At 66.6% G+C, this 44,035-nt stretch carries 48 protein-coding genes, 1 tRNA gene and 1 pseudogene; 27 read left to right on the plus strand and 23 right to left on the minus strand.

What is annotated here, in order from left to right; all coding sequences use genetic code 11:
• The coding region (locus DBR36_RS00810; RefSeq protein ID WP_108317142.1) for a CoA ester lyase at positions 1–792 on the plus strand (792 nt) is incomplete at its 5' end.
• Between the two features lie 37 nt (positions 793–829).
• Here DBR36_RS00810 and DBR36_RS00815 read toward each other — a convergent pair.
• Genes DBR36_RS00815 through DBR36_RS00830 form a run of 4 tightly spaced genes read right to left on the minus strand, consistent with a single transcriptional unit; the run spans position 830 to position 3,311 of the window.
• Positions 830–1,387, minus strand: a complete 558-nt coding sequence (locus DBR36_RS00815; RefSeq protein WP_108317143.1) for a DUF1992 domain-containing protein — start codon at positions 1,385–1,387, stop codon at positions 830–832.
• On the minus strand, positions 1,384–2,316 hold the full coding sequence (locus DBR36_RS00820; protein WP_108317144.1) for an oxygenase MpaB family protein: 933 nt from the start codon (positions 2,314–2,316) through the stop codon (positions 1,384–1,386). The genes DBR36_RS00815 and DBR36_RS00820 overlap by 4 nt, the downstream gene beginning before the upstream one ends.
• 51 nt (positions 2,317–2,367) lie before the next feature.
• Entirely contained in the window at positions 2,368–2,898 is a 531-nt protein-coding gene (locus tag DBR36_RS00825) for a hypothetical protein (protein ID WP_108317145.1), read from the minus strand.
• A gap of 2 nt (positions 2,899–2,900) precedes the next feature.
• A complete protein-coding gene (locus DBR36_RS00830) occupies positions 2,901–3,311 on the minus strand; it encodes a DUF4383 domain-containing protein (protein WP_108317146.1) in 411 nt (136 codons plus the stop codon).
• A gap of 251 nt (positions 3,312–3,562) precedes the next feature.
• Between DBR36_RS00830 and DBR36_RS00835 the strand changes: the two genes are divergently transcribed.
• The 4 genes from DBR36_RS00835 (at position 3,563) to DBR36_RS17135 (ending at position 5,521) form a co-directional block, all read left to right on the plus strand.
• On the plus strand, positions 3,563–3,991 hold the full coding sequence (locus DBR36_RS00835; RefSeq protein ID WP_108317147.1) for a YdeI/OmpD-associated family protein: 429 nt from the start codon (positions 3,563–3,565) through the stop codon (positions 3,989–3,991).
• Between the two features lie 57 nt (positions 3,992–4,048).
• Positions 4,049–4,690 carry an asparagine synthase gene (locus DBR36_RS00840; protein WP_258222493.1) on the plus strand — a complete coding sequence of 214 codons (642 nt, stop codon included), beginning with the start codon at positions 4,049–4,051 and terminating at the stop codon, positions 4,688–4,690.
• A 100-nt stretch (positions 4,691–4,790) separates the two neighbouring features.
• Positions 4,791–4,997, plus strand: a complete 207-nt coding sequence (locus DBR36_RS00845) for a hypothetical protein (RefSeq protein WP_108317148.1) — start codon at positions 4,791–4,793, stop codon at positions 4,995–4,997.
• Between the two features lie 206 nt (positions 4,998–5,203).
• Entirely contained in the window at positions 5,204–5,521 is a 318-nt protein-coding gene (locus DBR36_RS17135; RefSeq protein ID WP_146185145.1) for a helix-turn-helix domain-containing protein, read from the plus strand.
• A 55-nt stretch (positions 5,522–5,576) separates the two neighbouring features.
• On the opposite strand, the gene DBR36_RS00850 is transcribed toward DBR36_RS17135, so the two are convergent.
• The 6 genes from DBR36_RS00850 to DBR36_RS00870 all read right to left on the minus strand — a co-directional run bounded on the left by DBR36_RS00850 (position 5,577) and on the right by DBR36_RS00870 (position 12,945).
• Positions 5,577–6,047, minus strand: a complete 471-nt coding sequence (locus DBR36_RS00850) for a hypothetical protein (RefSeq protein WP_146185146.1) — start codon at positions 6,045–6,047, stop codon at positions 5,577–5,579.
• 507 nt (positions 6,048–6,554) lie between these two features.
• Positions 6,555–8,162, minus strand: a complete 1,608-nt coding sequence (locus tag DBR36_RS00855; RefSeq protein ID WP_108317150.1) for a hypothetical protein — start codon at positions 8,160–8,162, stop codon at positions 6,555–6,557.
• 102 nt (positions 8,163–8,264) lie between these two features.
• Positions 8,265–8,579 carry a hypothetical protein gene (locus DBR36_RS17140; RefSeq protein WP_146185148.1) on the minus strand — a complete coding sequence of 105 codons (315 nt, stop codon included), beginning with the start codon at positions 8,577–8,579 and terminating at the stop codon, positions 8,265–8,267.
• Positions 8,580–8,642: 63 nt separating this feature from the next.
• On the minus strand, positions 8,643–9,722 hold the full coding sequence (locus DBR36_RS00860; protein WP_258222494.1) for a DUF3644 domain-containing protein: 1,080 nt from the start codon (positions 9,720–9,722) through the stop codon (positions 8,643–8,645).
• Positions 9,723–9,733: 11 nt separating this feature from the next.
• A complete protein-coding gene (locus DBR36_RS00865) occupies positions 9,734–11,101 on the minus strand; it encodes a hypothetical protein (RefSeq protein ID WP_108317152.1) in 1,368 nt (455 codons plus the stop codon).
• 41 nt (positions 11,102–11,142) lie between these two features.
• Positions 11,143–12,945 carry an ATP-binding protein gene (locus DBR36_RS00870; protein ID WP_108317153.1) on the minus strand — a complete coding sequence of 601 codons (1,803 nt, stop codon included), beginning with the start codon at positions 12,943–12,945 and terminating at the stop codon, positions 11,143–11,145.
• Positions 12,946–13,164: 219 nt separating this feature from the next.
• Here DBR36_RS00870 and DBR36_RS00875 point away from each other — a divergent pair, with 219 nt between their 5' ends.
• Positions 13,165–14,427: a site-specific DNA-methyltransferase gene (locus DBR36_RS00875; protein ID WP_258222495.1), complete on the plus strand. Its 1,263-nt coding sequence runs from the start codon at positions 13,165–13,167 to the stop codon at positions 14,425–14,427.
• Here the strand turns inward: DBR36_RS00875 and DBR36_RS00880 are convergent.
• Complete coding sequence (locus tag DBR36_RS00880) at positions 14,424–14,618, minus strand: hypothetical protein (RefSeq protein WP_108317155.1); 195 nt, start codon at positions 14,616–14,618, stop codon at positions 14,424–14,426. The genes DBR36_RS00875 and DBR36_RS00880 overlap by 4 nt on opposite strands.
• 113 nt (positions 14,619–14,731) lie before the next feature.
• Here DBR36_RS00880 and DBR36_RS00885 point away from each other — a divergent pair, with 113 nt between their 5' ends.
• Positions 14,732–15,298: a helix-turn-helix transcriptional regulator gene (locus DBR36_RS00885; protein WP_108317156.1), complete on the plus strand. Its 567-nt coding sequence runs from the start codon at positions 14,732–14,734 to the stop codon at positions 15,296–15,298.
• Between the two features lie 111 nt (positions 15,299–15,409).
• On the plus strand, positions 15,410–16,018 hold the full coding sequence (locus DBR36_RS00890; protein WP_146185150.1) for a uracil-DNA glycosylase family protein: 609 nt from the start codon (positions 15,410–15,412) through the stop codon (positions 16,016–16,018).
• 103 nt (positions 16,019–16,121) lie between these two features.
• Here DBR36_RS00890 and DBR36_RS00895 read toward each other — a convergent pair whose 3' ends face one another.
• From DBR36_RS00895 to DBR36_RS00915, 5 genes are all read right to left on the minus strand, one after another.
• On the minus strand, positions 16,122–16,670 hold the full coding sequence (locus tag DBR36_RS00895; protein ID WP_181373429.1) for a DUF3846 domain-containing protein: 549 nt from the start codon (positions 16,668–16,670) through the stop codon (positions 16,122–16,124).
• The gene (locus DBR36_RS00900) at positions 16,667–17,197 is read right to left on the minus strand and encodes a DUF3846 domain-containing protein (protein WP_108317159.1); all 531 of its coding nucleotides are present in this window, start codon (positions 17,195–17,197) and stop codon (positions 16,667–16,669) included. Before DBR36_RS00900 ends, DBR36_RS00895 begins: the two co-directional genes overlap by 4 nt.
• 207 nt (positions 17,198–17,404) lie before the next feature.
• Positions 17,405–17,734, minus strand: a complete 330-nt coding sequence (locus DBR36_RS00905; RefSeq protein ID WP_146185152.1) for a hypothetical protein — start codon at positions 17,732–17,734, stop codon at positions 17,405–17,407.
• A 143-nt stretch (positions 17,735–17,877) separates the two neighbouring features.
• Positions 17,878–18,765 carry a hypothetical protein gene (locus DBR36_RS00910; RefSeq protein WP_108317161.1) on the minus strand — a complete coding sequence of 296 codons (888 nt, stop codon included), beginning with the start codon at positions 18,763–18,765 and terminating at the stop codon, positions 17,878–17,880.
• 9 nt (positions 18,766–18,774) lie between these two features.
• Complete coding sequence (locus DBR36_RS00915) at positions 18,775–19,473, minus strand: TIGR02391 family protein (protein ID WP_181373430.1); 699 nt, start codon at positions 19,471–19,473, stop codon at positions 18,775–18,777.
• A gap of 149 nt (positions 19,474–19,622) precedes the next feature.
• Between DBR36_RS00915 and DBR36_RS00920 the strand changes: the two genes are divergently transcribed.
• Positions 19,623–20,435, plus strand: a complete 813-nt coding sequence (locus DBR36_RS00920; protein ID WP_108317162.1) for a GIY-YIG nuclease family protein — start codon at positions 19,623–19,625, stop codon at positions 20,433–20,435.
• Between the two features lie 318 nt (positions 20,436–20,753).
• Here DBR36_RS00920 and DBR36_RS00925 read toward each other — a convergent pair whose 3' ends face one another.
• Positions 20,754–21,176, minus strand: a complete 423-nt coding sequence (locus tag DBR36_RS00925; protein ID WP_108317163.1) for a hypothetical protein — start codon at positions 21,174–21,176, stop codon at positions 20,754–20,756.
• Positions 21,177–21,491: 315 nt separating this feature from the next.
• Between DBR36_RS00925 and DBR36_RS00930 the strand changes: the two genes are divergently transcribed.
• Positions 21,492–21,752, plus strand: a complete 261-nt coding sequence (locus DBR36_RS00930; protein ID WP_146185153.1) for a hypothetical protein — start codon at positions 21,492–21,494, stop codon at positions 21,750–21,752.
• 592 nt (positions 21,753–22,344) lie between these two features.
• Here DBR36_RS00930 and DBR36_RS00940 read toward each other — a convergent pair.
• Complete coding sequence (locus DBR36_RS00940) at positions 22,345–23,625, minus strand: hypothetical protein (RefSeq protein WP_108317166.1); 1,281 nt, start codon at positions 23,623–23,625, stop codon at positions 22,345–22,347.
• Between the two features lie 176 nt (positions 23,626–23,801).
• Entirely contained in the window at positions 23,802–25,259 is a 1,458-nt protein-coding gene (locus DBR36_RS00945) for a hypothetical protein (protein WP_108317167.1), read from the minus strand.
• A gap of 153 nt (positions 25,260–25,412) precedes the next feature.
• Here DBR36_RS00945 and DBR36_RS00950 point away from each other — a divergent pair, with 153 nt between their 5' ends.
• The 14 genes and pseudogenes from DBR36_RS00950 to DBR36_RS18785 all read left to right on the plus strand — a co-directional run.
• Positions 25,413–25,649 (plus strand): hypothetical protein, encoded by a 237-nt coding sequence (locus DBR36_RS00950; protein WP_108317168.1) that lies wholly within the window; start codon positions 25,413–25,415, stop codon positions 25,647–25,649.
• Positions 25,650–25,747: 98 nt separating this feature from the next.
• Positions 25,748–25,978, plus strand: coding sequence for a hypothetical protein (locus tag DBR36_RS00955; RefSeq protein WP_108317169.1), 231 nt, complete (start codon positions 25,748–25,750; stop codon positions 25,976–25,978).
• 97 nt (positions 25,979–26,075) lie between these two features.
• On the plus strand, positions 26,076–26,846 hold the full coding sequence (locus tag DBR36_RS00960; protein ID WP_108317170.1) for a hypothetical protein: 771 nt from the start codon (positions 26,076–26,078) through the stop codon (positions 26,844–26,846).
• Positions 26,847–26,848: 2 nt separating this feature from the next.
• Complete coding sequence (locus tag DBR36_RS00965) at positions 26,849–27,919, plus strand: hypothetical protein (RefSeq protein WP_108317171.1); 1,071 nt, start codon at positions 26,849–26,851, stop codon at positions 27,917–27,919.
• A 47-nt stretch (positions 27,920–27,966) separates the two neighbouring features.
• The gene (locus DBR36_RS00970; protein ID WP_146185155.1) at positions 27,967–28,638 is read left to right on the plus strand and encodes a VWA domain-containing protein; all 672 of its coding nucleotides are present in this window, start codon (positions 27,967–27,969) and stop codon (positions 28,636–28,638) included.
• A complete protein-coding gene (locus DBR36_RS00975) occupies positions 28,635–29,258 on the plus strand; it encodes a hypothetical protein (RefSeq protein ID WP_108317173.1) in 624 nt (207 codons plus the stop codon). Before DBR36_RS00970 ends, DBR36_RS00975 begins: the two co-directional genes overlap by 4 nt.
• Before the next feature lie 225 nt (positions 29,259–29,483).
• On the plus strand, positions 29,484–30,146 hold the full coding sequence (locus DBR36_RS00980) for an MT-A70 family methyltransferase (protein ID WP_108317174.1): 663 nt from the start codon (positions 29,484–29,486) through the stop codon (positions 30,144–30,146).
• Positions 30,147–30,149: 3 nt separating this feature from the next.
• A complete protein-coding gene (locus tag DBR36_RS00985; protein ID WP_108317175.1) occupies positions 30,150–30,368 on the plus strand; it encodes a hypothetical protein in 219 nt (72 codons plus the stop codon).
• Between the two features lie 163 nt (positions 30,369–30,531).
• Positions 30,532–30,768, plus strand: coding sequence for a hypothetical protein (locus DBR36_RS00990; protein WP_108317176.1), 237 nt, complete (start codon positions 30,532–30,534; stop codon positions 30,766–30,768).
• Positions 30,761–32,920, plus strand: coding sequence for a type IV secretory system conjugative DNA transfer family protein (locus DBR36_RS00995; RefSeq protein ID WP_108317177.1), 2,160 nt, complete (start codon positions 30,761–30,763; stop codon positions 32,918–32,920). Before DBR36_RS00990 ends, DBR36_RS00995 begins: the two co-directional genes overlap by 8 nt.
• A 187-nt stretch (positions 32,921–33,107) precedes the next feature.
• The gene (locus DBR36_RS01000; protein ID WP_181373431.1) at positions 33,108–33,977 is read left to right on the plus strand and encodes a replication-relaxation family protein; all 870 of its coding nucleotides are present in this window, start codon (positions 33,108–33,110) and stop codon (positions 33,975–33,977) included.
• The gene (locus tag DBR36_RS01005; RefSeq protein ID WP_108317179.1) at positions 33,974–34,291 is read left to right on the plus strand and encodes a hypothetical protein; all 318 of its coding nucleotides are present in this window, start codon (positions 33,974–33,976) and stop codon (positions 34,289–34,291) included. Before DBR36_RS01000 ends, DBR36_RS01005 begins: the two co-directional genes overlap by 4 nt.
• Before the next feature lie 83 nt (positions 34,292–34,374).
• The gene (locus DBR36_RS01010; protein ID WP_108317180.1) at positions 34,375–35,112 is read left to right on the plus strand and encodes a hypothetical protein; all 738 of its coding nucleotides are present in this window, start codon (positions 34,375–34,377) and stop codon (positions 35,110–35,112) included.
• Positions 35,113–35,445: 333 nt separating this feature from the next.
• Positions 35,446–36,288: pseudogene (locus tag DBR36_RS18785) on the plus strand (recombinase family protein); the annotation flags it as partial.
• 66 nt (positions 36,289–36,354) lie between these two features.
• On the opposite strand, the gene DBR36_RS18200 reads toward DBR36_RS18785, so the two are convergent.
• Both DBR36_RS18200 and DBR36_RS01025 read right to left on the minus strand, forming a co-directional pair.
• Positions 36,355–36,960 (minus strand): hypothetical protein, encoded by a 606-nt coding sequence (locus DBR36_RS18200; RefSeq protein ID WP_258222497.1) that lies wholly within the window; start codon positions 36,958–36,960, stop codon positions 36,355–36,357.
• A 265-nt stretch (positions 36,961–37,225) separates the two neighbouring features.
• Positions 37,226–37,301: transfer RNA gene (locus DBR36_RS01025), tRNA-Arg, on the minus strand.
• Positions 37,302–37,447: 146 nt separating this feature from the next.
• On the opposite strand from DBR36_RS01025, the gene DBR36_RS01030 reads away from it, so the two are divergent.
• The gene (locus tag DBR36_RS01030; RefSeq protein WP_108317181.1) at positions 37,448–38,944 is read left to right on the plus strand and encodes an L-serine ammonia-lyase, iron-sulfur-dependent, subunit alpha; all 1,497 of its coding nucleotides are present in this window, start codon (positions 37,448–37,450) and stop codon (positions 38,942–38,944) included.
• Positions 38,945–38,980: 36 nt separating this feature from the next.
• Here the strand turns inward: DBR36_RS01030 and DBR36_RS01035 are convergent, their stop codons facing one another.
• Positions 38,981–39,412, minus strand: coding sequence for a MarR family winged helix-turn-helix transcriptional regulator (locus DBR36_RS01035; protein ID WP_108317182.1), 432 nt, complete (start codon positions 39,410–39,412; stop codon positions 38,981–38,983).
• Between the two features lie 279 nt (positions 39,413–39,691).
• Between DBR36_RS01035 and DBR36_RS01040 the strand changes: the two genes are divergently transcribed.
• Positions 39,692–41,785, plus strand: coding sequence for a metallophosphoesterase (locus tag DBR36_RS01040; RefSeq protein WP_108317183.1), 2,094 nt, complete (start codon positions 39,692–39,694; stop codon positions 41,783–41,785).
• A gap of 317 nt (positions 41,786–42,102) precedes the next feature.
• On the opposite strand, the gene DBR36_RS01045 is transcribed toward DBR36_RS01040, so the two are convergent.
• Complete coding sequence (locus DBR36_RS01045; RefSeq protein ID WP_108317184.1) at positions 42,103–42,723, minus strand: histidine phosphatase family protein; 621 nt, start codon at positions 42,721–42,723, stop codon at positions 42,103–42,105.
• Between the two features lie 413 nt (positions 42,724–43,136).
• On the opposite strand from DBR36_RS01045, the gene DBR36_RS01050 reads away from it, so the two are divergent.
• On the plus strand, positions 43,137–44,035 hold an 899-nt coding region (locus tag DBR36_RS01050; protein WP_258222498.1), incomplete at its 3' end, for a 13E12 repeat family protein.

Below are 44,035 nucleotides of genomic sequence, written 5' to 3' on the forward strand. Positions count from 1 at the left end.
GCCCCCGCCCCTGCGCGTGTCGCGCTCGCGCGCACGTGGATGCTCCGCTCGCCGCTCGCGGGCGGCCTCGAGACCGCGGCCGACGTGCTCGTGCTCGACCTCGAGGACGGGCTGCCCGCCGGTCGCAAGGCCGAGGGACGGGATCGCGCGCGTCGGGCGGCCGCCGAGTCGCCCGTGTGGCTGCGCATCAGCGCCGCGGGCACGCGCGACGGCGAGGACGATCTCGCCCTCGGACGCGAGCTCGAGGATCGACTCGCCGGGGTGGTGCTGGCGATGTGCGCCGGACCCGACGACGTCGCCCACGTCGCGGCATCCCTTCCCGAGGGCGTCCCCGTGGTCGCGATGATCGAGTCGGCGGCGGCCCTGCTGGTCGCCCCCGCGATCGCCGCCCACCCCGCGACGCGCCGCCTGGCGTTCGGAACGGGTGACTTCCGTCGCGACACGGGCATGGGCGCCGACCGCCTGGCGCTGTCGTGGCCGCGGGCGCAGCTCGTGGTCGCCTCGGCCGCCGCGGGGATCGCGGGCCCGATCGACGGCCCGTGCGGCCCGGTCGATCAGGCGCGGGATGCCGCGACGCACGCCGTGGCGATGGGCTTCACCGGGACGCTCGCCCTGCACGATGCCGCCGTCGCGGGCGCTCACGCGGGGTTCACCCCCGCGCCGGACGAGGTCGAGCGGGCCCGTGCGCTGCTGGGCGCGACGCCCGACGGTCCCGTCGACGGCTCGTACGCCCCGACGCTGGCGCGGGCCCGGGCCCTGGTCGAGCGCGCCGAGGCCCTCGCCGCGCTCTGACCTCGCGGGTCCCCGGACTCCTCGACGTCTCAGGACCTCAGCGCCTGCGCCGGCCCCATCGCCGCCGCGGCGCGGGAGCCTCGATCGCGGCGGCCGCCTCGCGGGCCCGGCGTCGCTCGGCCCAGGCCGCGACCTCGGCATCCACGTCCACCGTCGGCGTCACGACGGGCGGGCCGCCCAGCAGCTGCCGACGGGCCTCGATCACCCGACGGTTGAAGTCCTCGAGGGCGTCGCGCACCTCGGCCTCGCGCGCGATGGCATCCATGCGCTCCGCCCTCTCGGCGTACTCCACCCGCAGGGTGAGGGCCGGAGGCCCCAGGCCGGTGAGCTGCTCGGTCTCGATCTTGCGCCGGATCCACCAGTCGGGGTCGTGCGACTCCCCGAGACCGGTGAGGGGTTTTCCGGCGCCGGGCAGGTCGTCGAACTCACCGCGGCGGATCGCCTGCTGGATCGCCGTCTCGACGAACGCCGCACGTTCGGCCGCGGTGGATCCGCGTTCCGGTGCCGAGCGTGTGGGCTCGGGTTCCAGCCCCGCCCCGCGCAGCGCGCGGTCGAGGCGGTAGCGTTCGGCCGCCTGGCGGGGATCGTCGCTCATGCCGCCTCCGGCGTCTCCCGCTCCAGGCGGCGCAGACGCACCCGGGCCATGTCCTGAGCGCGGGGTCCGGAGCCGAGGGCACGTTCCGTGATGCGCAGCACGAGGCGTGTCAGTCCGAGCACGGGCAGGGGCCACCGCTTGACCCCGAGCATCTTGCGGTAGCGGCGCGGGATGGTCGCCACGGCCGCGGCGAACAGCACGCGGTACGACAGGCCCATCACCCCGGGGAACGGCGGCTTGCGCAGGAAGCGGACGACGTCGGCGACTCGCTCGTCGCCGCGCAGCTCGCCCCGGTCGTAGAAGCCGTCGATCTCGGCGCGCAGAGCGTCGCGGGTGAGCGGCGGATCGACGACGCGCATCAGCCGTCCCGCTGTCGCCCAGTCGGCGACGTAGCCGTCGGCGCCGCCGGGGATCGGCTGGCGCGACACCTCGTGCCCGGCCAGGAAGGCGTCGGTGAACGCCAGGTGCACCCAGCGCACCAGGTCGGCCGCCTCGGCGGTGTAGGCGCGCTCCGAGCCGTCGCCGGCACGGTACTCGCCCTTCACGCGCTGATGGAAGCGTCCGACGCGGCGGGTCTCGGCATCCGCCTGCGTCCGGGAACCATAGGTGAGGGTGATGACCCAGCGCACCGTGCCCGTGAGGCGTCCGATGGGGTCCTCACGGTAGCGGGACCAGTCGTGCACGCCCGCGAGGGCGCCGGGGTGCAGAGCCTGCAGGAGAAGGGCGCGGATGCCGGCGACCAGCGTCCCCATCCCCGCGTGCACGGTCCACGCGGGGCCGTTCTCGGCGAAGTAGCCCGTGTCGTCCCCGTCGGCGATGGCGCGCACGTACGGGGCCATGCCGGTCGGGTCGCCCGCGAGAGCGACGAGGATCTTGCCCCGCAACGACTGGATCCAGCCGGGAGCGGAGGGGTAGGTCGCGTCGGTCACCCTTCCAGCGTGCCACCGTCTGAGCGGGTGGGCGCGGGAAGGGCGGCCGGGTCAGTGACCTTCGTGCGAGATCACAGGAACGGTGCCGTCGTCGCGCAACAGCACGGCGTCCTGCGTGGCGCCGAGAGCGGGGGTGACCAGCACCGCGACGACGGCGGCGGCCACGAGAAGGCCGATCACGCTCATCGGCTGCGCGGTGCGGGGTGCGCCGGAGTCGCGGCGCAGACGACGCAGATGCGTCGCGGCGGTCGCTCCGACGACGACCAGCAGAACGGATGCCGCGGCCACACCGATGATGCTGGTGTGCGCCGGGGCGAGGAACATCAAGCCGGTGGTCGCCACGAGGGCGAGCAGCACGCCGGCCAGCGTCGCCCGGGGGAGGACGAAGCGTCCGGTCGACAGGGCGGCGGCGCCCCACGCCAGGCCCGCCAGGCCCAGGACGACCATCCCGATTCCGAGGCCGCGCGCGGCGGCCCCGGAATCGGCACGGACGACCGCACCCGCGCCGAGGGCGGCGACGATGAGGCCGGCCCCCCACGCGGATACGGAGGGCCACGACCTCACGAAGGTCGCGGCAGTCATCGTCAGACCGCCGCGGTACGCGGGATGCTGCGCTCGGTGCCGAGACCGACACCCAGCAGCACGACCGCGCTGGCGAGGTGGAGGAAGTGGTCGGCGGTGTTCAGCGCGAGGATGTTCGCGGCGGTGCCGACCAGGAAGAAGCCGACGATACCGAGCAGCAGGTAGACGGCGCCGACCGTGGTGTTGACGCCCTTGGCGGCACGGGCGTTGGCCAAGCCGGCGACGAGCAGCGCGGCACCGATCAGCAGGTGCGCGATGTTGTGCAGCGGGTTGACCGCGAAGATGCCGAGGAGCAGTCCGCCCTCGGTGGCGATGAAGCCGACGCCGCCGGTGACGGCGAATCCGAGCAGACCGACGAGCAGGTAGACGGCGCCGAAGATGGTGGCGACGAGACGGTTGGGTGAAGAGCTCATGGTGAACCTCCCAGTGTGTTGACAGCGACCGTTCGGGCGCCTTTACACATCTTCGGAGACAATGCGCTGTTCGGATTGCCCTTTGCGGGCAGGGGCCGTCTTCGGGTAGAACCCGGATACGACAGAAGGCCCCCGAGTACGCTCCGAGGCCCTCCGCGACGATTCCGACGGTACGAGCGGCCCCGGTGCGATCGGAGGGGATTGCGCTTTTCGGGGTGGTGACGTAATCGCGGCTCTGAGACACTCGCCGCATGCGTTTCGAGACGACCCTGTCGCAGACGGGCAACAACACCGGCATCGAGGTTCCCGCCGACGTCGTGGAGCAGCTGGGCGGCGGCAAGCGCCCCGCGGTGCTGGTCGACGTGAACGGCTACTCCTACCAGAGCACCATCGGGGTGATGGGCGGGCGGTTCCTCATCCCGTTCTCGTCCGACAAGCGCGCGGCGACGGGTCTCGCGGGCGGGGATGCCATCACCGTCGAGTTGACGCTCGACACGGCGCCGCGCACGGTCGAGATTCCCGACGACCTCGCCGCGGCGCTGGCGGCGGCCGGGGCACGGGGCGCCTTCGACGCCCTTTCGCCGAGCGCGCGCAAGGCGCACGTGACGAAGGTCACGTCGGCGAAGGCGGCCGAAACGCGCACCCGCCGCGTCGAGGCCGTCGTCGCCGCCCTCACCTGAGCGCCGCCGGCACCGCGTCTCGACCCCGCCGGACGATAGCCTGGAGCGGGAGGTCCCGTGGGGCGCACGAAAGAGGCCATCGCCGAAGGGCTGTCCATCGCGACGGCGGCGGCGCGACTCGCGGTGCGCAACCGCATCCTCGTCGACACCATCGCGCGCGGCGGGCACTTCGACGGCGAAGTGTTCGGCGAGTACGCGCGCGCGACCGTCCGGGCGCTCGCCGACGAGCAGGATCAGGCCGCCGAGCGCGTGACGCACCAGCGCAAGCGCGCCTGGGGTCGCTTCTCGGACTCGTCGGGGACGCATGACTACCGCGATCGCGACACGCGCAACCTGCGTCGCCGGGCGAAGCAGTCGCGCGGTGTCGCGAAGGAGCTGCGGGCACTCGCCGACGACCCCGACCGGGTCGCCGAGCTGGTCGCGGATGCGCGGATCGCCGCGTGGGGCGATGTCGAGGCCAACCTGACCAAGAGGCTCGACGTCGAGGGCATGACGGCGGACGCCGATCCCGAGTACGCGCAGATGCGCAAGGCGCGCATGGACGCCCTGCGCATGGTCGACCTCGCCCGCCTCGCTTCGCAGGCGAAGCGTCGGGCGAAAGAGAAGGCGGCGGCCGCCGACGAGACCCCGGACGTCGAGACCGACGAGCCGCCCGCCGAGGGCAAGAGCGGCAAGAAGAAGAAGTCCGCCTCGCGCTGAGTCCCCGTCCCACGCCCGCCCGGGTGGCATCTCGTCCGGGTGTCGTCGGTCGCTCCGGCGCCGATGTGGGTAGCCTCGGCGGCGACGAGAGGCGGTTCCCATGGCGCGACGACGGTTCGGACGCACGACGCGCGTGGCGCGCCCCGGCTACGCGATCGTGGCGGTGAGTGCGCGCGACGCGAACGGCTTCGTCCATCACTACGACGAGATCGAGACGCCGCTCGGCTCGCTCCACGAGGCGGTCGCCATCCTGCAGCTGCACTCGACGAGGATGGATGCCGCTCACGCGGGCGAAGAATCCGCGTAGCCGGCACTGCTGTGGGGTGACGAGGCCGCGCGCACGGCATCCGGAGACGGAAAAAGCCCCGGCTGGAATTTCTTCACAGCCGGGGCTTGTCACTGTCTCAACACAGTGTGCGCCTACTGGGACGCTACTTGAATTCTCGAACAGAGGTGGAGAAGATCCGTGACCTCTGTAAGCGAGCGACTTCCGAGCGAGTCGAGCGCACCCCTGTGAACGACCAGCCGGCTCGCACGTCGTTCTCGAAGCTCAAACCCGCGCAGTGCGACGAGATCCTCCACCGCTACCAGGCCGGCGATCGCCCTGTCGACATCGCTCGAGACTTCGGCGTCACGGAGTGGACAATTCAGAATGTACGCAAGCGCGCCGGGGTGCCGACGAGACCGAAGGGTTTGAGTGAACAGGCGTTGGCTCGTGCGGCGGAGCTGTACGCCGAAGGAGTCTCGTTCCGCAAGATCGCGATCGCTGTTGGCTGTCACGCAAGGACTGTGGCCGCTGAGATCAGAGCTCGTAACGCGGGAAGTCGATAAGGAAAGAAGCTCCTGGCCGAGGTGACGTTAGTTACCTCGGCCAGGAGCTGTGTGGTCACCAATCGACGACCTCGAACGACGCGTTCGTGTTCGGCTCGTTTGGGATGGCTTGCCAGAGGAGCGAATCGTTCACGATCGGGTCGTCCCAGACGATTCGTACGCGGACAATGTCCTCGAAGGTGTCAAAGCCGGATCTCACCACCCAGCCTTCGAGGTACCAGCCTGGGATTTCCCAATCTCCTACCGGAGTCGAACCTGGCACGAAACCGAATGCGTCGTACCGGGCTTCGGCTTTCACAACAACGACCGGGATCCTGGCGGACTTGCCGGCGTTGGTGAGGTAGATCGGAACGATACGCGAGTACGTCGATGTGAACAACGATTCCTGAATTCTGTCCAACAGTTTGTCAGGTTCATCGATCACCCAATCGTGGATCGGTTCTCCTGGCTGAAAGCCCATCTGGGCCAGGCGGGCAGATCCGTCGTCCTCTGCGTGTGACGACATAAGTGACTCCTCAAGCTTCATGCCCCGAGTCGCGGGGTAAGCGAGGTCACTGTTCATCAGAGACCTGAAGATGTCCAGTCGCAGGAGCTAGGCAGCATCAGGTCTCGATGACCATCTATTTATAGAACATATGTACTATATTGTCAACAGGTTGGGCAATTGGATTAGCGGTCTCCCCGCGGTCGCTTCGCACCCGTAACGGGGCCGCAGCATGTTCTCGGACGAGGTCGACCGAGCCCCCCGGTTGAAACGGCAGGAACATCGCTCCGCAAGATCGCCATCGCGGTCGGGTACGACACGAGGACAGTCACCAAAGAGCTGCGCCCGCGGCCTCTGGACGTGGCACGCATGGCCGCTTACCAGCGAGTCGCAACCGCTGAGTCTTCAGCCTCCAAACGAACTGACGACCGTCCGCAGGTCGGTCGCGTCGGTGGTCATCGATACGCTGAGATCAGATTGCCAGAGGAGCACCATGGGTTTCGAGTCAGCCAAACATGTCGAGCAGGTTCTGCGTGAAATCCCCGGCGGTCAGATTCCGTAGAGCTTCAGCGCTACGTGGTTCACAATGAGCCGCCGCCCGTCCTTATCGAACGCGAAGTGGATTCGCCCGACTTCGTTCGGCTTGACTGCGTCACGCACCTTGACGTGGGGCACCTGGTCGCGTCGTTTCCCGTCAAAGTCAAAGTAGCGCAGTGACTTGTTCTTCTCGATCGTGTCGTCGGCGGTCGAGACGTTCAAACCAAAGTTCTGCTTGAACCAGTCGTCGATGTGCCCGATTGAACCTGGGTCGTCGCTGTAGAGCTTTTGCGCCGCCCGCGACAACGCGATCAGCGCCTCAGTCATATCGGTGGGATCGGGGTACGCGATCTTCTTCCAAGAGCGCCCGGCTGCTTCGGTGAAGACGATACGAGAGTCACTCGCATCCGTAAGCCCTAGAAAAGTATCCGTGGGGTCGGACGACTCCACCAACGGAAGAATCTCCTCCCAGGGGTCTGTCTCGGCTTCCTCGACGGGCTCGTACTGCGCGAGGTATTGCCCCTTCCAGTAGTCCACCTGTGCCTGCAGATCTTCCGCTGTATCGGCGCGCGCCTTGAGGGCTTCGACGTCGTGGGCGTACGACTCCGCCAGCTCCTGAGCTTCGTTGAGGTCGGCGTCCAAGATCGCCACCTGCGCGAGCAAGGCATCTCGCTCGGCGCCGATATCGGCTGCTTCTCGAGCAAGACGAACGCGCGCATCGGCATCAGCACGCGCGGCCCGCTGGACTTTCTGACGAGCGCGCCGCCACCCCTCGTCAACACCGCGGGTAAGCGCCGCGACGGGAGCCAGTCTAGGCATCAGACGATTACGAAGCACCTCGCGGTCCGCCGCAGCCTCCACCTGCGCGGCCGTAACGTCGATGCCGGGCGCCGCAAGATCGGACCACACGAGTCGGGCGCCACCAAAGGGTACCTGAAGCCCGGGGATGGCGGTTTGGAGTGCCTCCCGAGTCGAGTAGGTGAGCGTGACGACTCTCGCGAGCCCAATGAGCTTGCTGGCTGCGACGAAAGCAGCGTCTCGGATCTCCGTCGACCTGCTGTGCACCAACAGAATCGGCAGGCGTGAAGGTGACTTCAACGCGGCCACCAGAGCGCCAACCTCATCTGCATCCCGCACCATCTGGAAGCGTTGATCGACATGCTGCCCACCGATACTGAGGCGTAGCGATTCGTCCCGCGCGACTGACCCCACAATGCCGGGCTGGAAAACACTTGTGCTGCGAACCGGCGTCAGCGCTCCACCGAGGTACTCCCTGCTGATACCAGCGCGGAAGCTCACGCGGCCCGCAACTTCACTGACCGTGACGCGGGTAGTGAGTTCGACTCCGGACTCGAGCGTCTGCTGCACCGACAGCCTCATCGCGCGGTCTGCACCGACTGCGATCGACTCCCATACTGCAATGCGGTCGGAGATGATCAACTCACCCACCTCAATTGGGGGTAGCGTCGCACTTCCTGACTCGAGCAGATCCGACACAAGGACGACGACCTCAGTTCCTCGGCTCAGCCAGTGCGCGACATGATCAAGCAGTAGCCCGAAGGCAGAGTCTCCCTCTCGTACAGAAGAGACGTCGAAGTCGACCACATACAGAAGGTGCATCAGCGCCGCCTTTCGCGTGTCAGAGAGCGTCCCGTGGCTTCAGACCGCGCAGGGACTCCGCTACTTCGCCCGAGCTTATCGACTGCCCCGAGACAGCGGGTTCTACAGTCGATCGATCCAAGTGTCTTCTTCGCGGTCTGCCCATGCATTGCCGGTACTGGGCCGTCCCGACCACGCCGCCCGACTGCGAAGCATCTGAATCAGCACGTTAGCCGGACCGACCTCAAGCTCTGCCACAGACCCGATCCGGACACCGGTCAGCTCGGCTACTACGTCGAACTGCGCTCGGGCTTCAACGACGCCGATCTGCGCGAACAAGTCGCGGATCGTTTGTCGTTGAAGTGCGGTCATCGGCGTCGGCGCCGCTTGCTCTTCTGTGGGCACCGAATCGTCGAGATCGAATAGTCCGCCATCCATGGCTTCTATCCTGCCGGATCGGCTGGGCCGCGGCGTCTGACCGGCGCGCACCGGCGGCCGTGACTACTGCCCCCCGGAGGCGCCCTTGGCTTCCGCGGACCGACCAGTGACGGCCTGGAACCCCTCTGCAGTTGAGCACTGCTTGATGAGGTACTTCACCCACGCCTCCGTGTACCCGTAGCCACGGCCCAGCGCGTCGTACATGCAGTACTTCTCGTCTGTACGCTCGGGCTTGTCGCTGCCATTCACCGGACGGATCTTCTTGATCTGCCAGGCCCGAAGGAAATGGTGGCTCGTGAAGCGGTACGGAACCGCATCCGCGACCTTGAGTTCCGCCTCACGAGGACGAAGCAGCCCATGCCCCACGACGGGACGGCTCTGCTCGCGGACGATGGTCTGTCCACGGCGGCCCATCTCGGCTACGGCGGATCGCTCCTCCTCGGTCATGTCATCCCAGCGAGTGAATTGCATCGACATGGCATCAGCATCACGGGAAGCCATCTCAAGAACGACCCGCAGACGAAGCTCAAACCGAGAATCGGCAGCTGTCGCTTCAGGCAGGCCGGAATGGTACTGCGCGATGAACCGCTTGAGGTCTGCGGGCAGGCGGTCGCGCAACTTGAGCAACGCCTGCTCACCGTCGGTGGTGAACGTGCCGACGAACACCGGAAATCTCAGAATCTCCGCCAGCGAGTACTTGGCGCCGAATGTGCTGACGAGCTCATCCTCAAAGTTCAGCAAGAATGCTTGGGCGTGACCGCTGACGGTGAGACCAAGATCGCGATCTGTCGACGCATGCCGGTGCTCTACTCGATTTCGGAGCGCGATGAAGAACTCGAGGTTTCGACGGACGGGATCGTCAGCATTCGTCCACCGTTCCGCGACGCACTTGGCAAGTTCCCATCGCTTGTGCTCGCCATCGACCACGACGAACCGGCGCGGGTCGTCCGGCCGCCTGTAGCGATAGTCAATGCCGTCACGGGCGAAGCGCGCCTGCAGCAGATACAGCCACGCAAGGTGCATGTGGACGACGAATCCCTCAAACGCTCTGCTCTGACCGGAGTCGTTGTAGAGGCGCACTGCAAGCGTGGCTTCGTCGATCGACGCACGAAGGGTACTGATCCAGCGAGCGGGGCGAGGCATGTCGTTCGCGCTCAGGTGAGGAGCGACGCCTCCTGTTCTCGATGCTCGACGGCAGAAGCTAGGGCCGCCAGCACATCATCGATGGCGATCTTCATATCTGTTTCCCCGGCGGTGGGCGTGGCGTGAACGAAACCAATCTTGGCGTCGTCGGCAGATGGAATCTGGGGGCGCGCTGCGCAGCTCACGATGTGCACGGAAGTGATGGCCGGCACGCGGTCACTTCCCACTCTCCGGATCCCGTAGAGATACTTGGCGCTCTCAGAGAGCACGTCCTCCGGGAGCATCTTTGCCCACGCCTTCGCGTCGAGCACCGCGACCTCGGTGAAGTCGCCACGGGTTGCGGTCACTACGACGTCTGGCAGGAGTGTGCTTGCCACAAGCGCTCGGAAGTTGTCCTGCCCGATCTCAGTCGCACGCCCGATCGCTGGCTTTACTAGCAGGTCGATTGTCATCGCGTCGGTCTCCCACGACGCGATCGCTCCCTCACTAACCGACGCCGCCAACTCCAGGCGCTCACTCACACGATCCCGCACGGTGACGGCGAGCCACGCCTCAAACAACTCGTCGGTGTCCAATAGCGGCACCGCCTGGTCACCGCGCTGCCGCGCGAGGAGTTCGGTGAGCACCCGCATGCATGCCGCCGCAAATCGTGTGAACGCAGGGGGCCAGGACGAAGGATCCGGATCCGCCTGATGCGGTGGGGCGGCCGCGAGTAGACCAACGTGATTGATCGGTCCCGTGATCCGGCTCAGCGCCCGGCGATCTCCGTCACCCAACGTGGTCTGCACGAGGCCCGCGACCTCGAGAGCTAGTGAAGAGACCGCCGAGAGCGTGATGCGTTCACCCCGACCAAACCACCGCGCAGAGCGCGTCACCGCAGTGTTCCCCTCGTGCTGAGACAGGTAGCCAACGCGAGTTACCTCACGCTCTGTATATCCCAGGTCTTCGAAACCGCCCCCGATTCCTACGGGCACCCAGCGAAGCTCACGCCCGATTCTCATCGGCCAACTATTCAGCAGCCGCTTCGCCTCGAACGCGCACAACTCAAGCGCATGCCAGTCGGCGAGGATCCGGGTGCGCCCGATCGCCTCTGGTTCTGCGTACGCGTCCTCGGGGCTTGTGAGCGCGAGGCGAGACCGCCAGCTCGCAAGGTCACGGCCCGCCTCCCACAGCTTCTCGAGATCCAGTGCCGTGAAGTTGCCACTCGACGGCACATCGAGGTCGAACATGCGCAACTCGCGTCCGGCGAGGAAAGGGAGAACGAGACGGCCCGCGAACGACCGATCCGCGGGCTCGACGATCTGTAGGTCGTCGCCGTATGCCTCAATTGCCAGTCCGTAGGGAAGCGCGGGTGTCAGTGGGCGGCCTTCGACCCGCACACTTACGATTGCGCGTCCGTTTCGGAGGTAGTCGAGACGAGTCAGCTCAACGCTCCCCAGAAGTCGGGCGAAGGGCCGAACGTCTGCCCCTGCAGCGCAGTCTTCAGGCGATCCACGCGGCTTGCGAGGACGCTCGTGGGCGCGATGTCAGGGAGGCCTTCGATAGCGGCGGCGAACTGGTGCGCTGACAACGTCGGCAAGACGAAGTGGAGAATCGCGTTGTCGACCGCAGTCGCGACGACGACGCTATCGGGCTGCGGCTCATCCTCACCGGCGAGCTCCACGTACCAGGCGATGTAGAAGAGTGCCTTCTGATAGGAGCGGAAGTTCACCGCCTCTGTACCGATGACCTCACTCAGCTGCTTTCCCCTGCGGAGAAGAGCCTCTTCGTAGACGTCGGAGCCTGACTCGTTGTACCGAGCGAAGGCTGAGGACGGCCTCCCAAGTGTGGTGCTCGCCGGCCCGTCCGCCTCTTCCATCGAGGGCTGCGACAGGATGTCCGCCGACACACGTGCCTCCTCGATTGAGGGCGTATCGGTGAGGATCACGCACGCACGACTCGCGACCTTGCGTGCGGGCGACGGAGAGTCGGCGTCCACGTTGATCGTCGCAAAGAAGCGCGGGTACGGTGCGAGCGTCAGCCTCGAGGGCACCGTCACGTCAACGTCCATCGTTGACACATCGTCACTCCGCGAGTGGAGACGGAAGTCGAGCGCGCCGGCCTCCGTACCACCCAGGCCGTGCACAAGCGCGGAGAGGTAACCCTCGATGGGAGAGAGGTTCGCTTCCTCAATTATCACGATGGGCGCATCCTTACGCTCATCAGTCGACCCGAGGGGCAGCAGATCCAGAAGGGGCGACTGCGCGATGAACTGCTGTCCGGCAAGATGCGAGTAGTAGCCGAGGAACTCTTCCTGGCGAGCAAGGAAGCGGCTGCCCTCGAGGCGAGTACGACGGTCTTTCTTCGCGAAGAACGCGGCGAGGGCAGACGCGATCAGCGACTTTCCGCTTCCACTTGGGCCGGCCATAAGCACGAACTGACTGCCGAGCGTCGACGCGAGCAGATCATGGATGTCACCGTCACTCGCAGTGATCCCATAGGCCGTTGCGAACTTCTTGAACTCCTCGATCAGCGATGTGATCTGTTCGATCGGAGCTTCTTCGTAACCATGCCCCTGGACTGCCGCGGTGCCCGGCTGCACATCAGGAGGGGGCCCGAACGACGACCGTTCGAGGAGGGTGGCTGACCACTCGGGTGAGCCGAGGACCGGGACTCCAAGGGGCGTCGGGGTGGTGAAGCGCTCGTACTCCTCGAGCGAGAGCCCGAGCTTGTCAGCCGCGGAGGTCTGGAGCTCGACGGTCGACGGCTCGGATGTCCATTCGATATCACGTGTGAGTAGTACGGCAAGCGCCGGCCCCGCTGGCCCGGTGACACCGAGAGCCTGGTACTCACCGAGCAGCACATCGATCGCGTCAGCGCGGATTCCATTGCCGATGTGGCGGTCGCCGCCGGCCCCGTTGTCGTTGAAGAGCAGCGTCTGTGTGTAGCCACGCGTTGCCTTGTTCCAGACTGTCGAGCGGCCCGCCTGCTCGTTCTTGAGCCAACGCTGCGTTGAGCTCAGATTGATGAATGGGTTGAGCGTGCCCGTTCGTACGTCCGGAACGAGCGTAAACAGGTCGGCCACCGCCCGGTCGGCACCTCGCGTCGAAGAGTCATAGGGAGCGGCGGCGATGCGACGTCCGGCGAGGAACGCCTGAGTCCAGTTCGAGTCGGCCGTTCGGCGGACGTGCTCGCTGAGCTGATGTAGCGCAGTTTCGAGCGCCTCCTCGGAGACTCGTGTCATTTTGGCGCCCACCTCTGCACTCGACTTTGACTAGTGGCTCCAGAGTCTAACGGTGGCTCCCGACATGGCCCGGCTCCCATGATTCCGGGGCTCGAGCGGCAAATGTCGGCGGCCCAAGGTTCAATGAGCCGGACCACGGTTTTCGCAACACGGCGCCGGGTCCAACTCCCGTCAACAAGTAATGGCAAGGTGGACACTATGGGACCAGACCGACCTCGCGTGGTAGCGCTGAAGCAAGGGGTCCAACTCCCCGATATTAAGCCCCAGACCCCGGTCGCCGCCCTCAATCGTCCGGCGTGGTTGTCCCGCGAGGAGACGTTCAGCATCGCGGAGGTCGCACCGCTCGTCGGAATGGCACCCACCTTCATCACGAAGGTCCTCGGCCGTCGCGCTCAGCTCTCCGTCCAGGACGTGCTCACTCTGCTCGACCAGGATGCCTTCAGCGAGACCTTCCTGCCCCGGAGCAAGGTGCTGGACTACCTAACGACTGAACGCGAGGCGCCTGCGGCCGACTACCAGACCACGGCCGCGCATCTCCTCATCGAGGGCAACGTCACGGAGGCGCTCGACTTGCTGGAGCCGGGCTCCGTTCAGTGCGTGGTGACGTCGACGCCGTACTGGGGTCTCCGCATCTACAAAGACTCGAAGCTCGTGCACTGGGCTGACGGGGAAGAGTGCGCCTACGGCCACGAGCAGACACCCGAAGGGTTCATCCGCCACTCCGTCCAGATCCTGTTCCAGCTGCGCGATGTGCTTGCAGATGATGGCTCTATCTGGTGGAACATCATGGACTCGTACAACACCCGCACGCAGATCAGAGGCAACGCCGCCGAGGCGCTCCGCGCGATGCAGGGCAAGGATTCCAAGTCTTGGGCGGACCACGCCGCACGCCGCTACAGCGCCGGCCACTCCTACCTCAAGGACGGCGAGTTGAGCATGATCCCCGTCCAGATCGCGCAGCGGGCGAGCCGGATTGGGCTCTTCGTCAAGAGCCTGATCACATGGGCGAAGACGAGCAGTATGCCGGAACCGCAGAACTCGCGCGTCAGTCGCGGTTCTGAGTTCGTGATCCACCTGACAAAGACACGCACACCGAAGTTCGACCGCGAGGCGTATCGCCGCGTCACCCCAGCGCTCGGTGGCCGCAATATTGGCTACGAGTCCGACAAGCTGGCAGACGTATGGGTGCTCCCCACCTCAAGCGGCAAGAACGGACACGGCGCGCAGTTCCCTACAGCTCTTCCGGGTCGATGCATCGCGCTGAGTACTGCGCCGAATGACCTCGTACTTGACCCATTTGTCGGGAGCGGTAACTCGGGCGTCGCCGCTCGCGCGTTGGGGCGCCGATTCATCGGCATCGATGTCTCGCCCCAGTACATCGGCATCGCGGAAGCAGCGATCAGTAGTGTGCCGCAAAGCGGTTTCGCCGCAGCTACGGACGCATCCACTCATCAGGAACTCCCGATGACCGGAGAGCTCTAACCCACCGCGAGCGACTGATCCGGCTGCGCCACGGCGACGATCGCGACCGTCGCAAGCATCAGGAGCGTTGACAGACGGAAGCCCTCCTTTGCGGCGCGCACGACTGCCGTGTCAGTGGCTGCTGGCTTCATGTAGAACGCGACGCGACGAATCGTTGCGAGCGCCTCGTTCAGGTTGATCTCTTGCATCATCCAACTCCTCTCAGTAGTTGTCCCTTGTTGGACGTGTTTAGTTGGAAGCGTAGGTCACCGGAGACTTGCGCGCAACATGAGACAACTACTTCAGTTGTTGGTAACTTGCTTCCATGAGCGAAAGTTACGCAGACGGCGACGATCGACCAGAGCACGAGGACCCGACCTTTGCAGACCTGATCGTTGGCCCGGAGCGCACGCGCGACAACGAGGGGCTCGGGCGGATCCTCGCAGACTTCCGCCAACTCGCTGGACTGTCGCGCAGCGAGGCCGCTGCCAGACTCAAAGTGTCAACAGAGTACCTGCGCCTGATCGAACTGGGGCGCCGCAGCCCCGCCCTCGGACAGATGCGCGCCTTCATTGACGTGTACGGCATCGACGGCGAGGTGGGGAGACTGCAGCCGGGTGGCGATCGCCCCGACCTGATCCTTATGCCTCCTTACAGCGACGAGCCCGTGACCATCGAGTTCGCGAGTCGGATCCGCGAAGCCCGTCGTCGCGGTATCGATCTCCAGGCGGACGCTGAGGCGCGGCGGGACGCAGTGCGTCGCAGTGAAGCCGAGCTTCCTTCTGAGAACCGGGCGGTCGAGCTCGGCTACATCGTCTCCCTCCTTGCAACGGCCAACGATCGAACACTCGCGAAGGTCTACGACATCCTGGACGGCGACGCTCGGATCTGAGCCTCGCTCGAGGCGTCCGGAGAGGGGGCGTAGGTGCCACACAATGGGCTGCCGCTGGAGTGGGCGGGTGCGCTTGCGTCCTACGGGATCGACGAGGCGACCCTCGGTCGCATGGTCGCCCACGCCTACGCAGATCACTCACGAACTTGGCCGATCGAAGCTGCCGCCTTTCGCGCTTACGAGCTGACGTCGCTCGCCAAGGTGCGTGTGGTGGTGGTCGGGCAGGACCCGTACCCAAGCGCCAAGCACGCGACCGGCGTCGCCTTTTCCACCGGCCCGCAAGGCGCCGTCAGCGACGCCCTGCGGGCAATCTACGCGAACCTCAGCGCAGACCCCTCATTCCTCGCTCCCGATCACGGCAACCTTGAAGAGTGGGCAGCCCGGGGGGCACTTCTTCTCAACGCCGCGCTCACGCTCAGCCCGACGAGCTTGAGTAGTCGCTGCACTACCTGGCGGTCGCTACTGCGCGCCACGCTTGCATCAGTGAGTGCTACGGGCAGGCCGATCCCGTTCTTGCTCCTAGGAGGTAAGGCGCACGACCTTCGCACTGCTGTAGGGGATCCGAGCGCGGTCCAGGCTGCGGGCCACCCCACGCCTCGCAATAAGGTCGCGGATCGGTTCCCTCTCTTCGCGAACTCCCGCCCCTTCTATGATGCGAACGACTTCCTGACCAGCCACGGCGAACTGCCTTTCGATTGGTCCGTCGCGTCGAGACCATGAGCACGACTCCTGGATATGAAAGAGGCGGCGACCGCGCCGGACCGAGAACTCGTGGTTTTCTAAGTCCGGGCAGTCGCCGCCCTGGGTTGTGTGTCTGAATCCGTCAGACGGCGGGTGGGTGTTCCAGATCGGCCCCGTCGCTCGCACGGATCGGCACGGTCGTGATCCCAGTTCCGACAGGGACGACGCGAACGTCTTCTGCGGCGGTCCAGCGTTCCAGCGTGACCATGGCCCAGACGAGTGCTTCGAAGTAGTCGTTGTAGGTGCCGGGGATCTGGATCCAGGCGGGCTCTGCTTTCGGTCTTGCCTCGACGCGCCACTTCCCCGGTTGACCGAGCAGCGCGGCGGTGTCTCGCGGGATGTCCGTGTTGTCACCGTTTCGATCCGGCAGGCCGACGACGAGCGCTGACCCGACCAGCATCGCCTTCTGACGAGCCTCGGGGACGTAGTACCACCAGAGGAACGTGGCGCGAGAGTTGAACGGCAACCCCAGCACCAGACCCTCTTCGTGGACGTAGACCGTCACCCCGAGGTCGGGGATGTCGACCGGCTCGATCCAGCCGCCGACCGCGGCCTGGTAGTCCTCGAGGGTGTGGACTTCCAGCTCCGTGAGGGGGTCGGCAGCATCGGTCGGGATACGCAGCGCCCTCACCACAATGCGTCACCGCCTCGATCGTGACGGGCGGAGCCATCACGCTCGGGTGCCCGACTCTGCAGCCGAACACCGGCGCCGGGTCGGAGCGTGCTCACGAGGAGCATGCACCAGGTGGCGGCGTCGAAAACATCCGTGAAGCGAGCGAACGAGTCCTGCCAGGGGCCACGCCCGTGGGGCATGACCTGGACAACGAACTCACGCTCCTCGAAGACGTCGCGGACGATCTGCTCGAGCAGCACCTCGTCCTCTTCGGCGCCGGTGCCGGTGAGCACGACGTCGCCGAGGAAAATCGGGTACTCCGTCGGTTCGGCGCTGTAGAGCCACCAGAGCGCCATGGCGCGGCAGTTGATCGGGTGGTGTTCCCGGCGGGCTGCCTCGTTGACGTAGACCGTGACGCCGAGGGTCGGCATCTCGATGGGCTCGAGCCAGCCGTCCACTGCGGCCTGGAACTCGCTGGCCGTGGCCAGGTGTCTCAGCCGCGGTGAGCGGGCCGGGTCGTGCGGGATGACGATGCTGCGTACCATGCACCCCACCTCCTTACTGTTGTCGCGACCGAGAACTCTGTTCGTTCTCTGACAAGTCGCGGGGCAGCAACGAGGTGGGTGGTATGGGCAACTGCCCGGAGGGAGTGCGCGAGAGCACTCGACCTCCGGGACAGCTGTCCCTCTCCCGAACCCCCAGTGACGGGGAGGGAGTGCTGGCCGCTCAACCGAGCGCGGACGAATCTCGGCCTACGCGGGAGCAGCCTTTCCGCGACTCGACGGAGTTTTCGCCCCGGAATCAGCGGCGCCGAAGATGGCCTCGATCGCGCTCTGCTTGGTCTGTGCCTCGCGCTCGATCTCGGCCCGCACCGTCTCGGCGCGCTGGAGCACCTTCGGATCGGACTTGGAAGCCTCGATCCAGGACTCCAGGGCCAGACGGATCTCTTCGGTGACGGTGCGGTCGTTCAGCTGGGCGATCACGTCCAGCTGGGCCCGCAGGCCGTCGGTGATGCGAACAGCCAATGTCCGCAGGGGCCCAAGAGCCGTGGCCGGCACCTCAGGCAGTTCGTTCTCAGCCATGCTGAGCCTCCTCATCGGAAGCGACGGACGACCCCCGGATGGGGTCCTCTCTGCGTCGCAGCCCGACGAGGCGGATGAGCGATTATGAACGAGCGGTCTGAAAAGTCAACACCCGTTGCGTATTTCACAACGGTCTACCTCTGTTAGCTGGACCCGGCAGCCGCTCGGCGCTCAGCTCGATCGGGCGCGGGTTTGACGAATGCGCCGATCATCTCGTCCACCTGATCCATCGCCTGGCGCCACCTATCGACGTCGGGATCGGCAGCGCCGAAGGCGACGGCGAGGCACAGCGCGACGGTGCGCATGGATTCAATCAGGTACATGCAGTACGCGAGCAGCATCGTGTCATCGCGCTCGAGTCGGGTGGTGTCAAAGCTGTAGAAGTTGGCGGTGGCCCAGCCCTGGCCGTGCGCGGCGGCGGAGAGGTCGGAGTAGACGACACGGCCGTCGCCGTAGGAGACCTCAAGGAGCGCGGTGGCGAGAGCCGTCGTGCCTCGCTTCACGAGCGCGAGCCCACGCGCGCCGAGCCACGCCTTCAGCTCCTCGCGGTACTCGCTGACGAGTGTCGTGGGTTCCGTTTCAATGGGGAGGCGACGGAGCCGCTGCCCATACTTCGCGGGGTACTCCATGTCATAGAACTCGAGCGAGGCGATCCGGCTGACGAGGTCGCCCATCGCGGGCGCTGTGACCAGCCAATAGGCGCGGCCGAGCACTTCGATGCTGCCACGGGTAATGGTGGCAAGCGGCACCGCCAGTTCACGCTTCGAGCGGCACATTTCGAAGAGCGCAAGCCCGTGCTGGCAGGCGGACTCGGTGGTGGTGCGAAGCGCCAGCTGCACCGTGCGGAACGGGAGATTCCGATCCCAGCCCGGCTCGGCGTTGAGCGGATCCGTCGTCATCTTGCCCGCCCAGGACGTGGTTGGCGGCGGTTCCGCGTCGAGCGCCTCGCGCATCAGGCGCTGCGACGCGAGGACGACACGCAGCAGCCCGCTGGTGAGCTCCTGGCGGTCTCTCGCCTCCATGGTCAGCATGGCGCCCCGCTACTCCGCACCCAGACGACGCAGGATCCGCAGCAGCAGGTCCGCGAGCAGGATGACCTCGCTCGCTTCCACCGGATCTTGGTAGTCCACCCGCCGATGAGATGGCGGGTTCTTGAACAGCCCCATCGCACCGGCGAAGAGGTTCATCTGTGCGACGGACTCAGCCGAATGCACCTCCGGGTCATGGAGCGGGCCACCGTCACGGAACGCCTGCTGCATGAGCGCCACCCCAACCAGATCACCGCCAAGCCCGCTTCGCTCCCGGACGGCGATCTCGACCTCGCGCATGGCTGCGAAGGCCGCGAGCTCGAAGTCTGCGAGCAAGAACTGCGGGCGCACCTTCTGCTCGAGCGGTTCGACCAGCTCCACGTCGAGCCGAATCACGGCGCGCACGTATGCGACGCCGCGAGCGAGCGCCTCGTGGCCGGCGCGCGTGACGTGAAAGTCATGGAAATCGTAGGAGTTACCCTTCGTCGAGACGAGCCCCTTCGCTGCGAGCCAACCCCAGGCCTCGGCGATCGCGTTCTGCGCGTCAGTAAACCCCTCGCGGGGGCGATCTTGAGCGAAACCGAGCGCCCAGTTGCGCCAGTTCCATGTATCGACCCGGAGGGCATCGTCGAGCACCAGCAGCGCCAGGCGGTCGACAGGAAGTGCAACCACTTCCTCGTTCGTGAGGGCGCGTACATCGGCGGCAGTCACGATGGAAATGCTTCGCAAGATGAGGGACTCATGCCGATCAGGGTATTGCTCAACGCGGACACTCGAAGCAGATGTGCGCGCACATCGGTGTGCGACCCTAGGTCGGTGGCCGGATAGCGTGAGTGAGCGCCTGACGAGGAGACCCGCCCATGCCACTGACGCTTGGCCCACTGCTGATTGACGCCGGCATCGACCCCGTACAGGCGCTCGTGATCCGGCACGCATTTGTGACAGAGCCCGAGGAGAGCGGCCTCACCGGTCTGCATGCGGACTCGACGCATGCCGAGATCTTCTCGTACACAGGGACACAGTCCGCTGACACCAGGCGGTTCCCGGCACTGCCACCGCGGTATTGGGTCGTGTTTATCAAGGAGGGCGGCGATCAAGCGCGGCTCTGGTCTGTCGTGGAGAACCACGGAGAGGTCTCCCGCGACGATATCCGACGGACCTTCGACATCGCGGAGACCGAGCACATGGAAGACCTGCGCGGTCGCCTCGTGATCGGGTGGAAGTCGCCGCGAACCTGGCGGATGAACGCCACCACTGCGGCGAGCTACCCGGTCGTTGGCATCGCGGACGCTGAACCCATTCCGTTCCCGGGCTTCGACAGACTCATCCTCAGCCATGTGCAGCTGCAGGCCGTCATGCGTGAGCACCGCTACGCGTCGTGGCGAACCGCGCTCTCCTCGGTCTTCGGGATCTACCTCATCACGGACACCCGAGACGGCCGGCACTACGTTGGCAAGGCGGATGGTGAAGAGAGTATCCGGCAGCGCTGGCACGCCTACGCCACCAACGGACACGGCGGCAATGTGGAACTGAAGACGCTTGATCCCAGCAGCTTCCGCTTTTCCCTACTTCGCGTGTTCGATCCCTCGACACCGAGGGCAGACATCAACGCGGCGGAGAGCCACTTCAAGGTTGCGCTCGACTCGGTTCAGCGCGGGCTGAACCGGAACTGAACGCCGCCGCGAGATGAGCGCCTGCCGAAACTGCGCGGGTAGATATACATCCGGACTTTCGGTGGCACGACAGTCCTGGTGACCGGCGCATGGCAAGAGCCAACATGCACGAGCAACGTCAGCGGCGACGCGGGCGGTGCGATCTTAGAAGTCCCCGGCGTGAGCTTCAACGGTGACGACGCAAGTCTGCGGGCCAACTGACAGATGCCTTCGCCCGCCTCGTAACGAGGCGCAGATGAGAAGAGCCCGCCGAGCGACGAATCGCCCGTGCGGGCTCTTCTTGTTGTCGCTCGAGGCGGGCTCGAGGTAATGACATTCTCACTGGACGGTCATACCACCAGCGAAACTGCCTTGGCTGACTCGCGCGAAGTACTGCAACTGCAGTCCTCCACTTAGCCTCACATTTCCATCCGCACGCGCCTCGTGGTTGAGTTGCACACTTCCGCGAAGGATGGCCTCGCCACCGACGCTTGAATCGCCTCTCAGCGTGCAGGAATCGGCCACGACGGCGCTGTCTTCGATCACGGCGCGGTCAAAGAGGCGAACCGATCCGACCACGATGGCCCGATCCTTGATAATCGCTCTTTGGGCGACGTAGACGGACGCTGCCACGTGCGCCGTGAGAGCCACAAGGCCGCCTCCGTTCTGATGGATGCGGTATTGCTCGGTTCGGACGTCCACAATGTCTTCGTCGCGATAGATCGTCCGTGGCCCGGTACGCGGGCTCGTCTCAATGCTCATAGTTCTCCCCAGTGGATTCGGGTTCCCCAGTTCCTGCGGTTGCAGGAGCGATGGCACCATTCCTCTGCGCGTCGCGCAGTGATGCCATCGCTCCCACACCCGAGAGACGGGTCAAAGGAGCTATCCCGATCGCGGAGCAAACCGTGTGAGGTGTCGGCGGCGTTCTGTTGAGGCGTCGCGTGTCAGATACGAGCTTCAACTGTCATGAATTGTCGCATATTTGTACGTATTTGTCAATACCTATTGGTGTCTCGCCGCTTGCCGGCGACGCTACTGCTGGTGCTTATGATCGCATTCTCGCGGTACGTTCCAGGGGTGAGTGAGCGACCATCGGACTTCGTTGCCGCGAACGGGTTGCGCCGGGTGGTCGTCGACGCCGCTGAGGTCGTGATCTCCCCGGATGTGCTGGCGGTTCAGGGTCTGTTCCTAATGGCTCGCGGTCTTTACGCGCTGCTGATTGCGGAGCAAGGGTGGCCCATCGATTCCTACGACAACGCCTACGAAAGCGACGAGGATCTCGCCGCCGCGACCGAAGAGCTCATCGTCGCCGGACTGGCAGTTAGGTGGAGCTTGTGACGACCTCCGGCGGACCGCTTATAGGTTCTCAGAAGCGCGCCGTGTGGATGGGAGATCCGATCCTTACGCTCGCAGATATCTGGCCCGACGAAACGAGAGCCATGATCGTGGGGCTAAATCCCGCCCCGAAGAGTGTCGAGATCGGACACGACTATCAGGGTGCGTCCGGTCGGCGGCAGCTCCTCCGCCTTACCAAAGCAGGTCTGCTCTACAGCCCCGCGCCTGACACGTACTTTGAGGAGTCCGCTCTCGCGTCCGGTGTTGGGTGGACTGACCCGGTCAAGCGACCGACTCGTGGGAGGGGGACCTGTCGAGCGCGGAACTCGCATTCGGCCGGAGTGCGCTCGTCGAGGTGCTACGCAGGGACGCGGTGCCGCTGGTTGTCTGCGTCTTCAGGCAGCCTGCTGACGCCGTCATGGGTGGCAAGAGCGTCGTCGGATTCCGGGCAGAGCCGACGCCGTGGGGCGGGGCGCTGTTTCGCACGCCCGGACCGTTCGAGCGGGCCGACCGCGTTAGTGCAGTGACGAAGACGCTCGCGTTGTTGCTTGGTTGATTCGGGCGCCTGTCGCGGGTTGAGGGATGCAGCCGTGACTCAGTAGAGGATCTCGGCGACCTCGTAGAACGAAGGCGTCTCTCCTTCATGGCCTGCCGCGATCTGGAGCAGTCCTCCTGGCTGCTTAGGCCCAAAGAGAAATGCCTGTTCCAGCGGTGTCTCGTCCCTGTGCTGTGCCCAAAGCACGTCGTGGCCATCGTGGCAGCTCCCCACCCATCCATCGAAGCCCGCGGGCGGATTCGGGCCCGCGCCGGTGCTGAATCGGCAGACGCTGCCGTCCGTGAGGCGCAGCATCTCAACGTCCATCGCAGCATCGGGGTCAGGCGGGAGCTCGCTGATTCCGTCGAGCGTGAAGACCTCCCAGCTGTCGGTGAGATAGCACGCGCCGAGCGACTCGTCGGGGTTCAGGTAGCAGGTCAGGCTAGCCGAGCAATTGACCCGGTCGAGGCGATACCCGTCGCGGTAGCAGCCGTCTGCGACCCCGTAGATGGCCTTGTCGGCCATAGCGGGGTCAGCCCACGGGTCGAGGCGGGTCAACGTGGTGGATGAGTTCGGCGCTGTGGTCGGCTGCGGTTCGGTCGTCCGGAGGCGCTCCCGTTCTTGCACACGGTCGTAGTTGTCACGGTAGCGCACCGCTTGAGCGCGAATCTGCTCGTCTACCGGCCCACTGTTCGACTGGCACTGCGACGCAGCGTACGCGGCTTCGGATGCTGCCGAGCAGAGGAATGCAATCTCGTCGGTGTACGGGTCGGCCGCAACTGCGACGCGGAGCGTGCCCGACGGCGGGATACCCGGCCAATAGATCTCGGTCGTGGCTTCCTCGTCGGCACCGCGTAGCGGCACCGCCACCTCCCGCGTGCCCTCCGTCGAAGCGACGAGCTGGCCCTCGAACGCCTGCTCGCCTTGGACGAGCGCGAGCACTCCAGCGGGCTGAGCACCGTCAACTGCGAGGTGCATGGGCTTCGGGCCCTCGTCAGTCGCCTCCAGCACCTCCACGCTATCTCCAGCAAAGCGGACAAGCGCCAGGTTCCATTCGAGTTCACCTTCGAAGACCTCGCCTCCGCTAATGCCGGGCGTTCCGCATTGCACGACGAATCCTGGGTCAGCGCTTCGGAATGAACCCTGCGCGCGCAGTTGCACGTCAAGTTGCTCATCTGCCGAACTGCGGATCAGGACCGCTTGAGGAGTCGTGATCAACGTGCCGTTCTCGGCAAGCCACGACGTCAGCTCCGGCGCACATGCGTACGCAGTGCTCGACCCAATCTCCATATCCTCGATCGGCGCGTCAAGCGGCACCCAAAACATCACGTCGGCCGCCATCCCATCAGCAAAGTCGAATGACGTCTCAGAGGTGACCGTAAGTGGGCTCGGCGCAGCCGTGCACCCAGCAAGCAACCCTGCGACGACCATGACTGCAGAGCCCGCAAGGTTGCCGCGACGCCACTTGCGACCACGTTGTTGATGGCCATCCGGCCCACTCGTGCCTATCACGGTGCTCATTCGTTCTCCCATAGCCCGTCGAGAGCGGTCCGTAAGGCGCTCGCGGTGCACTGCTCCAGCGCAAGGCCGTTCACCTCGCAGGTGGTCAGTTCGCCAGGGCTCGGAAGCGTCAGTGTGACCCGCTTGTCGCTCGGCAAGGCATACCACTTCATCGCTCGGGCCTCGTCGGCTTCCCCAATCGCCGGAACCGTCAGCTGGGCAACGTGGCCGGATGTGGGGGCGACATCGACGGTCAAGGTGCCCTCGAAGTCCTGCTCGCCGCTCGGGTAGACCAACACTCCGGCGGTCTCCCCAGGCGGGACATTAAGCCAGAAGTAGTCACTGACTCGTGCGGTGTCGGCCAACGTCGCAATCGCATCCTGCCCGAACTCCAGCTTCAGCACAGACCACTCCATCTCACCACCCTGCCCCCCGCCACTGCATTTCACGATGAGCCCCGGCCGCGGAGGTGCCGTGACGCCCCGTGACACGACATTGGATACCCCGATGGTTTCGTCGCTGACGTTTCTCACCTTGAAGAGGTAATGGTCTCGATACTGGCCGTACTTCAGGAGCCAGTCGCGGGCTCGAAGATCCGAACAGCCGTCGGACATCCCGTCGAGATCTTCAAGCGGTGCGGTAGCCGGAACCCAAAACGCAGTACTCATCGTCCAATTCAGCGGCTCGCTTGCAACTGATTCCACCGTTGCAAGTGGAGCGGCTGCTTCCGCCACCCCCTGCGCGGCGCCACCGATGCCGTTGGCAACGAGGATCCCTACCGTCACTATGGCCACGGCCACGACGGCAGCGCCGACCCATACCAGCGGCTTGATGCGGCGCGGACCGGCAGAAAGCTTCCCGTCCGGATCGGACTCCGGCGCTGCCTGTGCTTGTATCACGTCGCGTAGCGCGTCATCGCTTTGCAACACCCGCAGGTAAGCCCGCCCCATAGCGGCGCCGAAGTTGTCACGCTCCATGTTCTTGGAAGGGCTCAGGGCATCTCTGCTCGTGCCGAGGCCGGAAGCAACCGCCGCGTAGTAGCGGCGGAACACGATGCTCGTGCCGTACCTGACGGACTCCGCCCTCACGCCTCCGTCACTCAACAACGTCGCGCTGTTGACACCGATCGACCTCATGAGCTCGCGCGTGTCGTCGTATGGAGCAGGCCTGCGTGGGTTCCGCGGATCCGTACCCACTTCGAGAAGGTGCGTCGCCGCCACGAGCAACCGCGCCTCGTGATCAGACTCCGCGACTCCGCTCGTCACGGCCCGGAGAAGCAGACTCCATGCGGCCGACCGGTCAGATGCACGATCGCGCTTAGGTGCGACGTCGTCGAATCGGTCCGCCACATGCTCCACGAGCGCCGCGTCAAGATCGACCGCTGTCGGCGTCCGCCTCTGCGCCGCCCGGGCACCGCCCGACAGCAACAGGTCACGCAACGCGTCACCGATCTGCTCGTCAGTCAGCGTCCCCATATATCGAACGTTAGCGGCTCCACGACCAGCCCTCGAACTGGCTCCGTCGTCCCAGTAAGTCCCAGCGATTCCCAGCACGAAAGCCCGCCTCGCGCGATTCCGCGTCCCAGGAAAACGCGTTTGACACCGTCCTGGGACCGGCTCGACTAAAGGATGTCAGACGCTCCCACCTCGAAGGGAAACCTCGTGCACAGCACCCAGCCCGACCCGACCCCGCACCTCATCGCGGCCGTCACCGAGCTCAGCTTTGCGCTCCGTGACCTCGAAGCCTCGCGCCCGGCGGTGTTGCTCCACACGCCCATCGCGCAAGACGGCGAGGAGTACGCCGACGAAGTCCACGCGCTCATCACCCTCATCCTGCGCCGCCTGCGGGACGAAGGCTCCCAGTGATCACGCCAGGAGTTTCCGCGCCGCTCGACGAACGCGGCCCGCGTCAAGTCCCGCGTCGAGTCCCGTCGCCTGCCCACCGCCCCGAAAGGAACACCGCTATGACGAACTCCATCCAAGACGAGACTGCCGGCGCAACGGTCATCTCGTTCCCGAGGACGCTCAACTCGGCAGTCGTCTGTGGCTGCGGCTGCCCCAACGACAGCGGTTCCCAGCGGCTGTACGTCCTGCCGCTCGGCACCGTCCTCGGCGAGGGAGCTGTTCGCTGCCTCACCTGCTGGGAGCAGATCGAGCCGCTCCCCGATCAGATCATCCCGCGCGACCGTTTGTAGCCGCAATACGCGGCGGGGCGATCCAGCGCCAACTGGATCGCCCCCGTCACGAAGTACCCACCCATCACCTGCGAAAGATCAAGGAAAGGAAACGTCCATGACGCACTCCTCAGTATCCCGCCGCGGCCTGGCCGCTGGCATCAGCCTCGCTCTTGGAGCGGGCATCCTGGCGGGCTGCACCACCACCCCGCCCGGCAACCTCGGCCACCTGCAATCCATGCTCGCGTCGTGCCCGGACAGCAAGAAGATCAACGACTACGAGTTCCTCGACGGGTCGGGCACGACCCAGAGCAAGGAAATCGCCCGGGAGTATCTCGCGTACGTGAAGTCGCGCGTCGAACGAGTCGCCGTGTGCGGCGGTACCACCCACATTGTGGCCTTTGGCACCAACTCCATCACCGTGCCCATCTTCGAGGGGGACTTGCAGACCGAGGGTGCCACCGATCTGGCCCGTCTTCGACGTGTGCCCGGGCTCGTCGACGAGGTGATGGCGGAGGTCACGAAGCACTTTCAGCCGGCTGTCGCGCTGCTCCCCAAGGGAGGCACGGACGTCACCGGGCTGCTGCGGCTCATCGAGGAGGCCGAGGCGCTCCGTCCCGACATGGAGCTCGAGGCGTCGATCATGACGGATGGCCTGAACAACCAGGGCGTCGTCATCGACCGCGTGCTGTCGCCGGAGGAGGCGAGCGCGCTGGCTGACACCGTGACGGTCCCGAACCTCCAGGGGTCGGTCGCGATCATCGGGATCGGACGGGTGGCCGGCGACCCGCTGTCTAGCGACTTCATCGCCGGGATGAAGGTCTTCTACACGCGGCTGCTCGAGCGCACCGGCGCATCGAACATCCTCGTCATGACAGACGGGCGCTAGGAATGGCTCGGGAACTGGATCCGCTGGCAGGCGCCAGCGCGGCCGACGAAGTGGCCGAACAGATCGCCTTGCAGCGCGTCGACGAGGCCGGGGCGACGCCCCAGCCGGACTCGGTCGCGAAGCTCTGGGTCAGCCCGGAGTACGACGAGCTGGACGCGGAGCAGCACGACCTGTTTGGTGCCCTCGGCGTCGAGCAGTCCCGTGAGGCGACCGTCGAGGCGGCGGGCCTTACCCCCGGCGCCTCGGCGGACCAGTGGCTCCTCGAAGGACAGCGGGTCGTGGTCGAGACTGTCAAGGCCACCTACGTCATGGTGCTGACGGTGCTCACCCCGTACCGGCGCAGGCCACCGAAAGCCAAGCGCTGGCATCTGCTGGCCAAGGCCGCCTTCCTGGTCGGCGACATCGCGGGCATCGCCACCGCGGCGATCTGGCTCGGCGAGATCCCGGCTATCGCCGTGATCATGGCGCTCTCGGCAGCCGCCGCCACCGTTACAGCGGGGCTGTCCGGCTCGGAGGTGCGCGACATCCGGGACTGCATCCGCAGGGCCGTGCTGCTGCCGGACCTCCCCGAGGTGCTTCTTCCGTACCGGCACCTGTTCGAGGCGCCGGACCGGGCCTGGCCCTACGTCAAAGCGCTGCTCTGGGTGTCGGGCTCCGTCGCGGGGACGACCGCCTGCGCGATCTTCGCCCTCCGGGCCAGCATCGAGGATCCGCTCGTCGGGCTCGTGTTCGGCGGGATCGCGGCGGCCATCGCGGCGGCCAGTTGGATCGAAAGCTTCTGCTACGCCGACGCCGTGGCGGACCTCATCGACAACGCCGAAGCGGATTACACCCGCGAGACGGAGAAGCACCAGAAGCTGGCGGCCAGCCCGAGCCTCCGGCGTCACGAGGAGGCCCTCGCCACGGTGACGTCGATCCAGGCGGAGCAGTCCCACCGCGGTGAGGCCGCGGGGCACCACATGCAGGCGCTGCTCTACGGGATTCTCCGGAGGAACCCGCAAACCGCTGGGAATGGGCCGGCCTCGGAGCCGACGACCATCGGGCAGAAGACGCGTCGGGGAGGCACCAAGTGACCCCGGTCATTCAGCCCTCCGGCATTCTGCCGGGTGGGGTTGTCCCGGTGAGGGACTTCCCGAGGGAGCGGGAGCCGTGGATCGAGCTCGGCTGGCCGGGGCTCGAGCCGAAGCGGCCGTGCCTGGTGATGCTGAACTTCGACAGCTCGGGATCGGTAATCGCCCCGCAGGGCAACGACCCGATCGGCAACCGGTTCGAGGAGGCGAAGCGCGCGATCAGGCTCGTGGCGGACTGGACGTACACCGGCCGGTCGAAGGTCGCCGTCCTGCACTTCGACCACCCCCTCGGGGCGAGCGGTGTCGTGTCCTTGAACGACCGACGTCTTCTGCAGCGGCTCGACCCGTCCCTCCAGAACCCTGGCGGGCGTGGAATCAGTGACCTGCTGCCGAGCCTGACCGAGATGGAACGGCTCGCGGCGGCGCACCCGGAACACGACCTCGTCGGGGTCATCGTGTCGGACTTCGAGCTCAGCGACTTCGACCCGTCCGAGGTGTTCACCAGGCTGCGGGCCTTCCGAGGGAGGATCCACGCCGTCTTGCTTGGCGGGCACGTGCCGCCAGACATCGTGGGCGCCGACAACATCACCGTGACACCGCTCAGCGCCGGGGACCCGCCCGGAGCATTCGCGGCGGCACTGCACCGGTCGCTGACCGCGACCCGCGTGGCGGCACGCCACTCGCTGCTGCACGGCCCGCACGGGAAGCAGGCGCTGTCGTGAGCGGGCGGGCGACGTTGACGGAGTCGAAACTGCAGGCGGCACGGGAGACGCTGACCGCGTTCGTGTGGGAGCGGGCCGAGGCGACCCGCGCCCGCACGGGCGTGGACTGGGTATTCACCCCGGCCGCCCCGAACACCTATAAGGAGCTTCGTCAGGCGTGGGAGGCATCGCTGTCCACGGGAGCGCCACTGCCGATCCTGAACGACCACTCCGAGAGCGTCATCTTCACCGAGCCCGAAGGCAACTTCGTCTACCGGTACTGGCACGACGTGACGCACCTGGAGCGGGAGCGGAACTTCTCCAATCCCCACGAGCTGGACATGGCGGTGTTCCACCTTTGGGACGCCGAGCAACACGGCCTGACGCGTGGGTCGCTGCCCTGGCGACTCCTGCACGCGGATGCGATCGGGAACGTCCTGCACTGGTCGGTGTTCCGTGAGTTCGTCCTCGACCAGCGGGTGTTCGTCGAGAACGTCGTGCGCTTCGGGCTCGAAGCCGCACTTCTCGGGGAGGCAGCCAGGCGGGGGCTGTTCAGCCCGCAGGTGCTGCCCACAGGGATGGACTACCAGACCGGCTCGATCTGCCCCTCACATCCGTCGCACCTCGCGCCGTCCATGTAGGTGAGCGGTCTGGCCGTGGGTGTAGTCGATTCCACAACATGCGCATCCACGGCCAGGCCTTCAACCCGACGCCCTCGACGCAGCACCGTCCGCTCGGCCGTCTCGTCGCTCGGCAGCGGGAGCGATCGGACGGTTGACGGCTCGACCCAATTCCTTCACAACTATCCATCCCCTCCGACCTGGACCAGCAAGCGTCCGGCGGAAGGGAGGAAGGACCACCACATCATGACCACCACCACGAAGCCCTCCATAGCGGAGGTGAAGAGCTCCAGCGAAGCGCCGTTCCGACAGCAGTGGGACGCCTGCCTGGCGGATCCGCCCTGGCCCAAGCAAGGCGGCGAGAAGCACTACGACACGATGTCACTCGCCGAGATCCAGGCGATGATGCCGGCCATCCAAGCGCTCATGAAGCCGGACTCCTGGATGTTCATGTGGACCACCGTCGGCCTGGAAGAGATCTCCAAGCAGATCCTGGGCAGCTGGGGCTACCGCTACGAGAACCGCATCATCTGGTGCAAACCCAACCGCTTCGGCTTCGGCGATCCCCGCATCGGGATCCGCCGCTCGACTGAAGTGCTGCTTGTCGGTACCCGCGGTAACGTCCGCAGCCACTTCCGCTCCCAGCAGGACTGGTTCGCCTCGCCGGCCGGACTCCATTCCGAGAAGCCGCTGGAGCAGTGGGCGATTTTACGCCGGATCGTCGGGCCGGACGCCCGCGTCCTGGAGCTGTTCTCGCGTCAGCGGTTCCCCGACACTCGCCACGGCTTCTGGGGCAACGAACTCGAGACCTGCGACGTCTCGCTCCTGCCGTGGGGCTACCCCGTCCCAGCGGACTTCACCACGCCCGATCCGGGCCCCACCACCGAGACCTCCACCCCGAAGGAGTGACCCATGTTCAACGACCCCAAGCACGAGGACAAGGAACCGGTACCGATCATGAAGCGCTTCCTCCACGGCTGCCTGCTCGCCCTCGCCGGCGTCGTCGTGCTCTGGCTCGCGCTGCAGCTGCTCGCCAAGTTCTGGGGCTGGCTGCTGCTACTCGCCGCCGTCGCCGGGCTCATCTACGCCGCCTCCTGGTTCGTCCGGTGGCGGCGAGATCGGCGGTGGTGACCATGAGCACGTTCACCTCTGTGGGCACGTTGTGGAATGGACAACGGGTATTGACAGAACGCATCGAGCCGTTCATAGTCGCCCGTCCCCTCCGCGATCACAAGCGCTTTCACGGCGCATCGGCGGGAGCACATCAACAACTGAATAGAGAGGAGGTACCCCTGTGAGCACCCCACCGAATCGGGCAGGCCGACGCCGGTATCGCAAGAGTCGCGACCGCCGCGTCTGGGTCTTCTCCGAGCTCAACCACGACCTCCGTCCCGAGCAGATCGCGAAGATCCTCGTCAGCGGCGGTCTGGAGCAGGCACGGCGCGAAGCCGAAGCCCGCATCGAAGAAGAAGCCCGCCTCGCAACCGAAGCCCGCGACGCCTCGACGGGCGAGGAGGACGGCGATGAATGAACCGTTCGTGTTCACTCGCCTGCATCTTCCCCGTCCGATCTCCCCGGGCACGGCCAGCGCACTCCTGGGCCGCCTGGCGGGAACCGACGTGGCGCGCCCGCTCTCGTTCGAGGTACGGGCAAGCGACGGCGGCATCCAGCACATCCTCGGCTGCGCCACCACGAGCGCCCACTATCTGAAGCACCTGCTGAAGGGGCACGTGCCTGGCATCGTCTTCGACGCGGCAGCCCGCGCACCGCTGGTGTCCGCCGGACGAGTCGAAGCTCGCCAATATGGCCTGCCGACAGGTACCCCGGATCCCGAGCAGCTGACCGCCGGGATCTACAACGCCCTGGCCGCACGAAAGGACGGCGAGACCCTCGTCCTCCAGGTCGTGCTGGGACGGGCGTTCGCACCACAACTCGTTCGTGCGGACGCACCAGACCCGCTCCAGCCGATCGGGTCACGGATCTGGCACGGCGTCAAGAAGGCCGCACCGGACACGAGACGGAGGCTCCAGGAGCACGCCGCCGAGGTGCGGCGCCAGGTCGTCGTCCGTATCGGCGTCGCTGGGCCGGATGCAGGGCGCCGCGCGCTGCTGGCCCGCAGACTGTTCGGCAGCTTGCAAGGCCTTCAGGCGATCGGGGTCACGCTGAATCTGGTGCGCGAAGCGCCCACCAACCTTCACTTCGCCAGCCCCGTCCGGGCACGCCTGGAACTGACCGCCTCAGAGCTCGCGCTGCTTCTCGGGTGGCCGCTCGGCGAGCACGACCTCCCCGGCGTCGACCCGCTCCACCCGAGGTGCCTGCCGGTGCCGAAGGGCGTGTCGAACACGGAGAGCGTCTTCGCTACGGCGAGTGGGCCGGGGCCGGAGCGACTGATCGGGTTCGCACCCGACCAGCGCCTCCAGCACTCGGTCGCGCTCGGACCCACCGGATCCGGTAAGAGTGTGCTGCTGGAGCACCTCATCCTCAGCGACATCGCTGCTGGACGCGCCTGCGTCGTCGTCGAGCCAAAGAAGCAACTCATTGACTCGATCCTCGACCGGGTGCCCGCCTCCGACGCGGACAAGATCGTCGTGCTGAACGCAGCGGACGAGTTCCCGGTCGGGTTCAACCCGCTGGAGCTCGGCGCCGACGACGACCCCTACGTCGTCGCGGACAACCTCCTTGCAGCCTTCGCCGCCCTCTTCCAAGACGGCTGGGGGCCACGGACCGAGTATCTCATCCAAGGCGCGCTCGTGACCCTGCTACTTGCCGGGCAGCGGCGCGGAATCCCGTACACGATCCCGGACCTGCCGCTCCTCCTCACGGATGCACCGCTGCGGCTGGAAGCCGTCAAGTACGTCACCGACGATCCGGCCCTCGCGGTGTTCTGGAGCGAGTTCGAAGACATGCCGGTGCGTCAACGCGTCAACCAGATCGCCGCACCGCTCAACAAGCTCCGCAAGATCGTGATGCGAAAGAACCTCGTCGCCATGCTCGGACAGCCGTCGCCCCGCTTCCGTCTCCGCGATGTCTTCCGCGAAGGCAAGACCGTCCTGGTGCCGCTCAACGAAGCACTCCTTGGTAAGGGCGCCGCCAACTTCCTCGGCAGCCTCGTGCTAGCCGAACTCTGGACCGCCACGCTCAAGAGAGCCTCCGAGAACGAGCCATGGAAGCGGCCCGGGATGATCTTCGTCGACGAGGTGCAGAACTATCTCCACCTCCCGACCGACATCGGGGACGCAATGGCCACCAGCCGCTCCTACGGGGTCGCGTGGCACGTGGCGCACCAGTATCGAGCCCAACTCCCTCCGGCGATGCGGGAAGGCTTCGACACCAACGCCCGCTCGAAGTTCGTCTTTGCCCTGGAGCAAAAAGACGCCGCGGACCTCGCCAAGCGCGCGCCGGGCCTCACCACCGAGGACTTCCAAGGTCTCGGCAAGTACGAGATCTACGGACGCCTGGTGGTGGGAGGCGCGCCCACCGACTGGTTCTCCGCCCGCACGCTGCCACCCACGCCGATCGTCGGCGCAGGCGAACAGATCCGCGCCACCAGCCGCAGCATGTACGGCCTGCAGCCCAAGCCCGCCCCCGCTGCGCCCGCCGACGTGGCGGTCGATGCGCCAGTCGCCGCACCCGCCGCAGCAGGACCGAAACGTCCTCGAGGGCAGAAGGCGAGGCGATCATGAGTCTCGGAACGACTCCCGGCTACCTCTGGAGAGGAACGTCCGGTCGCCCGTCCGCTCGGCCGTCCACTCGCCTCCGGCAACGTGCCTCGCACCCCGCCCCATTCAGGCCCGTACGGCCCCTTTCGGGCGGGGACTCACCCTGCTTTGCAGGGATGTTTCCACTGCCGTCCCGCATCCGGAGGCGGCCATGACCGATGCTCCGCACGCCTGGAAGCCCAGCCGCATCCGTGAGCTCGAGCAGCACCTCACAGAGCGCGACGTCGCCCTTCTTCACAACCTCGAGCGGTTCCGGCTGCTTCGTAGTAGCCAACTGCAGCGTCTCCACTTCGGAGTCACCCCACTTGGCAAGCACGCGACCGAGCTCGCGGCCGTCCGGGCCACCAACCGCGTACTCGCCCGACTCGATCGTCTCAGCGTCATCGACCGAGTCGGGCGGCGGATCGGTGGACCACACCACGGGTCGAGTGCCACCATCTGGCAACTCGCACCTGCCGGTGAACGGTTCCTGCGCGCCCTGCGCGGCGACCCGGACCGCCGCAAGTTCGGCACACCCGGAGCGGTATTCATCTCACACACCCTCGCCGTCGCCGACGCCGCGATCACCGTCCTGGAGCACGCCCGCTCCGGCCGATATGAGGTACTGGAGCTCGAGACCGAGCCGGACTGCTGGCGCAGATTCCAAGCAGGAGGCTCCGCCCTGGCGCTGAAGCCGGACCTTCTCATGGTCACTGCCGACATCCAGACCGAGACGCATACGTTCGTCGAGGTCGACCTCGGCACCGAGCACCTGCCCGCCATCCGCCGAAAGTGCGACCTCTACCAGCGCGCCTACCGCGATGGCAGCGAGGAGCGCACCCGTGGCCTCTTTCCGGCCGTTGTCTGGATCGTCCCGGACGACAAGCGCGCCGCGTCGCTACGCGCCGGCATCGCCGCCGACAAGTCTCTCGACCCCGACCTGTTCACGGTCGTCACCACCCACGAGACGCTCCGCACCCTGGCTCCCTACGAGCCGACCACCACCAACCACTTCCCTCGAAAGGAGGACCCCACACCATGACTTCATCAACACAACTCGCCCTGGACATCGACAAGATCGTCCCAGCCAGCCTCGACCAAGCGGAGACCGCGCTGCGGATCCTCGAGGACTGGGCAGACGGCGACAGCACCGACATTGACGAGGGCATCGCCCGGCTCCTCGCCGCCACCATGCACGCAGGCCCCGACACGGCCCTGCACCAGTTCGCGAGCACCGGCGAGCTCATCGCCAATCAGGCACTCGCCGAACTCGGCGACGTCGAAGTACCACTGGAACGCGAAGCCTGGGTCGACGCCCTCGGTCGCTACATCATCAGCGGAGGACGACGATCATGAGCGAACACGAACCGCACATGACCCCAGAAGCTCGCCCCGCACCGCAACACGAGACGCCCGACTGGCGACGCCTCGAGAGCGCCATGCACCGCTTCGCGCAGCTCGTCATCGACGGGATCGCCGAAGCACAGGCTGCGGGGCGAGAGGTCGATGAGTCCACCGCTCGTTGCATCGCCCACGTGCTCGGCCGCGCCTATGGACGCGAGAGCGCGCTGGCGGGGTTCGGCCGCGCTGGCGAAGGATCGTACCTGTCGCTTCGCGACGAGTACCTCGACCTCTACCGAGACGAACGCGCTGGCGTGGTCGTCAAGGAGATGATCGACTGGCTGGGCACTTACCTCGTCCAGCAAGAAGGCACGGGATCCGGCCGTCGCTTCATGAACGAGCACCTGCCGCCCAAGCTCGACCATCTTCTCATCCGCACCAGCGTGCCCGTGGCGGGTCAACGCTTCACCGTGCACATCCCCGCCAGCTGGCACAGCGGCCACGAGGACGAACTCATCGAGCTCCTCACGACACTTCAGCTCCCCGAAGACGAAGCCCTGCAAGCATTCCTGTCGCTGCCCGACGTCAGCGTCGGGACAGACGACATCATGGAGAGCTTCCACGAAGCCTTTGCCGGAACCTACCCGAACGAAGAAGTCGCATTGCGAGCGCTCAGCCCGCTCGAGGACTGGGAGAGCAGCCTTGCGGACTGGTGCATCGACAACGGCGTCGAACCCGAAGCCCTCGCCTGGAACTACGAACCGCTCATGGAGCGGCTCCGCGGCATCTACGACGTCGTCGAAGGAAAGGACGCGCTCCATGTCTTCATCAAGTAGCGGCCCGCCACCTCAGATTCGCGGACCAGCCGAGTTCGCCCACGGCAGACAGCGGCCGTTGCCGATTCCGCAACAGAAAAAGCCAGGTAATACGGTAAAATTAGAGGGTAAACGGAGCACACCCCGCATGTCGCGATTCAAGACTACGGGCCCGCGCCCCGGCCCGAGATACTCGGGGGCGCACACTCCACCACATCTCTCTCGAAAGCTCGCCGCCGCCGCGGTCGCAGCCCTCACCCACACGGAAGGAGGGCAGCGATGAGCATGCCCGAACTCGACACCACCTCCGCGTTCCTGACCGCCCCGCCACCACTGCGGAGCGCCAAGATCGAGATGACCGAGGACGAGGTCGTCGCAAGCGTTACCAGCAATAGCCCGCTGGTACCGTCCGACCTCCCGAAGGGCACGCGCGCCGTGCTCTACCTCCGCGTCTCAAGCAAGGGCCAGGTCGACACCGACTACGATCCCGAGGGCATCTCACTTCCGGCGCAGCGCATCTCCTGCACCCGCAAAGCAGAACAACTCGGGTTGACCGTCATCGGTGAGTACGTCGAACCCGGACGCAGTGCGACCGAGATGACCAAGCGCGTCGCCTTCCAGCAGATGCTGGAGCGCGTCTCACGCCAACACGACGTCGACGCGATCATCGTCCACGACCTCAGCCGATTCGCCCGCAACCGCATTGACGACGCCATCGTCATGGCAGACCTGCGCAAGCGCGGCGTGACCCTGATCTCCGCCACTGAGTCCATCGATGCGACCCCTGTCGGGCAGCTCATGCACGGGCTCTTGGCTGCGTTCAACGAGTACCGCAGCGCGAAAGACGGCGCCGAGGTGTCCTACAAGATGGGGCAGAAGGCGATGAGCGGCGGCACCCTCGGACGTGCGCCGCTCGGCTACCTCAATGTCACCGACAACACCGAGGGTCGCAAGATCAACACGATCGCGATCGACGAAGAGCGTGCGCCGTTCGTGAAGCTCGCCTTCGACCTCTACGCCCGCGGCCAGATGACGTTTCAGGACATTGCCGATGAACTCACTGACCGGGGGCTCCTGACGAGGGCGACCGCCCGCTGGCCAGCCGGCCCCGTCTCGGACTCCAAGATCCACCAGATGCTCCGGGACCGCTACTACCTGGGCGAGGTGCGCTACAAGGGCGAGTACTACGAGGGTCGCCACGAAGCGCTCATCGACGTCAAGCTCTTCGACCGCGTGCAGGAGGTGCTCGATACGCGCGGCTACTCAAGTGAGCGCCGACGCAAGCACGACCATTACCTCAAGGGCACGATCTGGTGCGGACGGTGCCGACTCGAAGCCGACACCAACCGCCGCATGATTCTCATGCACGTGAACAGCAAGACGAAGGCGACGTACTCGTACTTCTTCTGCCGCGGCGTGCAGGACCATACCTGCGACGCTCCCTACTCGAACATGGACCGCATCGAGGAAGCCGTCGAACGGCACTACAAGACCATCTCGCTCCGACCGGAGTTCGTTCAGGCCGTCCGCATTCTGATGGAAGCCGCCGTCGACGACCAGATCGGCGCGCAGAAGATGCTGCAAGAGCAGGCGAAGGCCCAGCTGCAACGGCTCGCGACCCAGGAAGACAACCTCATCGACCTCGCGGCAGACGGCGGCATCGACACCTCTCGCGTCCGTAGCAAGCTGCGCGACATCGCTCGGCAGCGCAAGGAACTCGAAGCCGAACTCGCCTCCGTCACGGACGACATCGCGCCCGGCATGGCGTACATCGACGCTCATCTGGAGTTGCTGGCGCAGCCGTACGAGTTGTACCGCTACGCAAGCGACCAGACGAGGCGCATGCTCAATCAAGCGATCTTCAAGCACGTCTACGTCGTGAACGAAGAAGTGGTTGGCGACGAGCTCAACACTCCGATGCGCGAACTACTTGCCTCTCAGCGAGGCTGGAGCGTCTTCGAGGAAGCCGGCGATGACGTTTTCGCACGACAACTCGCCACCACCGAAGCGCAGCGCCACGCAGGCGCGGGTGAAACAGAGCAGGCCACCGTTTCCGGCGGCCTGCTCGATGATTTCATTTCGGCCCTGCTGACCGACCGTGCGGAAACGGTTGGCATTTGCAGTAAGCCATCTATGGTGCGCCCGAAGGGACTCGAACCCCTAACCTTCTGATCCGTAGTCAGATGCTCTATCCATTGAGCTACGGGCGCAGGGCCTCCGCGCGAAACGGCGCGCAGGCCGTGGTCAAGCATAGCCGGGACCTTCGGAGACGTCTAATCGGCCCCGAACAGCGTGCATCCCGGGCGTGGCGCGCCGGTGTCCGCGCGGTGTCGGGTCGGGGTCGTACGCTGGCGGGATGAGCGCATACACCTCCGCGTTCGAGCTGTTCTCCATCGGGATCGGACCCTCGAGCTCCCACACCGTCGGCCCCATGAAGGCCGCTTTCGAATTCGCCGCACGACTGCGGGGCGACGGCGCCCTGACCCGGGTGGCATCCGTCTCGTGCGCCCTCTACGGCTCGCTCGGCGCCACCGGCATCGGCCACGGCACCCCCGACGCCGTCGTGGCCGGGCTGCAGGGCCTCGAGCCCGAGACGGTCGACCCCGCCGCCGTCCGGCGCGCCTGGTCGGACTGGCCCGAGGGGCGGAGCCTCCTGCTCGCCGGCGCGCACGAGATCGCCTTCGCCAAGACCGACATCTCGCTCGAGCCGCGCACGCGCCTTCCCGGTCATCCCAACGCGATGACGCTCATCGCGCGCGACGCGCAGGGCCTGGTCCTGGCAGAAGAGACCTTCTATTCGATCGGCGGCGGGTTCATCCGACGAGAGGGCGAACCCGCCCGCGTCGCGACGGCACCGCTTCCCCTCGCCTTCGCCGACGCCGCGACCCTCATCGAGTTGTGCGACGAACGCGGCATCACCATCGCCGAGGCCGCCCGTCTCAACGAAGAGGCCTTCCGCTCCGACGACGAGATCGCGGCGGGGCTGGATCGGATCTGGGATGCCATGGCCGCCTGCGTCGAAGCGGGGTTGCACAACGACGGGGTGCTGCCCGGCATCCTCAAGGTCAAGCGGCGGGCATCGGTCATCCGCGGGCAGCTCGAGGCGATCGAAGCCGAGGGGCACCGCGAGCTGCCGGGGGAGTGGCTCGGGGCTTTCGCCCTGGCCGTCAACGAAGAGAACGCCGCGGGCGGTCGGGTGGTGACGGCGCCGACCAACGGGGCCGCGGGCATCCTTCCCGCGGTGGCGATGTACTGGTGGCGGTTCCTGGCGGATTCGGGTCTCGGGGTCGGCAACGCCGTCACCCCGCACGGCGAGCTCGTCGGCAGTGCGCTGCTCGGATACGACGGCCACGCCGTGACGCGGACCGAGGTGGCGCACTGGGACGACGAGGACGTCGCCGACGCCAACCGGCGTCGCGGCATCCGTCGCTTCCTGTTGACCGCGACGGCGCTGGGGTCGCTCTTCAAGGCCAACGCATCGATCTCGGGCGCCGAGGGCGGCTGCCAGGCCGAGGTCGGTTCGGCCTGCGCGATGGCGGCGGGCGGGCTGACGGCCGTCATGGGCGGCACCAACCGGCAGATCGAGAACGCGGCCGAGATCGCCATGGAGCACCACCTGGGGCTCACGTGCGATCCCGTCGGGGGTCTCGTGCAGATCCCGTGCATCGAGCGCAACGCGATCGCGGCGTCGACGGCGGTCACGGCGGCCCGCCTGGCCCTGCGCGGAGACGGCAGCCATTACGTCTCGCTCGACGCGGTGGTCGAGACGATGCGTCAGACCGGCATCGACATGTCGACGAAGTACAAAGAGACCAGCGAGGGCGGCCTCGCCGTCAACGTCATCGAGTGCTGAGCACCGTCCCCGTGGGTGGGCAGCCCGCGGGCACGGTCAGGGGCGGCCGCGCAGTTTGGCCGTGAGGGCCTGCAGCTGAGCGAGCTCGTCGTTGTCGAGGCGGGCCATGCGCTGGGCGATCGATCGACCGTGGGCGGCCGCGAGGCGGCGGAAGACGACGGCCCCGTCCTCGGTGGCGGTCACGAGCGAGCCGCGACCGTCCTCGGGGTCGGCGCACTTGGTCAGCAACCCCCGCGTGACCATCCGCTCGACCAGTCGCGAAACGCTCGGTTGACTGATCAGCATGTTGCCCGTGACGTCGCGCAGGCGCGCGGTCATGCCCGGGGCGCGCGTGACCGTGAGCAGCACGTCGTACTCGGCCTGCGTGAGCTCCGTCCCGTCGAAGTCCGAACGGATGTCCTCGAACACCTCGTGCTGCGCGCGGAAGAGGTTCTCCCAGGCTTGCACGGCGAGGCGTCGATCGGTCATCCCTAAACCTTAGAGCTCATGGGGGCGGGCGAGCCCCGCGCGCGGGTATCACACGCGGGTAGCGCGTCGCGTCACCTATCGGTCACCCGGCCGGCCGTCGGCGTTCACGTGCGTCTCCGATGAGATTCCTATGGTCGGAGCATCCCCCCAGACGCCCAGGCCAGCGACGCGGGTTCGGGCGTCGCCTCGACCATCGCACGGCTGGACGGTCGAGAGATCACCCTGCCGTTCACGACCTCGTCGCTGACCCTGGCTGCCGGCGATCACGCGTTCGAGGTCGTGGCGACGGACGCGGTGGGCAACTCCACGACGTGGACGGCGACCTTCGAGACGTACGCGGAGCAGCCGGGTGCGGGTCTGCTCTCGCCGGCCGAGGGTGCGGAGGTCGCCGCCGGCGACGTGACGCTGCAGGCCAAGGTCGAGGACCCGCAGGGCGACGCGCTCGACGTGGCGTTCCTCGAGGGGCGCCGCCTCGACCTCGCCGACGGCGAGGTCGCGGTGCGGTCCGGAACGGTCGCGGATGCCGCCGCCGTCGAGCGGACCGAAGCCCGCACGCTGTCGCGGGAGCAGGTCGAGGGCCTCGCCGCCGTCGACGGTTCGACCGCCGACGTCTCGAGTTCCGAGGCGTTCCCCTACCAGTTGTTCGAGGTGGCGGTGGATGACGCCGACGCCGGCGCCGATGTGCGATCGACCTGGTCGGGGCGGGCGAACGCCGGTGCAACGGTCGTGCTGTCGGTCCAGCGTCCCGATGGATCGGGGTGGGACGAGGTGGCTCGCCACGTGGCCGCCGCCGACGACGAGGCCTTCACCCTCGAGGGTGTGGTCTCGGTCGACGACCACCGCGTCGACGGGGTCGTGCGCATGCTCGTGCAGCACTCCGAGGGCTTCGCGGCGCCGGATCGCAGCAGGCGTGACAGCGCGGTCGAACCCCGCAACGCCGGCGATGTGCCGCGCTCGGAGTACGACTTCACCCTCGGGTGGGAGTCGGACACCCAGTACTACAACGAGAACGAGATGGCGGGTGAGCCCTATAAACACCAGGAGGCGATCCACTCGTACTTCCTGGACCGTCGTGACGAGCTCAACCTGCAGTACGTATTCCACACGGGCGACATCGTCGACGACTACGACGTCATCCCCCAATGGGACCGTGCCGCCGTGCAGTACGACCGACTCGACCGAGCGGGCCTTCCCTACGGTGTGCTGGCCGGCAACCACGACGTGGGTCACGACGTCGGCGACTACACGAACTACGGCACCTACTTCGGCGAGAATCGCTTCGCGGACAACCCCTGGTACGGCGGAAGCTACGAGAACAACCGCGGCCACTACGACCTCGTCTCGGCCGGCGGCATCGACTTCCTCATGCTGTACACCGGGTGGCTGCCCGACGACGCGTCCATCGCCTGGATGAACGACGTGCTGAAGCGCTACCCCGATCGCGTCGCGATCGTCGCCCAGCACGAATTCATCCTCACCACGGGTGGGCTCGGAGCCATCCCGCAGCGCGTGCTCGACGAGGTCGTGGCGACCAACCCGAACGTGCGGATGGTGATGTCGGGTCACTACCACGACGCCTTCTTGCGCACCGACGCGTTCGATGACGACGGTGACGGCGTCGACGACCGCACCGTGTACTCGATGCTGTTCGACTACCAGGGACTGCCCGAGGGCGGTCTGGGGTATCTGCGACTGCTGCACTTCGACAACGAGGGCGAACGCATGATGGTGCGCACCTACTCGCCGTCGCTCGATCGCTACAACTCGGACGAGCCCAGCCTTCTCGGGCCGGCCGACGACCCGTACGCGCAGCAGGAGTTCGAGCTGACGTACGACCAGCTGGGGATCGAGCCGCGCGAGCGGACGCTGGGCGCCGAGGCGTTCTCGGCCGAGGTCCTGGGAACGACCGAGATCGCGACGTTCTCGGACGTTCCCAGCGGCACGATCCTGTCGGCCACCTGGTCGGTGCCTGACGAGGGCGAGCACGGCTGGTACGTGCGCTCGACCGACCCCTACGGTGCGGTGGACCGCTCGCGGGTCGCGCTGTTCACGGTTGGTGCGGCGTCGGTCGAGCCGGGGGAACCGGGTCCGGGTGATCCCGGAACCGGGCTTCCGGGGTCAGGTCAGCCGGGGTCTGGGCTCCCGGGTTCGGGTCAGCCGGGGGCGGGTCTTCCGGGCTCGGGTGGTGCGGGGGCGTCCTCGAGCGGGTCCGCCGACGCGCTCGGGGGGTCCGAGGACCGTTCCGGTCGCACCCCGCTCGCCGTGACGGGACGGGATGCCGCCGCCCTCCTGCCGTGGGCTCTCGGGGCCGGTCTGCTGCTCGCCGTCGGTGCGGGACTCGCGATCGCGAGGCGGCGCGCTCGCCGCGGGTGACAGGTGCGGACGGGGTCCGCGTCGCGTTGAGGCGTCGGGCCCCGTCGCCCGCCCGCTCGGCCGGATCGCGTGGGCCGGCGGGGCGGTGGCATCCCGCTTGCCGCGGGTGACGAAAGAGTAAGGGCCGGTCGGAGAGGCTTCCGACCGGCCCTTGTCCCTGCACCAAGAGTGTCCTGCAATCACATGTCGGTAGCTGCCACAGCAAAACAACTACCGTGCGAGCACTCTATAACGGTGAGGTAACGGAGGGGAAGAGGTCGTCGTTATATTTCCGTGATGAATTTTCGGATGGTCGACTCGGCGGCATCCGGGGTGCATCAGCGTCCGCGCACGTGGTTCCACTGCGTGATGACCTCGGAACCGTGCTCGAAGCCCAGTTCGCTCACCGCCGACGTGCCGAGGACGAAGTAGCGCCCCCCGTCGGCGGTCAGCCCCAGCCAGGTGCCGGCCAGGGCGCGCAGGAAGTGGGAGTGCGAGAACAGGAGGATCTGCTCGCCGGCGCGCACGCGCGGGCGCAGTTCGTCCAGCAATGAGGCGGCGCGGGCCGTGACCTCGGCGATCGACTCCCCGGGGGTGGCGCCGGCCGGGGCGCCCGCCTGCCAGATCGTCCAGGGGTGCCCGACCTGCTCGATGATCTCAGGAGTCGTCTTGCCCTCGTAGGCGCCGTAGTCCCACTCCACCAGGCGCGGCTCGGGTTGCGCCCGAGGGTAGCCGGCGCGCGCGGCGGTCTCAACGGCCCGTTGCAGCGGGCTCGTCAGAACGAGGTCGTAGCGTCGGGTCGCGAGCAGCGTTCCCGCCAGCTCGGCCTTGTAGGCCCCGGTCTCGGTCAGCGGGATGTCCGTGAGGCCGGTGTGGCGACCGGTGCGGCTCCACTCGGTCTCTCCGTGCCGCACCAGCACGATGCGGCCGTCGGGTTCGGTCAGGTCTGCGTCCTTCACGGTTTCATCCTCGCGTGTCGTCGGGGTGTCAGCATCCGGGGCTGCCTGATTCGGGCTGTTCGGTTGCGTCGCCGGGGCGGGGCGGGGTGGTCGGTCGGTGATGGGGATGTTCGCGGACGGACGAAGGGCCGGTCGGGAGATTCCCGACCGGCCCTTTCCTGCACCAGAGTGTCCTGCAATCACATGTCGGTAGCTGCCACAGCAAAACAACTACCGTGACCACACTCTATAACGGTGAGGTAACGGAGCGGAAGAGGGTCACGGCACGCTTTCGTGATTCATAGGTCGGGCGGCTCGCGGGCCGAGCGGTCCGGGTTCCCGCCCCTCCTTCACAGGGCGCTCGAGCGCTGATCTCTGCACAGGAAAGGCCGTCTGACCGGGGCAATGTCGGAGGTCGGAGCTAGCATGCAGACATGTCACCCGAGACTCCTCCGCTTGCCGCTTCCGACGGGTCCCGCACTCGTCAGGCGCTGATCGCCGACGCGCTCGCGGCGGACGCGGCGTTCGCGGCGGCCGAAGCGTGGCGCACCCGCGCCTACGCGGCGCTCGGGCAGTACGGTCTCGACGCGGCGGCGGGCGACCGCCCGACGAAGCGCGCATCCGACATGGCGCTGCGCGAGATCGCGTCCGAACTCGCGGCGGCGCAGCGACTGTCCAATCGCACGGTGCAGGCCCACATCGGCCGCGCGATGCAGATCGTGGACGATCTGCCGGTCACTCTCGCGGCGTGGGGCTCGGGAGCGCTCACCCGGGCTCACGTGCGGGCCATCGCCGACGTCGTGTCGACGCTGCCCGAAGAGCGGAGCGCCGAGTTCGACGCGATCGCCGCGTCTCTCGGGCCGCAGCTCAGCCCCGGGCGCCTGCGCGCCAGGCTGGCGGCGGTCGCCGAGAAGCTGCAGCCGACCACTCTCTCCGAACGGCACCGGCGGGGCCGCGAGACCCGCTGCGTGCGCATCGTGACGGGCGTCGACGGCATGTCCGACCTCATCGCCACCCTGCCCACGGTGCTCGCGGTGGGCATCTACGACCGTCTGACGCAGCAGAGTCGGTCCTTGATCGACGCGAGGGAGCAGGGGGCGGGCGCCGTTTTGTGCGGGTCCGGCGGCGGGTCCGGCGGCGGTGTCGGCGCGGTGGGCGCGGACGGGGCGGATTCGACGGCCGAGGGGATTCCCGGCGACGACGAACGCACCACCGACCAGATCCGCGCCGACATCCTCACGGATCTTCTCCTGACGACGGCGCCATCCCTCGACCCGACCCGCGCCGACGACGGGGCGGGTGGCCTGGGTGCGATCCGGGCGCGGGTGCAGGT

It is taken from the genome of Microbacterium sp. HMWF026 (genome assembly GCF_003061325.1).
Taxonomy (GTDB): Bacteria; Actinomycetota; Actinomycetes; order Actinomycetales; family Microbacteriaceae; genus Microbacterium; species Microbacterium testaceum_E.

What these genes read in the sequence shown, in the direction of transcription:
- DBR36_RS00815 (WP_108317143.1), bottom strand. Translation starts at nt 1,387, where the DNA reads ATGAGCGACGATCCCCGCCAGGCGGCCGAACGCTACCGCCTCGACCGC.
- DBR36_RS00825 (WP_108317145.1), bottom strand. Translation starts at nt 2,898, where the DNA reads ATGACTGCCGCGACCTTCGTGAGGTCGTGGCCCTCCGTATCCGCGTGG.
- DBR36_RS00830 (WP_108317146.1), bottom strand. Translation starts at nt 3,311, where the DNA reads ATGAGCTCTTCACCCAACCGTCTCGTCGCCACCATCTTCGGCGCCGTC.
- DBR36_RS00835 (WP_108317147.1), top strand. Translation starts at nt 3,563, where the DNA reads ATGCGTTTCGAGACGACCCTGTCGCAGACGGGCAACAACACCGGCATC.
- DBR36_RS00845 (WP_108317148.1), top strand. Translation starts at nt 4,791, where the DNA reads ATGGCGCGACGACGGTTCGGACGCACGACGCGCGTGGCGCGCCCCGGC.
- DBR36_RS00850 (WP_146185146.1), bottom strand. Translation starts at nt 6,047, where the DNA reads ATGAAGCTTGAGGAGTCACTTATGTCGTCACACGCAGAGGACGACGGA.
- DBR36_RS00855 (WP_108317150.1), bottom strand. Translation starts at nt 8,162, where the DNA reads ATGCACCTTCTGTATGTGGTCGACTTCGACGTCTCTTCTGTACGAGAG.
- DBR36_RS17140 (WP_146185148.1), bottom strand. Translation starts at nt 8,579, where the DNA reads ATGGATGGCGGACTATTCGATCTCGACGATTCGGTGCCCACAGAAGAG.
- DBR36_RS00860 (WP_258222494.1), bottom strand. Translation starts at nt 9,722, where the DNA reads ATGCCTCGCCCCGCTCGCTGGATCAGTACCCTTCGTGCGTCGATCGAC.
- DBR36_RS00870 (WP_108317153.1), bottom strand. Translation starts at nt 12,945, where the DNA reads ATGACACGAGTCTCCGAGGAGGCGCTCGAAACTGCGCTACATCAGCTC.
- DBR36_RS00880 (WP_108317155.1), bottom strand. Translation starts at nt 14,618, where the DNA reads ATGATGCAAGAGATCAACCTGAACGAGGCGCTCGCAACGATTCGTCGC.
- DBR36_RS00885 (WP_108317156.1), top strand. Translation starts at nt 14,732, where the DNA reads ATGAGCGAAAGTTACGCAGACGGCGACGATCGACCAGAGCACGAGGAC.
- DBR36_RS00890 (WP_146185150.1), top strand. Translation starts at nt 15,410, where the DNA reads ATGGTCGCCCACGCCTACGCAGATCACTCACGAACTTGGCCGATCGAA.
- DBR36_RS00900 (WP_108317159.1), bottom strand. Translation starts at nt 17,197, where the DNA reads ATGGTACGCAGCATCGTCATCCCGCACGACCCGGCCCGCTCACCGCGG.
- DBR36_RS00905 (WP_146185152.1), bottom strand. Translation starts at nt 17,734, where the DNA reads ATGGCTGAGAACGAACTGCCTGAGGTGCCGGCCACGGCTCTTGGGCCC.
- DBR36_RS00910 (WP_108317161.1), bottom strand. Translation starts at nt 18,765, where the DNA reads ATGCTGACCATGGAGGCGAGAGACCGCCAGGAGCTCACCAGCGGGCTG.
- DBR36_RS00920 (WP_108317162.1), top strand. Translation starts at nt 19,623, where the DNA reads ATGCCACTGACGCTTGGCCCACTGCTGATTGACGCCGGCATCGACCCC.
- DBR36_RS00925 (WP_108317163.1), bottom strand. Translation starts at nt 21,176, where the DNA reads ATGAGCATTGAGACGAGCCCGCGTACCGGGCCACGGACGATCTATCGC.
- DBR36_RS00940 (WP_108317166.1), bottom strand. Translation starts at nt 23,625, where the DNA reads ATGGCGGCCGACGTGATGTTTTGGGTGCCGCTTGACGCGCCGATCGAG.
- DBR36_RS00945 (WP_108317167.1), bottom strand. Translation starts at nt 25,259, where the DNA reads ATGGGGACGCTGACTGACGAGCAGATCGGTGACGCGTTGCGTGACCTG.
- DBR36_RS00950 (WP_108317168.1), top strand. Translation starts at nt 25,413, where the DNA reads ATGTCAGACGCTCCCACCTCGAAGGGAAACCTCGTGCACAGCACCCAG.
- DBR36_RS00955 (WP_108317169.1), top strand. Translation starts at nt 25,748, where the DNA reads ATGACGAACTCCATCCAAGACGAGACTGCCGGCGCAACGGTCATCTCG.
- DBR36_RS00960 (WP_108317170.1), top strand. Translation starts at nt 26,076, where the DNA reads ATGACGCACTCCTCAGTATCCCGCCGCGGCCTGGCCGCTGGCATCAGC.
- DBR36_RS00965 (WP_108317171.1), top strand. Translation starts at nt 26,849, where the DNA reads ATGGCTCGGGAACTGGATCCGCTGGCAGGCGCCAGCGCGGCCGACGAA.
- DBR36_RS00980 (WP_108317174.1), top strand. Translation starts at nt 29,484, where the DNA reads ATGACCACCACCACGAAGCCCTCCATAGCGGAGGTGAAGAGCTCCAGC.
- DBR36_RS00985 (WP_108317175.1), top strand. Translation starts at nt 30,150, where the DNA reads ATGTTCAACGACCCCAAGCACGAGGACAAGGAACCGGTACCGATCATG.
- DBR36_RS00995 (WP_108317177.1), top strand. Translation starts at nt 30,761, where the DNA reads ATGAATGAACCGTTCGTGTTCACTCGCCTGCATCTTCCCCGTCCGATC.
- DBR36_RS01000 (WP_181373431.1), top strand. Translation starts at nt 33,108, where the DNA reads ATGACCGATGCTCCGCACGCCTGGAAGCCCAGCCGCATCCGTGAGCTC.
- DBR36_RS01005 (WP_108317179.1), top strand. Translation starts at nt 33,974, where the DNA reads ATGACTTCATCAACACAACTCGCCCTGGACATCGACAAGATCGTCCCA.
- DBR36_RS01010 (WP_108317180.1), top strand. Translation starts at nt 34,375, where the DNA reads ATGCACCGCTTCGCGCAGCTCGTCATCGACGGGATCGCCGAAGCACAG.
- DBR36_RS01030 (WP_108317181.1), top strand. Translation starts at nt 37,448, where the DNA reads ATGAGCGCATACACCTCCGCGTTCGAGCTGTTCTCCATCGGGATCGGA.
- DBR36_RS01035 (WP_108317182.1), bottom strand. Translation starts at nt 39,412, where the DNA reads ATGACCGATCGACGCCTCGCCGTGCAAGCCTGGGAGAACCTCTTCCGC.